The organism is Streptomyces sennicomposti, assembly GCF_019890635.1.
GTDB classification, from domain to species: domain Bacteria; phylum Actinomycetota; class Actinomycetes; order Streptomycetales; family Streptomycetaceae; genus Streptomyces; species Streptomyces sennicomposti.
Genome location: NZ_JAIOAB010000050.1, coordinates 1 through 53519, shown reverse-complemented (window position 1 = coordinate 53519; position 53519 = coordinate 1). Strand labels below are relative to the sequence as shown.

Below are 53519 nucleotides of genomic sequence, written 5' to 3'. Positions count from 1 at the left end.
CCGCCCCCCGCAGAGGAGGGCGGTGCGCCCGGCCGGGCCCGACGACGCGTCCGCCCTGTACCGCCTCTCGCGCGCCTTCGTCCGCACGGGCGAACTGCGCGCCCGATCCGTCGCCGACTACGCACGCGACGCGGGCGACTTCCTGATCGCCGAGTCCGCCGTGCGCGGTGTCGAGGGGTGTGGGGGGCTCAGGTGTGAGCCGGACGCGCCCCGTACGGCGGTGGTGTACAACTTCTGCGTGGCGAAGGCCGGTCAGGGCCGGGGTGTGGGTACGGCCCTGCTGCGGGCGTTGCTCGCCGAGGCCGCGAACCGCTCGGTCGGCGCGGTCTTCACCGCGACCAGCGGAAGCGCCGCCCTCTTCCTGCGGCACGGCTTCACCGTGCTGGACGCGGCCACCGCCGACTGGCCGGCCGGGCTCGATCCCCGCCGCGGCTCACGTGTGCTGAGTCTGCCGCTCTGACCGCCCCGGCGGAGTGGGACCGGTCCCGGCCGGACCGCGGGGACGGCAGCGGTCACGTGACCGTTCCGGTAGCCGTTCCCCGCCCGAGCGGTGCCCTCGCCTGTGCTCTCACCAGGTCAAGGGCCGTCGCGCGCACCGGAGTTGATGGGATAAGGTAAGCCTTACCTGAGTAAGCGACACACGCCGTGGTCCGTGCGGGACCCGAACGAAGGGCGAACATGTCAGCAGGGCACGCAGACACCGGGAACCGTCACGAGGGGCCGGCCGAGGACGCGGTCGGCATCGGGTTCGGCCCGGCCAACCTCGCGCTGGCCGTCGCGATCGCGGAGCACAACTCCCAGGGCGGCACGACCCGCGCGCTGCGCACGGTGTTCGTCGAGCGGCAGCCGGAGTTCGGCTGGCACCGGGGCATGCTGCTGCCCGGCGCCACCATGCAGGTGTCGTTCCTGAAGGACCTGGCCACCATGCGGGACCCGGGCAGCCGCTTCACCTTCCTGCGCTATCTGCACGAACGGGGCCGGCTCGCCGACTTCATCAACCAGAAGTCGTTCTTCCCCACCCGCCTCGAGTTCCACGACTATCTGCGCTGGTGCGCCGCCATGGTGGCCGGCCAGGTGCGCTACGGGCGGGAGGTCGGCGCGATCCGGCCCGTCGAGGGCGAGGAGACCGTCGACACCCTGGAGGTCGTCACCCGGGCCGTCGCCGGCGCTCCCGGCGAGGAGGCGACGCGCACCCGCAACGTCGTCGTCGGCACCGGGCTCGTGCCGAGGCTTCCGGAAGGCGTCTCGCCGGGACCGCGGGTGTGGCACAGCTCCGACCTGCTGCCGCGGGCGAACGCCCTGACGGAGCGCCCGCACCGCCGCTTCGTCGTCGTCGGCGCCGGTCAGTCCGGCGCCGAGACCGCCGAGTTCCTCCACCGCGAGTTCCCGGACGCCGAGGTCTGCGCGGTGTTCAGCCGGTACGGCTACAGCCCCGCCGACGACAGCCCGTTCGCCAACCGCATCTTCGACCCCGACGCGGTGGACGACTTCTACGCCGCCCCCGACGAGGTCAAGGAACGCCTGCTGACCTACCACGCCAACACCAACTACTCGGTGGTGGACGGCGAGTTGATCGAGCAGCTGTACCGGACCGCGTATCAGGAGAAGGTGGCCGGAGCCGAACGGCTGCGGATACTCAACACGACGGCCCTCACGGCCGTCGAGGAACGCCCGGACGGCGCGAGGGCCGTGCTGCGCCCGCTGATCGGCGGCGAGCCGTACGCGCTCGACTGCGACGCGGTGGTCCTCGCCACCGGCTACCGCCCCTCCGACCCGCGCACTCTGCTCGGCCCGCTGGCCGACGAGTGCCTGACGGATGGTCGGGGCCGGCTGCGGATCGGGCGCGACCACCGGGTGGAGACCACGCCGCGCGTGCGCGCCGGGATCTACCTCCAGGGCGCGGTCACCGAGCACTCGCACGGGATCACCTCGTCGCTGCTGTCCACGCTCGCGGTCCGGGCCGGCGAGATCTGCGACGCGCTGCTGCTGGACCGCGCCGGCCGGGACGTCCCCGAGGCCGACGACGTCGCCGTGCCCACCGTGTGAATCCGGCCGGACCCGTCACCGCCGAGTCGTCGCCGCCGACCCGTCGCCGTCGAGCGGCGACTCGCCCATCCCCACGAGGAGATCGCCCATGCCCGCCACCAACCCCTTCGAGGACGAGGACGCCCGCTACCTGGTCCTGGTGAACGAGGAGAACCAGCACTCGCTGTGGCCCGCGTTCGCCGAGGTGCCCGCGGGCTGGACGGCCGTCCACGGCGAGGACTCCCGGCAGGGCTGCCTCACCTATGTGTCCGAGCACTGGACCGACATGCGCCCCGCGAGCCTGGCCGGGCGGTCGCCGTCGCGGTGACCAAAGCGGACCGCCGCTCCCAGGCCGTCGAATCCCAGGTCGTCGAAGGTCGGAACACCGCCGGCGGAACGGCGCGACGCTCAGCGTCCGTCGGCGGTGCGCGTCGCCCTGCCCTGTGAACTCCCTTGTCCCGCAGGCAGATTGACCGTCCCCCGGGAAGCAAATAAGGTAAGCCTTGCCTAAATCGGGGGATGGTGGCTCAGTTCTTCCGGCACTCGACCGGACCGGTGGCGCCAAGTCCCGTACGCCTATGCCCGAACGAAGGAACGACCCACGTGTCCCTGCCCACCCTGGCGCGCCCCGAACCCGCGCGCCGGCCTTCCGGTCTGCCCGCGGCCGTAGGAGCCCACCGATGACCCCGTCTCCCGAACTCGCCGGCACCGCAACTGTCCTGACGGAGTGTGAGAAGTGATGCGCACCGGTCAGGAGCGGAGTCATCTGGACCGCATCGAGGAGGTCATGGCCGGGCGCCGCCCCGAGAAGGTGCGCTATCCGATCCGCGTCCGCCAGGCGGAGGTGGTGCGCACGGCGATGGTCGGCGCCGGACTGCTGCGCGTCACCCTCGGCGGACCGGGCACCAAGGGCTTCGAGGCGCACTCGCCGATCGACCACGTCAAGCTGCTGTTCCCCGAACCCGACGGCTCCCTCAGCCTGCCGGAGCCGGACGGCGACCTGCTGCGCTGGCCGCGCCCCCACCCCACGTCGCGGGAGTACACCGTACGGCGCTACGACCCGGTGACGGGCGAGATCGACATCGACATCGCCCCGCACCAAGGCGGCCTGGCCTCCGACTGGGCGCAGCAGGTGAAGCCGGGCGCCCTCCTGCACGTCGCGGGCCCGCCGGGCGGTCTCATCGTCCCGCGTGTCTACGACCGTTACCTGCTGGTGGGCGACATCACGGCCCTGCCCGCGATCGCCCGCTGGCTGGAGGAACTGCCCCGGGACGCGAAGGGCTGGGCCTTCGTGGAGGTCGCCGGCGCGGCCGAGGAGATCGAGCTGTCGGCGCCCGACGCCGTCGAGGTGCGCTGGCTGCACCGGGGCGACCGCCCGCCGGGCACCGGAGACGCCCTGGCCCAGGCGGTCACCAATGGGGTGAGCGTGCCTGAGGGCGAGCGGCTGTACGCCTGGATCGCCGGCGAGGCGGGGCAGATCAAGCCGCTGCGCCGCTGGGTCCGCGACGCATTGCGCCTGGAGCGCTGGGACTACACGGTCACCGGCTACTGGAAGCGCGGCGTCGCCGACTTCGACGACGAACACGAGGACGACCACCAGCACCAGGACCAGCACCAGCACTGAAGCCCGCCCCACCGGACTTCCCCCATCAGTCCCACCGCACCGGACTTTCCCCCGACAGTTCCTCCCGGCGACCCGCCGGCAGGCCACGGACCGAGGCAGGACCCGCTCGCCGAGCGGAACGGTCTCGCACGTCAGAAGGAGACGCACATGTTCACGCGCAGATCAACGGGCCTCGTCGGTGCCCTGGCACTGGCCCTGACCCTCAGCGCGTGCGGGTCGTCGGACAACGACGCGGACACGCCCGGGAAGAACGACACCCGGGTGTTCACCGCGGACAACGGCAAGGTGACCATCCCCGCCCACCCCGAGCGCGTCGTCGCCACCGGCTACGCGGTGCCCACGCTGATCGAGGCCGGCGCCCCCCTCGTCGGCATCTCCTCGTGGAAGCGCGGCGAGCCCATGATGGACGACAAGGAACTCGCCACCTACAAGAAGCTGACGAAGGTCGCCGGCGAGCAGGCCTCCGAGACCAACTACGAGGCCATAGCCGAGGCCAAGCCCGACCTCATCGTCCTCGGCGTCCCCGCGCCCGTCCTCGGCGACATCGACATGAAGCGGCTCAAGTCGATCGCCCCGGTCGTCGCGGTCGGCCCCATGCTGCCCACCCAGTGGCGCGAGGTGTCCCGCAAGCACGCCGACGCGGCCGGCGTCCTCGCCGCGTACGACACCATGAAGACCACGTACGAGACCAAGGCCGCCGAGCTGAAGAAGAAGTACCAGAGCGTGCTGCCGCAGCTGAAGCTCGGCCACGTCGGCTCCTACGGAGACACCTCCAAGGGCACCTTCCAGCGCGAGTTCAACGGCTCGTGGGGCACCAACGTGGCCCAGGACATCGGCGCGAACTACTACGGCAAGGTCAAGAAGCCCGGCCCCGGCTCCAAGTCGGTCAGCGAGTACCCCTCCATGGAGGAACTCGGCGACTCGCTCGGCCAGGCCGACGCCATCACCTACTCCGTCAACGCCGACGGCAGCGTCCCGCCCTCGGTCAAGGCCGTCCTGGACTCGAAGCTGTGGCAGAACCTGCCGGCCGTCAAGAAGAAGATGACGTTCCCGATCGCCTACACCGAGGCCGCCACCTACAGCGACGCCCTCAAGACCCTGGACGCGATCGACACGTCGTTCGCACCGCTGCTCGCCAAGTGACCGCTGCACAGCGTCCCCCGGCCGGGGGGAGAGCCGCGGGGGAGGCCCGGCGGATCGGCCTGCTCGTGGGCGGGCTGGTCCTGCTGGCCGCCGTCGCCGTCGTCAGCATCGGCGTCGGCGCCCACCGGGTTCCCCCCGCCGAGGTGGTCAGGGCCCTCTTCGACTACCGAGGAACGAACGACCACGTGATCGTACGAGACGTCCGGGCGCCGCGGGCGCTGCTGGCGGCGGCCGTCGGCGCCGCGCTGGCGGTCGGGGGCGCGCTCATCCAGACCCTCGCCCGCAACCCGCTCGCCGAACCCGGCATCCTCGGGGTCACCGCGGGCGCGGGCTTCGCGGTCACCGTGGGCTCCGCCCTCGGACTGGCCGGCGGGCAGGGCGGCCAACTGCTGTGCGCCGTCGCGGGCTCCGTGCTGGCCGCCCTGCTGGTGCTGGCGGTCGGGCGGCGCGCGCCCCTGCGGCTGGTGCTCACCGGCGTCGCCCTGACGGCCGTGCTCGGCGGCATCGCGCTCGGGCTGCGGCTGATGAACCCGGACGTGTTCGACGCCTACCGGTTCTGGTCGGTCGGCACCCTGGCCGGACGCGAACAGGAACCGCTGACGCTGCCCCTGGCCGCCATCGGCGTGTGCCTGCTCGCCGCGCTCGCCCTCGGCCGCTCCCTCAACGTCCTGGCCCTCGGGGAGAGCGTGGCGCAGACCCTGGGCGCCGGGGTGGCCCGCACCCAGATCGTGACGCTGGTCCTCATCACCGTCCTCAGCGGCGCGGCGACGGCGGTGGCCGGACCGATCCTCTTCGTCGGGCTGATCGTGCCGCACCTGGCCCGCAGGCCCGCGGCGGGCTCGGCGCCCTGGCTGATGGCGTACTCCATGGTGCTCGGGCCGATCCTGCTGCTGGCCGCCGACACCGCGGCGCGCGTGCTGCTGCCCACCGGTGAGATGCCGGTGGCCATCGTGACCGCGTTCCTCGGCGGCCCCATGCTGATCTGGACCGTCCGCCGCTACGGGGCGGGGGCGCTGTGAGCGTGCGCGTGCGGCCGCCCCGCTCCGCCGTCGTCACGGCGGTCCTGGCCGCCCTGATCCTCGGCCTGGCCCTGCTCGGCCTGTGCTACGGGGCGTCGTGGGCCTCCCCGGCGGAGGTGCTGTCCGTGCTGACCGGGCGGGAGCACTCCGTGGTGATCCACGACTGGCGCCTGCCCCGGGTGGCGGCCGGCGCGGTCTTCGGGGCCTCGCTCGGCGTGGCCGGCGCGATCTTCCAGAACCTCACCCGCAACCCCCTGGGCAGCCCCGACGTGATCGGCCTGGACGCGGGGGCGTACACCGGGGCGCTGTTCGCCCTGACCGTGCTGTCGGGCACGCCCGCGCAACTGGCCGGCGCCTCGGTGGCCGGCGGGCTGATCGTCTCGGCCGCCGTGTACCTGCTCTCGGTGGACCGGGGATTCTCCGGGCTGCGGCTCGTGGTGATCGGCATCGCCGTCAACGCCATGGTGACCGCGCTCAACTCGTGGATCGTGCTCCGCGCCGACCTCGACATCGCCATCGCCGCGGTCGGCTGGAGCGCCGGCTCCCTCAACGGCGTGGACTGGTCCGACCTCACCGTCCCGTTCGCGGTGATCGGCGTCCTGCTGGCGGTGATGGCCGCGCAGGCCCGCGCCATGCACCAGACCTCGCTCGGCGACGCGCTCGCGGTGACCACCGGGGTCGCGCTGGGCCGGCTGCGCCTGCTGATGGTCCTCGTCGGCGTCGGCTGCACGGCGACCGTGACCGCGGTCGCGGGACCGATCGCGTTCATCGCGCTGGCCGCCCCGCAGATCGGCCGCCGGCTCGCCGGGTCGGCCGGCATCCCCCTGCTGCCGGCCGCCCTGACCGGCGCCGTCCTGCTCCAGGGCGCCGACCTCATCGCCCAGGCCCTGCTCGCCCCGGTCGCCCTGCCCGTCGGCGTGGTGAGCACCGCGGTCGGGGGCTGCTATCTGATCTGGCTGCTGACCAAGGAGGTGAGGCGCGCATGAGCGCACGCCTGTCCGCGCGGGACATCACCCTTCGCTACGGCGACCGGGTGGTGGCCACCCGGCTGAGCCTCGACATCCCCGACGGCGCCTTCACCGCCGTCGTGGGCCCCAACGCCTGCGGCAAGTCCACGCTGCTGCGGTCCCTGGTCCGGCTGCTGCGGCCCGCCGAGGGGCGGGTCGAACTGGACGGACGCGAGGTCGGCTCCTACCCGTCCAAGGAACTGGCCCGGCAGGTCGGCTTCCTGCCCCAGGACCCGCTGGCCCCCGAGGACGTGAAGGTCCGGCAGCTGGTGGCCCGCGGCCGCTACCCCCACCAGTCGCTGCTGAAGCTGTGGTCGGAGCGCGACGAGGACGCCGTCACCGGCGCGATGGCCGCCGCCGGCGTCACCGAACTGGCCGACCGGCCCGTCCAGGAACTGTCCGGCGGCCAGCGGCAGCGGGTGTGGATCGCCATGGCGCTCGCCCAGGAGACGCCGTACCTGCTGCTGGACGAGCCGACGTCCTTCCTCGACATCACCCACCAGTACCAGCTGCTCTGCCTGCTGGCCGAACTGCGCGACCAGGGCAGGACCGTGATCGCCGTCCTGCACGACATCAACCAGGCGTGCCGCTTCGCCGACCACCTGGTCGCCATGCGCGACGGGCGGGTCGTGGCCGAGGGCAGGCCCGCGGACATCGTGGACGCCGCGCTGATCAAGGACGTGTTCGACCTGCCGAGCGTCATCGTCCCCGACCCGGTGACCGCCACTCCCATGGTCGTCCCCACACTGCAAGGAGAGTGAGTTGACCACCCCACCCGTCCCCTCGGACCGACTTCTTCCCCTGACCGGCGCCCAGGCGGGCATCTGGAACGCGCAACGTCTGGAGCCGGACTCGCCGTACTACGTGGTCGGGGACGTGGTGGAGATCACCGGCGGCCAGGAACCGATCGACCCGGCCGCGCTCGCCGAGGCCGTCCGGGCGACCACCGAGGAGGCCGAGAGCCTGCGCCTGCGGGTCTACGACACCCCCGCGGGCCCGCGGCAGGCGGTCGGTGACGCCCCCGTGCCGCCGCCCCCGGTCATCGACCTCGCCGGCGAGGACGACCCGGCCGCCGCGGCCGCCGCGCTCGTCGAGGCCGAACGGGCGCGGGCCGCCGAGACCTGCCGCGAGATGACGGACCGCCCGCTGTACTCGCCCGTCGTCATCCGGCTCTCCGACCACGAGGTCTGGTACACCCAGCTCGGCCACCACCTCGTCTTCGACGGCTACAGCGGCGCCATGCTGGCCCGCCGCACCGCCGCCCACTACACCGCCCTGGTGCGCGGCACCGAGGCGCCGAAGCGGACCTTCGGCACCCTGGAGGCCCTCGTCGCCGCCGACCGGGAGTACCGCGCGAGCGACCGCGCGGCCGCCGACCGCGCCTACTGGGTCGACCGGTTCACCCCGCTGCCCGACGTGGACGACGCACGGCCCGCGACCGGGCCCTCCGGCCGCTCCCTGACCGCCCGCACCGTCCTCGGCCCCGAGGACACCGCCCGGCTGCGCGACTTCGCCGAACGCCACAAGGCCACCTGGGGCGAGGCCCTGATCGCCTGCTACGCCGCCTTCCTGCACCGCGTGCTGGGCCGCACCGACGTGGTCTTCGCCCTGCCGCTCATGTGCCGCACCGCCCCCGTCGAACTGCGCACCCCCGCCATGGCCGTCAACGTGCTGCCGCTGCGCGTGGACGTGCACGGCGACGACGGCTTCGGCGACCTCACCCGGCGGGTGGCCGCCGCGCTGCGCGAGACCCGCAGGCACCAGCGCTACCGCGGCGAGGACCTGCCCCGCGACCTCGGCGTGCCCGGCGCGGGCGCGCTGCTGCACGGCCGCGGCATCAACCTCAAGGCGTTCGACCTGGCGATGGACTTCGCCGGCGCGACCGGCGTGATGCGCAACGTCGCCGGCGGACCGCCCGAGGACATGGGCCTGTCCGTGCTGCCCACCACCGACGGCGGGCTGCTCCTCGGGTTCGAGGTGGACGCCCGCGACAACGACCAGGAGTCGGTGGACGGCAAGCTCGCCGGTCTCCTCGCGCTGCTGGACGGCCTGCTCGACGGACGCGCCGTGGGCCGCATCTCCCTGGCCGGCGGCGCCGGCGCCCCGCCGCCCGCCTGGACGCCTAAGGCCCTCCCGGGCACGCCGCCGCTCGTCCCGGACGCGTTCGACGCCATGGCCCAGACGGCCGACGCGGCGGAGGCCGCCCTCGTCTGCGGCGACGAGCGCCTCACCGCCCGCGAACTGGCCGGCCGCGTGCACCGGCTGGCCCGCGCCCTGCGCGCCCGCGGCATCGGCCCCGACGACATCGTGGCCCTCGCCCTGCCCCGCTCCGCCGACCTGGTGACCGCCCTGCTCGCGGTCCTGGACGCGGGCGCCGCCTTCCTGCCCCTGGACACCGCCCACCCGCCGCAGCGGCTGCGCGCACTCGTCGAGGACGCCCGGCCCGCGCTGGTCGTCACCGCCGGCGCCGTCGACGGCCTCCCCTGGCAGACCCTGCTCGGCGAGGCGGAAGGACTGTCCGGCGCGCCGCTGACCGCCGCCGAACTGGCCGCGCCCCGCCACCCCGAACACCTGGCCTACGTGATCCACACCTCCGGCTCGGCCGGACGCCCCAAGGGCGTCCTCGGCCGCGCGGGCGGCCTCGCCGCGCTGCTGCACCACCAGCGCGCCACCGTCGTCGCCGAGGCGGAACGCGCCGCGGGCCGCAGGCTGCGCGTCGCCCACACCTACTCGTTCGCCTTCGACTCGGCCTTCGACCACCTCGTCTGGCTGCTGTGCGGACACCGCCTGCACGTCTACGACGCCGAGACCGTCCGCGACGCCGACGCCCTCCTCGCCGCCTACGCCCGCGACGGCATCGACGTCGTCGACACCACGCCCACCATGGCCACCGCACTGGTCGACGGCGGGCTGCTGGACCTGCGGCCCACCCTGCTCGTCCTCGGCGGCGAGGCCACACCCCCCGCGCTGTGGCGCCGTATCGCCGCCTCCGGCGTCACCGCCCGCAACATGTACGGGCCCACCGAGGCCACCGTGGACAGCACCACCGCGCCCGTCACCGGCGACGAGCCGACCATCGGCGCACCCCTGGCCGGCACCCGCGCCTACGTCCTGGACCACGCCCTGCAGCCCGTGCCGCGCGGCGCGGTCGGCGAACTCTACCTGGCCGGACCGCACCTGGCGCGCGGCTACCTCGGCGCGCCCGGCACCACCGCCGAACGCTTCCTGGCCGACCCCTACGGGCCGCCGGGACAGCGCATGTACCGCACCGGCGACCTGGCCCGCTGGGTCGAGGGACGCGGCCTGGACTACCTGGGCCGCGCCGACGGGCAAATCAAGGTGCGCGGCCACCGGATCGAACTGGGCGAGGTCGAGGCGGCCCTCGCCGCCGTACCGGGCGTCACCGCCGCCGCGGCCGCCGTCCGCGCCGGCCGGCTGGTCGGCTACGTCGTCTCCGCCACGGTCACCGCTCAGACGGCCCGGGCCGACCTGGCCGAGCGGCTGCCCGAACACCTGGTGCCCGCCGCCGTCATCGTGCTCGACAAGCTCCCCCTCACCCCCAACGGCAAACTCGACCGCGCCGCGCTGCCCGCGCCCACGGCCGCCGGCGGCGGACGGGAGCCCCGCACCGAGCGGGAACGCCTGCTGTGCGCCGCGCTCGCCGAGGTGTTCGAGGTCGAACGCGTCGGCGTGGACGACGACTTCTTCACCCTCGGCGGCGACAGCATCACCGCCATCACCGTCAGCAGCAAGCTGCGGGCCAAGGGACTCGAACTCAAACCCCGGGACCTGCTCGCCCGGCGCACCTTCGCCTCCCTGGCCGCCTCCGCCCGCCAGGTCGCCGAACCGGACGGCCCGGTGGACGAACCGACCGGACCGGTCACCGCGCCGCCCATCGTGCGCGCCCTGCTCGACGCCCACCCGGACGTGGACGCCGTCGCCGGCTACGCCCAGTGGACCGCCCTGCGGATCGACTCGCTCGCCTACGACGATCTGGTCACGGGCGTGCAGACCCTCCTCGACCGGCACGACGCGCTGCGGCTGCGCGTCGACGGCGACGGCCTGGAGATCCTGCCCCGGGGCTCGGTGCCCGCGGCCGTCGGCGAGGTCCACGGCGAGGACGCCGAGGCCGTCGCCGAACGGCTGGCCCGCGAACTCGACCCGCGCCGGGGCGACCTGCTGCGCGCGGAGCTGATCCGCACCGGCGACGGCGAGCCCGACCAGCTCGTCCTCGTCGTGCACCACCTCGCCATGGACGGCGTCTCCTGGCGCGTCCTCGTCCCCGACCTGCACGCGGCCTGCACGGGCGGCGCCCCGCAACCCGCCGGGACCTCCTGGCGGCGGCACACCGCGCTCCTCGCCGAACAGGGCGCCACCGGGGCCCGGCGCGGCGAACTCGGCCACTGGCGGGCGGTCCTCGGCTCCGCGACCCGCATCGGCGCCCGGCCGCTCGACCAGAGGCGGGACACGGTCGCCACCGCCCGCCGCACGGTCACCGTGGCCTCCCCGGCCGTCACCGAGGCCCTGCTCACCACCCTGCCCGCCGCCTACCGCGCGGGCGTGGACGAAGTCCTGCTGGCCGCGCTCGCCCTGACGCTCAGAAGGTGGGGCGGCGCCGACCGCGACGCGGTCACCGTCACCCTGGAGGGACACGGCCGCGAACACCTCGACCTGTCCGGCACGGTCGGCTGGTTCACCCACGAGTACCCGGTCCGGGTACCGGCCGCCGGCGACGCGGGCACCGTCCTGCGCGCGGCCAAGGAGGCCAGACGGAACGTGCCCGGCCAGGGCCTCGGCTACGGCGTCCTGCGCCACCTCGACCCGGCCGGCGCCGAACTGGCCGCCGTACCGCCGCCCGACGTGCTGCTCAACTACCTCGGCCGTTTCTCACCGTTGACCGGCACCGGATGGCGGCTGCCCGACCAGGACGCCTTCTCCGTCGTCGAACCCGGCGCCAAGGCCCTCGAACAGATCCTCGCCCTCAACTGCTTCGTCCACGAGGGCGACCAGCCACGGCTCGCCGTCGAATGGACCGCAGCGACCGAGGTGGTCACCCCCGACGCGCTGGCCGCCCTCCAGACGGCCTGGGACGACTCTCTCCATCAGCTGGCCGAGCACGCCCGGCACGCCACCGGCGGACTCACCCCGTCCGACCTGCCGCTGGTCGCGCTCGACCAGGCCGCCATCGACGCCCTGGAGCGCTCCGGCCCGGTCCAGGACGTCTGGCCCGCCACCCCCCTCCAGGTCGGACTGTCCTTCCACACCATGGTCCGCGACGACCAGGACGCCGACGTCTACGTCGTCCAGGCGGTCACCACGCTCGAAGGCGAACTGGACCCCGACCGCCTGGCCGAGGCCGCGCGCGAACTGCTGCGCCGCACCCCCTCGCTGCGCGTCCACCTCGCCACCGCCGGGGACGAGGTCGTGCAGGTGGTGCCCGCCGAGCCGACCCTCGACTGGCGCCGCGACGACGACTTCGAGACCGCCGTACGGTCCGAACTGGCCCGCCCCTTCGACCCGGCCGGGCCGCCCCTGATCCGCTTCCTGCTCTCCCGCGTCGGACCCGCCACCCACAAGCTGGTGATCACCAACCACCACGCGCTGCTGGACGGCTGGTCCATGCCGCTGGTCGGCCGCACCCTGCTCGGCATCTACACCGAGCTGGGCGGCGGACCCGCCGTCCCCGCCGCCGCCGACGTGGCCGAGTACTACCGCTGGCTCGCCGGCCGGGACCGCGAGGCGTCCCGCGCCGCCTGGCGCGCCGCGCTCGACGGCGTCGACGGCGCCACCCGGCTGGCCCCGGCGACCGCCTCCGCGTCGGTCGCCCGCCCCGGCCGCGTGACGGTCGGACTCGGCGCGGACTTCAGCGACCGGCTGCGCGCCTTCGCCCGGACCCAGGGCGTCACCCTGACCACGGTCCTGCAGACCGCGTGGGGCCTGCTGCTCGGCCGGCTCACCGGCCGCGACGACGTGGTGTTCGGCTGCCCGGTGTCCGGCCGCCCCGCCGAGGTGGACGGCGTCGAGTCCATGATCGGCCAGCTCGGCACCACCATCCCCGTCCGCGTGCGCCACACCCAGGACCGGACGGCCCGCGACCTGATGACCCGCGTGCACGAGGAGAGCGTCGCGCTCGCCGAGCACCACTGGCTCGGCCTGCCCGAGATCCAGCGGCTCGCCGGAGCCGGCGAACTCTTCGACACCATGCTGGTGATGGAGAACTTCCCGCTCTCCGACCGCGCCCGCACCCCGATCGGCCCCGGACTCGACCTGGCCGCCGTGGACATCACCGACGCCACGCACTACGCGCTCACCGTGATCGTCCTGCCCGGCGAGGAGATCACCCTCGGACTCGGCTACCAGCCCGGCGCGTTCACCGAGCAGCGGGTGCGCGACTACGGCCGCTGGCTGCGCCACCTGCTCCAGGAGATCGTCGACAACCCCGAGCGGCCCGCCGCCGCTCTCCCCGCGCTCGACGCCGGCGAACGCGAGCGGATGCTGCGCCTCGGGGCCGGCGCCACGCCCGCCAAGCGACGCGGCCACTGGCTGGAGGAGTTCGCGTCCTGGGTGCGCCGCAAGCCCGGCGCCGAGGCCCTGGTCTGCCGCGACCGCAGCCTCACCTACGCCGAACTGGACCAGGAGGCCAACCGGCTCGCGCACGCCCTGATCCGGCACGGCGTCCGCCCCCAGGACCCGGTCGCCGTGCTCCTCGGCCGCGACATCGAGATGACGGTCGCGCTGTTCGCGGTCGCCAAGGCGGGCGCCGTGTACGTGCCCATGGACCCGGGCTACCCCCGCGACCGGCTGGCGTACATGCTGGACGACATCGCCCCGGCCGCGGCCGTCACCACCGGCGCCGACCTGCCCGCCGCGCACGACATCCCGGTGCTCCGGCTGGACGACCCGGCCACGCTCGCCGGCCTGCCCGGCACCGACCCGGCCGAGGCGCGCGCCGCCCTGACCGAGGACGCCCTCGCCTACGTCATCTACACCTCCGGCACCACCGGACGGCCCAAGGGCGTCGGCGTCACCCACCGCGGCGTCCCCGACCTGATCGCCCTCCAGGAGGAGGTCGTCGGGATCACCGAGCACGACCGCTACCTGCACTTCGCGTCGACCAGCTTCGACGTGGCGTTCTGGCAGACCATGGTGCCGCTGCTGTCCGGCGGCGCCTCCGTCATCGCCCCCGAGGAGGTCCGCGTCCCCGGCGACGAACTCCTCGACTACATCGCCGAACACCGGGTGACCGGCGTGAACCTGCTGCCGTCGTTCCTGGCCGCGATGCCCGACGACCGCACCGTGCCCTCCGACGTGCTCTTCGTCGTCGGCGCCGAACGCCTCGACCCGCGGCTCGCCCGCCGCTGGGGCGAGGGCCGCCGGGCGCTGTTCAACGCCTACGGCCCCACCGAGGTCACCGTCAACTCCGTGACCTGGCACTACGATCCGGCCGACCCCGGCCCGCTGCCGATCGGCCGCCCCGACCCGAACGTCCGCGCCTACGTCCTGGACCGCGGCCTCCAGCCGGTCGGCGTCGGCGTCACCGGAGAGCTGTACCTCGCCGGACCGAGCCTGGCCCGCGGCTACCTCGGCCGGCCCGATCTGACCTCGGCCGCCTTCGTCGCCGACCCGTTCGGCCCGCCGGGGGAGCGGATGTACCGCACCGGCGACCTCGTCCAGTGGCGGCCCGACGGACAGCTTGTGTTCCTCGGCCGGGCCGACCACCAGATCAAGATCCGCGGCTTCCGCGTCGAACTGGGCGAGATCGAGTCCGCGCTCACCCGCCACCCCGACGTGCGCGCCTGCGCGGTCACCCTGCGGGACGGCCGCCTCGTCGGCTACGTCATCCCCGTCGACGGAGCCCGGCCCGACCCGGCGACCCTGCGCAAGCACCTGGCCGGACACCTGCCGGACCACATGGTGCCGAGCGCGCTGCTGCTGATCGACCGGCTGCCGCTGACCCCCGGCGGAAAGCTGGACACCGCCGCCCTGCCGGACCCGCAGACCGCAGCGACCCGGCGCCGCGAGCCCGCCGGCGCGGCCGAGACGATCCTGCTCGGCGTCTTCCGGGACATCCTCGGCAGCGACGACATCGGCCCCGACGACGACTTCTTCGCCATCGGCGGCGACAGCATCGTCTCCCTCCAGGTGGTCTCCCGCGCCCGCCGCCAGGGCCTCGGGCTGACCGCGCGGGACGTGTTCGAGGGCGCCACCGTCGCCGGCATCGCGGCCCGCGCGCGCACCCTCGCCGAGGCGGAGGGCCCTGCGGCCGGCGACGCGCCGCTCACCCCGGTGATGCGGGACCTGCTGCGCCGTGCGGGCGCCGCCGCCGACGGGTTCTGCCAGTGGACCGAGGTGTGCGTCCCGCCCGGCGGCGACGAGGACCACTGGCGGACCGTGCTCGACCGGATCCTGGCCCGCCACGACGTGCTGCGCGCCCACCTGGCCGGGGACGCCCTGCGCATCCCGCCGGTCGGCGCGGTGACCGGCGCCGACGTGCTGACCCGCGTCCCCGTGGCGGCCGACCTGCCGACCGGGCAACTGCGCGCCCTGATCGACGGGCACACCGCCGAGGCCCGCGCCGCGATGGACCCGCGCACCGGACCGCTGCTGCGGGCGACCTGGTACGACGCCGGACCCGGCCGGCCCGGCCGGCTCGTCCTCATCGCCCACCACCTCCTGGTGGACGGCGTCTCCTGGCGCGTCCTGCTGGACGACGTACGCCACGCCCACGAGGGCGGCGCCCCCGCCCGGCACGGCATGTCGTTCCTGACCTGGGCGCGCACGCTGCGCGAGGCCGACCGCCGGGACGAACTGCCGCACTGGCGGCGCATGACGCCCACCCCGGCCCTCGCGGCCCGGCCGCTCGACCCCGCCCGCGACACCGTCGCCACCGCCGCGCACCACGAGATCCAGCTCGACGCGGACACCACCCGGGCCCTGGTCACCACGCTGCCCGCCGCGCTGCGCACCACGCCGGACGCCGTCCTGCTCACCGCGCTCGCCCGGGCGGTACGGGACTGGCGCGGCGCCCCGCGGCTGCTGGTGGCCCTGGAGAGCCACGGCCGCCCCGACCACGTCGACCTCTCCCAGACCGTCGGCTGGTTCACCGCCGTCCACCCGCTGCTGCTCGACGCGGACGACGACCCCAGGGCCGTGGCGCGGCGGCTGCGCGCCCAGGGCGACGCCCTCGGCCACGGCATCCTCACCACGGCCGGGCTGCTGGACCCGGTCGCGCCGGAGATCGCCTGGAACTACCTCGGCCGCTACACCGGCGCCCCGGCCGAGGAGGCGGCGTGGCGGACACCGCCGGACGCCGGCCCGCTCGGCTCCGGCGCCACCGACGCCATGCCGCTGCCGCACGCCCTCGCGGTCGACGCCCTGGTGCGCGACGACCGCCTCGGCATCCGGCTGACCTGGCCCGGCGAGCTGTTCACCGCCGCCGAGATCGAACAGTTGGCGGGACAGCTGCGGGCCGCCCTCCTCGGCGTCGCCGCCGCACCGGAGATCAGCGCGCTCGCGGGCGGCCGCCCGATCGCCGAGGTGCAGCCGCTGACCCCGCTCCAGGAGGTCATGCTGCGGCACTCGCGCACCGAACGCCCCGACCCGTACACCGTGCAGTCGGCGTTCTCCCTGACCGGATCGCTCGACCTGGACGCGCTGCGCGCGGCCGGCGACGACCTGCTGGCCCGGCACCCCAACCTGGGCGCCGCGTTCCCGGCCGACCTCGCCGTCGTCCCGCGCTCGCCGCGCCCCGAGTTCCGGGTCTGCGACGGGCCGGCCGAGGAGGTGCTCGCCGCCGACCTGGCCGAACCCTTCGACCTGGCCGCCGGCCCGCTGTTCCGGCTGACCGTGATCCGCCACCACGCCGACCGCTTCGACCTGGTCCTGACCAGCCATCACGTCCTCTCCGACGGCTGGTCGGCGCCCCGCGTCCTCACCGAGCTGTTCGCCCTGTACACGGCGCGGCTGCGCGGCGAGGAGCCGGCCCTGCCCGCCCCGGTGCCGTTCGGCGACTACCTCGCCTGGCGGGCCGCCCACGAGCCGGACCTCGACGTGTGGGCCGAGGAACTGCGCGACCTGCCCGAAGGGGACTACCTCGGCGCCGCGGACCTCGGCCCGGCCTGGCAGGAACCCGCCGTGATCACGTTCGACGCGCCGCTGGTGGCCGAACTCACCCGGCTCGCGGTGGACCGCGGTCTGACGCGCAGCACCCTGGTGCAGGGCGCGTGGTCGGTGCTGCTGGCCCGGCGCTCCGGCCGCGCGGACGTGTGCTTCGGCGCGATGGTGGCCTGCCGGCCGCCGGAGCTGGAGGGCGTCGAGGAGATCGTCGGACTGCTCGCCAACACCGTGCCGGTCCGGGCGCGGCTGACCGGGACGCTCGCCGACGCCCTCAGCGCGCTGCAGACCCGCCAGCGGACGCTGGCCGACCACCACCACGTGGCCCTCACGGACCTGGAACGGGTGACCGGGCGGCGCAGGCTCTTCGACAGCCTCGTCGTGTTCGAGAACTACCCCGTCGACCACGACCGGCTGCGCGAGCCCGCCCCCGGACTCACCCTCATCGGCACCCGCTTCCGCGAGGCCACCCACCACCCGGTGACCCTGACCGTCATGCCGGACGGCGACACCTGGACCGGCGTCCTCGCCCACCGGACCGCGCCGGGAGCCGCCGACGCGCTCGCGGCGGAACTGCTCGACCTGCTGCGCTCCCTGGCCGACCACCTCGACCAGGACGTACGCACCCTGCTGGAGCGCCGATGACCGAGAACACCGACGCCCCGCCGCAGAAGGTGGACAGACCGCTGCTGGGCGTCGCGTTCATCCTGGTGCTCGGCACCTTCATGGCGTCCCTCGACGCCACGATCGTCAACGTCGGCATCGACACCCTCGCGCACGAGTTCGACGCCTCCGTCGCCGACATCCAGTGGGTCAGCACCGCCTACCTGCTGGCCGTCGTCGCGGCCGTGCCCGCCTCCGGCTGGCTCGCCGACCGCCTCGGCGGCCGGCGGGTCTGGCTGGCCGCCGTGGGCGTCTTCCTGCTCGGCTCGGCGCTGTGCGCCCTGTCCTGGTCGGTGACCAGCCTGATCGTCTTCCGGGTGGTCCAGGGCCTGGGCGGCGGGCTGCTGCCGCCCACCGGACAGGCCCTGCTCGCCCGGATCGCCGGGCCCGCCCGCACCGGACGGGTGATCAGCGTCGTCGCCGTCGTGCCGCTGCTGTCGCCCGTGCTCGGCCCGCTGGCCGGCGGCTCGCTGCTCGCGGTGGCCGCCTGGCAGTGGCTGTTCCTGGTCAACCTGCCGATCGGCGCGGCCGCGGTGCTGCTGGCCCGCCGCCACGTGCCGGTGGTGGCGCCGGCGTCCCGGCGCGCGCCCTTCGACCTCAGGGGCGCCGCGCTGCTGTCGCCCGGGCTGGCCGTCCTGGTGTTCGGCCTGACGGAGGTGGCCCACGGCCGTACCGTCCCGGCCACGGTGGGCGTGGCCGCCGGGCTGCTGATGCTGGCCGGGTTCGTCGTCCACGGGCTGCGGACCCGTAGCACCCCGCTGATCGATCCGCGCCTGTTCACCAGGCCGCCCCTCGGCGCGGCGGCCCTGGCCCTGCTCGTGCTGGGCGCCTCGGTGTTCGGCACGACCTTCCTGCTGCCGCTGTACTTCCAGACCGGGCGCGGTCTCACGGCCTGGCAGACGGGCCTGCTCCTGGTGCCGCAGGGGGTGGGGGCGGCCGCCGGGTCGGTCCTGGTCAACCGCACCATCGACGCGGTGGCCCCGAGAACCCTGGTGATCACCGGCGTCGTCCTGGTCCTGGCGGGCACCGTCCCGTTCACCCGACTCGACCACGGCCTGCCGGACTTCGCGATCGTCCTGGCGCTCCTGGTCCGCGGCTTCGGCATGGCCATGATCAGCGCCCCGGTGATGAACATCGTCTACGGCAGTATCGCGCCGGAGCAGATCGCACGCGCCTCCGGAGCGCTCAACATGCTCAACACCGTGGGCGGTTCGCTCGGGACGGCGGCCCTGGCCGTGGTGCTCCAGGACCGGCTGGACGCGCACCGGGACGTCCCCGCCGCCTTCGCCGACACCTTCTGGTGGGTGGCCGCACTCGGCCTGCTGGCCGCCGCCGGCACGACGCGACTGCCCCGGACCCGGGCCTCCGAGAGACCCTGACGCACCGCCCGCCCGCTTGTTTCCGTCGTCAACGCCGTTCCGAGGAGGAACTTCCCATGCGAGTCGTCATGTTCGGATACCAGACCTGGGGCCACCGGACGCTGCAAGCGCTGCTGGACTCCCCGCACGAGGTGGTCATGGTCGTGACGCACCCCAAGAGCGAGGACGCCTACGAGAAGATCTGGAGCGACTCGGTCGCCGATCTGGCGGCGGAGCACGGCGTCCCCGTCGTCATCCGCAACCGCCCGGACGACGAGGAGCTGTTCACCCTCCTGAAGGAGGCCGACCCGGACATCATCATCGCCAACAACTGGCGCACCTGGATCCCCCCGCGCATCTTCGGCCTCCCCCGGCACGGCACGCTCAACGTCCACGACTCGCTGCTGCCGAAGTACGCCGGCTTCTCGCCCCTCATCTGGGCCCTCATCAACGGGGAACGGGAAGTCGGAGTCACCGCCCACATGATGGACGACGAACTGGACGCCGGGGACATCGTCCTCCAGCGGGCGGTGCCCGTCGGCCCGAAGGACACGGCGACCGACCTCTTCCACAAGACCGTCGACCTCATCGCCCCGGTCACCACCGGCGCCCTGGACCTCATCGCCGCCGGGCAGACCGAGTTCACCCCGCAGGACCGCTCCCAGGCCACGTTCTTCCACAAGCGGGCCGAGGACGACATCCGCATCGACTGGAACTGGCCCGCCGAGGACCTCGAACGCCTGATCAGGGCCCAGTCCGCCCCGTACCCGCCCGCGTTCACCCACCACAAGGGCCGGCGCCTGGAGGTCCTCGGCGCCGTCGTCTCCCAGAACCGCTACGGCGGCACACCCGGCCGCATCTTCTACCGCGAGGGCGAGGGCGTGGTGATCGTCGCCGGGGCCGACGCGCGCACGGGCCGCAACCACGGGCTGGCCATCACTCGGGTCCGGACCGACGACGGCCGGGAACTGCCCGCGACCGAGTACTTCACCTCGATGGGCGGCTACCTCACCAGCCGCCCCTGACCACGCCCGCACCCGCCCCACCGACCTCACCGGTCGCCCACCGAACCGGCCCGGGCCCCTCACCGAGTGACGGCGAGGGGCCCGACGAGTTGCCCCCGGACACGGCAGAAGCGCGGCCTCGTGCGCGAGAGTCTCCACTACCGGATCGACGCGCAACCGGCCGAGGAGGCCCCGTGGGAATGAGACATACGCTGCTCGACGTGACGCCGCTGCGGTCCTCACCGCCCTTCCGGCGGTTGTGGATCGGGCAGACCCTGTCCGGGTTCGGCAGCCAAATGACCCTCGTCGCCGTGATGTTCCAGGTCTGGCAGACGACGGAAAGCACCGTGTGGACGGGCGCCGTCGGGCTGGCACAGGCGTTACCGCTCGTCGTGCTCGGACTCTTCGCCGGCTCGCTGGCCGACCGGCTGGAGCGACGGAGGTTCTACCTCCTCATGACGGCCGGGCAGGCGGTCTGTTCGTTCCTGCTCGCGCTGCAGGGCTTCCTCGGACATGTTCCCGTCGCCGGGGTTCTGGGGCTGGTCGTGCTCCAGGCCTGCTTCGGCGCGGGCGGCGGTCCGGCCTCACGCACCTTCGTCCCGTACCTCCTGCCCGAACACCAACTGGCCGCGGGCCTGGCGCTGCGGCGCATCGCGTTCCAGGGCGCCCTGCTGCTCGGTCCCGCACTGAGCGGATGGATCGTGGGCGGGCTGGGAGTCGGCGCCTGCTACCTGATCGACGCCCTCACCTTCGCCGCCGCGCTCCACGGCGCCTTCGGCCTGCCGCGGATGGAGCCCGGTGACGAGCCCGCACGGCCCGGACTGGGCGGAGTGCTGGACGGACTGGCCTTCCTGGTCCGCACCCCCGTCATCCGCGGGGCCCTGCTCACGGATCTGGCCGTCACGGTGCTGTCGATGCCCGTGAGCCTCTTTCCCCTGGTCAACGCCGAACGGTTCGGCGGCGACCCGCGCACGCTCGGACTGTTCCTCACGGCCCTGGCCGTCGGCGGCGTCGCCGCGTCCCTCTTCTCCGGAACCTTCACCCGGCTCCCCCGCTCCGGCCTGGTCATGCTCGGGGGATCCGCCACGTGGGGCGCGGCGTTGACACTGTTCGGCATGTCCTCCGAGCCATGGGCCGGCCTGGCCTTCCTCGTCGTGGCGGGCGCCGCCGACACCGTCTCCGTCGTCTCCCGGAGCACCGTCGTCCAGACGCACACCCCGCACGAACTGCTCGGCCGCGTCGGCGCCGCCGAACAGATCGTCGGACAAGCCGGACCCGACATCGGCAACCTCCGCGGCGGCCCACCCCCCCCCCCCCCCCCCCCGCCGGACCGGCGCGCAATGTCAGCGCAGGATGTCAGCGCAGGCGCAGTGCCTCGCGGACCGTGGTGAACAGGTCGGTCTGGTCGGTGACGCCGAGGACGCGGTAGGCCTGCGGGCCCTGGGCGGCGATCCGGACCTCGGTGCCGGTGTGCTCCTGGGACTGACCCGGGGTGTTGGTCGAGTAGTTGACCTTCAGCTGCTGGCCCTCGTCGGTGACCAGCGTGGAGGACAGACCGGGCGGGGTGGCCTCCAGGGGCACGATCTGGCTGGTGTGGCCGTGGTCGGCGGTGGTGACGACCAGGGTGTCGGGGTGCTTGGCCGCGTAGTCGCGGGCCACCTTCACCGCACGGTCGAAGGCCACGGTCTCGCCGATCTGGCCGCAGGGGTCGGCGGCGTGGTCCTGCTTGTCGATGGAGGCGCCCTCGATCTGCAGGAAGAAGCCCTGCTGGGAGCGGTTCGCCTTCTGCTTGGCCTCCAGCAGCTGGATCGCCTTCGCGGCGGAGTCGGCGAGGCTCGGGGTGGTGGAGGGGCGGCCCGGGTTGGAGGTGACGCACCGCTGCGGGTCCGTACCGCCGACCGCCGCCGTCCTGCCGGTCCACTCGGTGGGCACGTTGCCCGGGGCGAACAGCCCGAGGACCGGCCGGCCCGCCTTGGCCGCCTTCATGGACGCGTCGTCGGTGACGACCTGGTAGCCCAGCTTCTGCGCCTGCTGGGTGACCGTCAGGCCCTTGTACCGGCCGTCGGTGACCTTCTGGTCGAAGCGCTGCTTGCCGCCGCCGAAGAGGACGTCCACCTTGTGGTCGACCTCCTGCTCGGCGATCGAGCCCGGCCCGCCGGCGGCGATCGTGTCGCGCGGGCACTTGGCCATGTCGGCCGGCCCCTGACAGGAACGGTCGGTGGCGTGCGAGGCGAGGACGGCCGGGGTGGCGTCGGTGAGTTCGGCGGTGGTGACGTCGCCGGTGGCGTAGCCGTTGCGCTGCGCCAGCTCCAGCAGCGTCTTCACCGGCCTGTCGCTGCCGGGGGTCTTGGAGATGCGGCCGTTGACCGTCTTCACGCCGGTGGCCCAGCCGGTGCCGCTGGCCGCCGAGTCGGTGACGTAGTCCGGGGTGCCGTCGACGTGGACCGCGTACGTGGTGTAGGCGCCGGTCAGCGGGAACCGGTCCATGTTCAGACGGCCGCTCGCGCCCACGGTGTAGTCGCGGGCGAGGGTGATCTCCGAGTCGCCCATGCCGTCGCCGATGAGCAGGATGACGTTCTTCGCCTTCCCGCCCTGGATCGCGTGCTTGGCCTGCTCCTTGCCGTCGGAGGCGCCGGCGGCGGTGGTGACCGCGACGGCGGCCGTGACCGCGGCGACGAGCGCGGTCGCGACCGTGAGGTGACGGCGGGTGGGTCTGTGCATGACGTGACTCCTTGGGCGTGCGGTGATCGGATATGTCGTCCGACGCGTGCCAGATCACCATGCACTGGCAAAGGAGAGGTAAACGAACGGTCGTGTGCGTGCGTCCAGGTCATGTCGCGCGCTCCCCGCACACTCCCTGACGGCGCGGGCCGCGCGGGTCGTACGGGCTGCCGAACCCGGGACCGGCGACCGGGACCGGTGGGCCCGTCCGGTCGGACCGGCGGGCCGTCCAGTCGGACCGGTGGGCCCGTCCGGTCAGTGCAGCAGGGCGTCGAGGAACGGGCTGGACAGGACGTGGTGGGGGTCGAGGCGGTCGAGGGTGGCGACCGCCTCGTCCCAGCCCGGGCCGCCTCCGGCGCGCTGACTCGCGGGGACGGCGCGGGTGAGGACGTCCGGGTCGGACCAGGCAGCGGTGTCGGTGTAGGCCCATCCCTTGGACCACTCCACGCGGACCGTCGCCCGCTCCCCGTCCAGGGCCAGGAGGAACTGCTCGATGTCACGGTAGAAGCGGTGCAGCGCGGGCGTCGTGGGCAGGGAGAGGACGTCGATCCACACGGCGGTGTCGACGTCCGGCCGGTCGGGGCGCGGTCGTAGCGCGGACAGCAGCGGGGGCCGCGCGCCGGGGACGCCGCACACGGACGGGTCCTCCAGGCCGGTCACCCGGATCTCCACCTGGCCGTTGACCGGGTACTCGCCGCGCGCCGCGTACTGGGCGAGCAGGGTGCGGTAGAAGTCGGCGAACCGGCTGACCACCCACTGGAGATCGGCGCGGCGGGTGAGGACGGCGTAGCCGTTGGCGGTCTCGCGCAGGGTGGTGGGCCGTACGTACTGGAGCAGGTCGCGGGAGGGGCCCCACAGGTCCGAGCGCAGGCCGCCGGCCAGCAGATGGGTGAGCACATCGCCGGTCAGCACGTCCCGCACCAGGGTCCCGGAGAGCAGGACGTCGGTGATGTCGCCGGTCAACGCCACCTTGGCCAGCAGGTATTGGACCTGTCCGAAGAGCGGCGCGCTCGCCCACGCCCCGGCGACCAGGTCCCCGGCCAGCCGGGCCACCGGCTCGGGCAGGGAGTCGGAGAAGGGGTAGTTGTACGGCCCGTCGACCGCGCGGGCGCCGAACGGCCGCTGCGGGGCGACGCTCCACACCTTCAGCCAGGGGCGGTCGGTGAAGGCGAACCAGATCGCCTCCGCCCGGCCGGTGCGGTCCAGAAAGCCGGCCAGGGTCCGGGTGCCGGCCGGGGCGCCGGGGGCGGCGAACAGCTCGGTGGCGGGGATGTCCAGGAAGGACTGGCAGCGCAGGTTCCGGTCCGCGCCCACCCGCAGGACGGCCTCGGTGACGAGCGAGCGGCCGAGGTGGGTGAGGAGCGCGGCGCAGTCGGGCTCGCCCCGGCCGACGGTCCGCAGGACGTAGCGGCCGACGGCGGAGTCCCAGACGACCGCGGTCAGTTCGGTGACCAGGTTGCTCAGCGAGCCGTAGCCCTGGCCGGGCGGCGGCTGCTCGCCGACGGCGGGGACGGCCGTGCCGTGCGCGCCGATGGCGAGCGCGCCGCCGACCGAGAGGTCGCCGGGGGCGGGAGCGGAGGCCACCCCGTACCCGCGCGCGCCGGCGAACGCGAGCAGCGTCTCCAGCGAGGCGCCGGACTGGACCCGGACCGCGGCCGTCCCGTCGGCGGCGGGCTGTTCCAGCGACATCGCGGTGAGGTGTGCCGTGGTGTCCAGCAGAACGACCCGGGTCGCGGCGGGTGTGCCGTCGGCCACCGTGAGGGGAGCCCAGCCGTGCCGCCGCCCCTGCGCACGGACCGTCCAGCCCGCGCCGTGCGCCCAGTTGACGACGGCGAGCGCCTCCTCGGGGCTGCGCGGGGCGCACGTCCACAGCTGGTCGGTGCGGATCTCGCCGGCCCAGTTCTCGTAGACGCGCTGGTGGACGTCGATGCCGGCCGGGAAGTCCGGCGGAGCCGCCGAGGCCGCGTAGGCGCTGCCCGGCCGGACCAGTCCGCGCAGCATCCAGACCGCGCCGCCCGCCGCCGCCGACGACGCGAGCAGTCTGCGCCGCGAGAGTCCGCCGCTCCCGTTCGAAGGACCGTCCTCCGTCATTCCCGCCCCCTGGCCCGCTCGCTCTTGACCCGCTGATGTCCCGCTCCGAACCGGCGCCGCCGGGTCGGCCGAGCACGCACGTTACGCAAGGAGAACGCCTTCACGGTCATACGTTCGGCCGGGTTCACGTGATCGAGTGAATTCCCCGCGAATCCGCCCCGCCTGAAGGGATGCTGTATTCGTGCAACTCCCTTCCGCTAGCGGGGATCAGGCTCTGGACCGGCGAAGGAGTCCGGGTCTCGGCGAGCGTAGGAGGCGAGGCGGGCGGCGAGGGCGGCGACCAGGTCGCGGAGTTCGGCGGGGCGCTCGATGACGAACGGCCGGTCGAGCGCGGCGAGCACCGGGGGCAGCCAGTCGAGCCGTTCCGCCCGTAGCTCGACGCGCCGCCAGCGCTCTGCCGTCCGGTCCTCGCCGGCCGTAGGCCCGTCCCCGTCCAGGAGCGCCACGCCGGCGGGAAGACGGGCGCGGATCTGGTCGACCGTCCCGTGGACGCGCAGGGCCACCTCGTACCGGTACTCGGCAGTGGCCAGCGCGGTCACCACGCGCCGCGCCGGATCGGGGCCCTCGGGCGCCTCGAACGAGCCGGGCAGGGTCCGTACGTCCTCGATGCGGTCGAGCCGGAAGGTCCGGTCCTCGCCGATCCCCGCGTCCTCGCCGGTGACGTACCACCGCCCCGAGTGAGCGACGATCCCGTACGCGTGCAGCGTGCGCTCGCTGCGCCGCCCGTCGCGGCCGGTGTACCGGATCGAGACCGGCCGTCGGTGGCGCACCGCGTCGGCCAGGGTGAGCAGGACGTCGGCGTCGGGGACGTCGGGCGCGCCGGGCCGATCCGTGAAGGCGAGGCCGTCCAGGAGCGCGTCGAGCCGGTGGGCGACGTGCCGGGGCAGCACCCGCCGGATCTTCGCCGACGCCGTCTCGCTCGCCGTGTGTCCCGCCGTCGTAAGCCCGGCCCGGCGGCCGGCGACCAGGCCGAGGAGCACGGCCAGCGCCTCGTCGTCGCCGAGCATCAGCGGGGGCAGGCGGTAGCCGGGGCCGAGCCGGTACCCGCCGTAGCGGCCGCGCACCGACTCGACGGGCACGTCGAGGTCGATCAGGTGGTCCACGTACCGCCGCACGGTCCGCCCGTCCACGCCGAGCCGGTCGGCCAGCTCGGCCACCGTCCGGGTGCCGCCCGACTGCAACAGCTCCAGGAGGGTGAGGACACGGCCGGTGGGTCGGGACATGGTCCCAGCCTAGCGCCGATACAGGACCGATTCTGTCCTGTATTTCCCCTAGCGTGCGGAGTACGGCGCCCCGGGAGCCCGACGCGGACCATCCAGCCTGCGGAGGCGGGCGCCCCAGGCACCGGACGCGGGCGGCTCAAGGAGTCCCGGCGGCCGGGAGATCCCGGACGACGGCTCCGGCGGCCGACCTCGACCACCCCGGCACACAAGGGAGATCACCATGAACTTCGTCTCGATCCGCATCATCACCGACGACGTCGCGCGCCTCGTCGCGTTCTACGAGCGCGCCACGGGGGTGCGGGCGGTGTGGGCCACGGAGGACTTCGCCGAACTCACGCCCCCCGGCGCCACCCTCGCCATCGCCGGCACCCGCACCGTCCCGCTGTTCGCGCCCGGTTCCGCCCGGCCTGCCGCCAACCAGAGCGTGATCACCGAGTTCCTCGTGGCCGACGTGGACCGCGTCCACCGGAATCTGACCGGCTTCGTCACCGACTTCGTCAGCGGCCCGACCACGATGCCCTGGGGCAACCGGTCGCTCCTGTTCCGCGACCCCGACGGCAACCTCGTCAACTTCTTCACCCCGGTCAGCCCGGCGGCCGTCGAGAAGTTCGCGGCGGTGATGCGGGGGGCCGACGAGAACTGACGTCTCCCGCGGCCCGCGGCGCGGCCTCCGACGGTGAGCCGGGTGCCGCCCCGTACACCAGCCGGGGTTCGTCCGGAGGACGCTCGCGGCCCCGCCACCAACTGCCCGCGCACCGCACCGGGATCGACGTGCGGCTTCTCGGCGGCCGGTTCCAGGAACATCATGCGGGCGAGGTCGCGCCGCTCCGCGGGGATGTCCTCTAGCTGGGGCCACAGCCGCCCCAGCGCCCGGTGCCGGGACAGGTCGTCCATCCCTGGCCCGGCACCGGGGCCGGGGATGACCCCGTCGCGTGCGGCGACGCCCTCACCTGCGGCCGCCCCCGCCGACTCGGCACCGCCCGCGCAGCGAGCAGCCGCCGTACTCGGTCCCGGCCCGTGGCGTCGAGCGTGAGGGCTGCCGGTGGCGCGCAAGTGCGGTGTAGGGACGCTCACTTGGCCGCCGGGCGCTCGGGAGGAGGAACGGTCCGGCCCGGTTCGAAGGAGGCCCGGCCCTTCGAACCGGGCCGGACCGTGGGCATGGTGGCGGAGGCGGTCCCCGTCGGCATATCGTGAAGCGGCTTCACTCTGTACCACCACCGCACCACACGTATCCCTCAGGGCCGCTGTCTCGGAGGACGGTGACCAGCGCATGACCGCACCACCGAGTCCGCACACCCGACACCGTCCGCTCTTCGGCGGACGGCCCCGTCCCTTCGAGCGGATGCGCGCCGACTCCACGGCCGAACACCCCCTACCGAAAGATGGGTCATGACCGCCGCCGAGCCCGAGAACGTGCCCGCACGTACGCCGGACCACCCGTCACCCGCGGACTCCCCCGTGGCCCCGCTGGACCACCTGGCCGAGAGGCTCGGCGGCCGTGCCTCGGTGAAGGCCGTCTACGGCGAGCCCGTCACCGCGGACGGCGTCACCGTGGTCCCGGTCGCCGAGGTCGGTTTCGGCTTCGGTTTCGGCGCCGGACGCAAGTTCGGCGACGCCGAGGCCGCCAAGACGGCCGAGGGCGAGGGCGGCGGCGGAGGTGCGGGGGCCAGGCCGCTCGGCTATCTGGAGATCCGCGACGGCACGGTGACCTACAAGCCGATCCGGTCCCCCTGGCGTGACCTCGTTCTGCCCCTGGCGGCCCTCGTCATCGTCAACGCCCTGCCCAAGGCGGTCCGCGCCCTGCGCCGACGGCGCGGACACCGGGCCTGACCCCCGCCTCCGATGACCGGCCGTCGGCGAAGAAAACGGCGCCGTTGACGTAGCTGCCGGCCGGGCCGACCAGGAACGAGACGACGCCGGCGATCTCCCCGGGGTCGCCGGCCCGGCCGTGCGCGTCGGTCCCGTCCATCAGGGCGGCCCGGTCGCCGGGCATCGCCTCGGCGGCCTCCGTGCGCACGGGTCCCGGCGAGACGGCGGTGACCCGCACACCGGCCGGCCCGAACTCGGTGGCCCGGTGGCAACGGGCGAGGAGTTCCCACGGCGGCCTTGGACGCGCCGTAAGCGGCCCCGACCGGAGCCGGCGTCCGCGCCGCGCCGGAGCCGGCCGGCACGATCGACCCGTGCCCGCGCTCGGCCCTGCCCGTCGCCAGTGCTCCGGCCAGGCGGAACGGGGCGCGCGTGGCGACCGCGAGCCGCCGGTCGAAGCTCGCGGTGTCGGTGACGGCGTCGGTCGCGGCGGGTCGGGCCCGCCGGTGGGCCACGCCGGATCAGCTACGGGCCTCGGGGCGGCGTTCTCCCTCGGCACGGCCGCTTCCCGCGCCCGTCAGGACCGAACCCGCGACCAAGTCGAAGAGGTGATCGGCGCGTGGTGCGAGGGAGGGCTGGTCGCCGACCCAGGCGAGCATGGCCACCAGCGCGAACAGATCGGCGCCGTCGAAGTCGTCCCGCGCCACGCCCGCGGCCTGAGCCCGGGCGAGGAGCCGCGCACCGGCCGCGCGCAGGGTGACGCACGAGGTGTGCAGCGCGGATTCGGCGTCCTCGATCGCGGCCGCCATCAGCACGGTCACGCCTCGATAGGCGGTCGTCCACTCGACACAGTCGCGCAGCCAGGAAAGGAGTGCGTCGGAGGGCGAGTCGGACGTTTCGAGGGCGCTCGCCCTGGCGGTCATCTCGTCGAAACTCGCGCGGAGCAGGGCTTCGAGCAGCGCCTCACGGGTCGGGAAGTGCCGTAGCAGCGTCGCGAGTCCCACCTCGGCCCTGCGGGCGATGTCGCGCAGGGACACGTCGACACCCTGCTCGGCGATGGCGGCGCCCGCTACGGCGAGCAGGTGGTCGCGGTTCTTCCTGGCGTCGGCCCGCATGTGTCCCCTTGACTTTCCGGATCAGTGGTCCATATATTCGGATCAGTGGTCCACTTATTCGGATCACTGAACCGAATAAGCCTATCCCGTGACATGAGCAGGGGAAACAGATGCCGACACCCACGATGAACGCGATCCGGCTCCATGAGCACGGCGGTCCCGAAGTGCTGCGTCACGAGAAGGTCCCGGTGCCCGAGCCGGGGCCGGGGGAAGTGCTCGTCCGCGTGCACGCGGTCGGCGTCAATCCCCCCGACTGGTACCTGCGCGAGGGCATGACCAACCTGCCCCCGGAGACGAGGCCGAAGTTCGACCTCCCCGTCATCCCGGGGACGGACCTGTCGGGCGTCGTCGTGGCCGTCGCCGCGGACGTGTCCGGCTTCTCCCCCGGGGACGAGGTCTTCGGTCTCCTCCGCTTCCCCAGCTTCGACGGCAGCGCCTACGCCGAGTACGTGGCCGCGCCCGCGTCGGACCTCGCGCTCAAGCCGGCCGGCATCGACCACGTGCACGCCGCCGGGGTCCCCATGGCCGGGCTCACCGCATGGCAGTTCCTGATCGAACTCGGCCACGACCACCCCTCGCCCTTCCAGCCGGCGAGGCATCACCCGGTGCCCCTCGACGCGGACAAGACGGTGCTCGTCAACGGCGCCGCGGGCGGAGTGGGGCACTTCGCGCTCCAGCTGGCGAAGTGGCAGGGCGCACGGGTCATCGCGGTGGCGTCGGGAGCGCATGAGCGGTTCCTGAAGCAGCTCGGCGCCGACGAGTTCATCGACTACACGAAGACGCGCCCCGAGGAACTCGTCCACGACGCCGACCTCGTCCTTGACACCGTCGGCGGCCCGCACAGCAGGCGCTTCCTCCGCACGCTCAAGCGCGGCGGCGCTCTGTTCCCGGTGTTCTTCGGCGACTTCGACGAGGAGGAGACCACGCGGCTGGGCGTCACGGTCTCGGGGACTCAGGTCCGCTCGAACGGCGCACAACTCGCCCGCCTGGGCCGCCTGCTGGACGCGGGAACGGTCCGCGTCGCGATCGACAGCACGTTCCCGCTCGCGGACGCCCGGGCGGCACACGAACGCGCCGCCCGGGGACACATCCAGGGCAAGATCGTCCTCACGGTGCTCTAGGACCGCGCAGAACCCGTGTCAGCCTGCCGCGTTGAGGAGGTCGAGCACGCTCTGCTGGCAGCCGTAGTCGCTTGTCCCGCTTCCGCCGGCCCAGTGCGGGCCGTACTGGTCGAGTGCGTTGCGGTCGTTGGCGTACGCGGAGTTCGCCCACCTGCTGAGCGTCGACGCGTACGGGTGGTCGCCGAGCTGGGTGTTGAGCCTGCCCAGCCCGCGGACGTACGCGCCCTTGAAGGTCGGGCCATCGCCGGTGCAGGCATCGCTCTCGCCGGGTTCGCGCAGCACGCCGCCCGACTGGAGCCTGACGGTGGAGGCGTCCGCCAGGGTGCGTGCCGAGGCCAGCAGGCTCGTGTCGCCGGTCGCCCTGTACAGCTCGGTCAGTCCGCCGAGCACGACGCCCTGGTTGTACGTCCAGGTGGGCTGGCCGTTGTTGGCGCAGGCGTCGCTCAGTCCGTCGTTGATCATGTGGTCGCCGTTGATCATGCCGCTCTTCTGGAACCAGGCCCACTCGTTCTTCGCCCGGTCCAGGTATGCCGTGTCGCCCGGGATGCGGTTGTGCAGCGCCGAAGTCAGCCACAGGAACAGCTCGTTGGTGATGGCGTTCTTGTAGTTGCCGTTCGTGTTCCAGCGCACGCCGCCGCCGCAGGTCGCGTTCCAGTTCGCGTACATGTGGTCGGCGTCCGCGCGGGCGGTGCTGAGGTAGCGGCTGTCGCCGGTGATGTCGTACGCGTCCACCCAGGCCAGCCCCCACCAGCCGGTGTCGTCCAGATACTCGTTGGTGAACTGGCCGCCCTGCGCGCCGATGTTCTTGTCGTACGTCTCGGCGATGGCATACCGGTAGCTGCCCATGCCGCTGACCCGGGCGTTGTCGATAATCGCGGTCAGCGCGTTGGCGGAGGTCCACCAGCCGTTCCCGCCGAAGAGCTTGGTGCCGCGGTCGAAGGACATCATCAGGGCGGTGGCCGCCGCCGTCCGGCGGTCGCCGGCGTTCCAGGTGGTCCGCGCCCAGGCCGTGCACGCGATACTGCCGGCGACCTGGCCGCAGGCGCGCAGCGCGCCGACGCCCTCGTTGTTCCAGTCGTCGACGTTGTACATGAGCGTGCGCCAGCCGCTGTTGCCGGCCGGAACGCTGGTGTCGCCGAGCTTGCTGCCGCTCGTCCAGGTCCGGCCGCCGTCCATCGAGCGGTCCAGCCAGACCTCGTCCCCGGCCGCGCCCTTGTCGATGGACGCCCAGCCCATGGCGTCGGCGTCGTCGAAGTGCAGCACGATCGAGCGGGACTGGAGGGTGGTGCTGACGGGTTGCCGGTCCTGACTGCTCAGCGCCGGATCCCGGGTGTCACAGAACTTGTTGCAGATCGCCGCGTTGGCGGCCGGGGCCGCGACGGCGTCCTCGGCGCCGCCGATGGACATCGTTGTCAGAGCCATCGCGAGGACTGCGGCCGGCAGGAAACGCTTCTTGCGCATGGGGACTCCTGAACCTCGCCTGATGCGTGGGGGCACCGCCGAGCACCGGAGAGGGCTCTCCCGGGACGGTAACCAGTCGCCGTGACCACGTCAATCCTGCGGGCGGCCGATCGGCCGACTCGTCCGGTGCGGGGCTGGTGACGTCCGCTCCGATCTCACGGAATCAGGGATTCGCTATGGTCTTCAGCCGCGGCTCGCCTTCACATCACGCACCTGCAGCCGCGGAACAACGGGGAGGAACAGGGATGGGCTACACGATCCCGGGCTGGCTGGACGAGGTTCTCGACTTCATCGGGATCAACTTCCCGAATGTGGACGAGGACGACTACCGCGAAATGGCCGACGCCATGCGGGAGTTCGCCGACACGTTCGAGGGCCACGGCGGGGACGCGCACCTCGCGGTCAGCCGGATCCTCTCCTCCTCCGAAGGCTGGGCGGTCGACGCCTTCGAGAAGCACTGGAACCAGGTCAAGGCCGGCCATCTGGAGAAACTCCCCGAACTGGCGCGGCTGTTCGCGAACGCCTGCGACGCGCTCGCCGAGATCGTCTTCTGGATGAAGACCAAGGCCGAGGCCGAACTCACCGTCATGGCGGGGTCGGTGGGCCTGTCGATCGGTCTGGCCTGGGTGACCGGCGGTCTGTCGGCGGTCCTGGGCGCGGCCGAGATCCAGGCGATGCGGCAGGTGGTCAAGCGGATCATCGACGAGGCCGTGGACCGGATCGTCGACGAGGTGATCGCCAAGCTGACCGAGCCGGTCAACGCCAAACTGGAGGCGATGGTCGAGGACATGGTGCTCGATCTGGCCGACGGCGCGTTCCACATGCCGCCCGGCGACGGCGGCGGCGGCAAGCACGGCGGCGGGATGCACCTCGCCTCGGCCGGAAGCGGGACCGCAACCGGTGACGGGGGTGCGCAGAAGCGCACCCACATCGACCACGTCGAGTTCGAGGACGGCGCGGGCAAGGTCTCCCGGCACGGGACCGAACTGCACACGGCCGCCTCCGACCCGCTCGGCCGGGTCAAGGGCGCGTTCGGCCGGAGCAAGGGCCGCGACCCGTTCACGCAGGTCTTCGACAGCGTGCTGCACGGCGCGATCAAGGGCTCGGAGAAGGCCCTGGGGAAGATCGCGAAGCGCATCACGGAGACCGTGCCGGACCGGGCGCGGGCGACCTCCCGTCTCCACAAGGGCAAGGACCACTCCGTGCGGAGCATGGTGGACGCCATCGACGGCGGGGGGAAGAAGCACGGCGGCCCCGGCGACGGGCGCCCCCGCCTGGACAGCGCGACGAAGCGCAGGCCGGACTCCCTCGACGACGTGATCGCGCGGGCGCGGGAGAAGTCGGTTCCCCTGACCCGGCGCAGGTGCAAGACCGACCCGGTCGACGTCGCGAGCGGTGAGATGGTGCTGTCGCAGACCGATCTCGCCCTGCCGGGCCTGCTTCCGCTGGTGCTGCGCCGCACGCACATATCCGGCTACCACTACGGGCACTGTTTCGGGCCGAGTTGGGCGTCCACCCTGGACGAGCGTCTGGAACTCCTGGGCGAGGGCGCGGTCTGGGCCCGCGAGGACGGCTCCCTCCTGGTCTACCCCCGAGTGCCGGTCTCCGCCGACGACCGGGTCGAACCGGTCGAGGGCGCACGTGTGCCGCTCACCTACGTCGAGCGCACCGCCCTCGGCGAGATCGTCTACGCGGCCACCGACCCGCACTCCGGCCGAATACACCGGTTCACCGGCAGTCCCTACACCTCGGGCAGTCTCCACTGGCTCAGCGAGATCGAGGACCGCAACGGCAACACCGTACAGATCGTGCGGGACGACGAGGGGCTGCCCAGCGCGGTCCTGCACGACGGCGGCTACGACGTCCGGGTGTCCTGCGACCCGGCCGGCCACCATGTGACGGCCCTCCGGCTGCGCACCACGGCGGGTTTCACCGACATCGCCTCGTTCGTGTACACGGACCGGAATCTGGACGAGGTGACGTCCTACGCCGACAGCGTCGGGCTGCGCTTCACCTACGACGACCAGCGCCGTGTCACGTCGTGGACCGACCGCAACGGTCACACCTATCGGTACGTGTACGACGCGGCGGGCCGGGTCGTGGAGACCATCGGCCCCGACGGGGCGCTGTCCTCCCGTTTCACGTACGACACCGAGGAGCGCACCACCTGCTTCACGGACTCGACGGGCGCGGTCACCGTCACCCGGTTCAACGCGCTCGGCCAGATCCTCTCCGAGACCAATCCGCTCGGCCACACCGTGCACTTCCGCTGGGACCGGCACGACAACCTGCTGGAGCGCACCGATCAGCTGGGCCATCGCGCCGAGTTCACGTGGGACGACCGCGGCAACCTGACCGCCGTCCGGTTCCCGGACGGCAGCCGGTCCACCACCCGTTACAACGACCTCGATCTGCCGGTCGAGGTGACCGAGGCCGACGGCACGATCTGGCGGCAGAGCTACGACGAGCGGGGCAACCGCACCCGGATCACCGCGCCGGACGGCACCGAGACGCACTTCGCCTACGACGCGCGCGGTGCGCTGCTCTCCCTGACCGATCCGACGGGCGCGACCGAGCACCTCACCCACGACGCGGCGGGCCTGGTCCTCTCCCGCACCGACGCCCTCGGCCACACCGCGTCGGTCGAGCGCGACGCCTTCGGCCGCCCGGTGCGCGCCGTCGCCCCGGGCGGCGCGACAACGGTTCTGGAGTGGCTGCCCCAGGGCTGGCTCAGCCGACGCGTGGCGCCCGACGGCACCGAGGAGCGCTGGACCTGGGACGCGGAGGGCAACTGCACCTCGCACACCGGTCCCACGGGCGCCGTCACCCGCTTCGAGTACACGCACTTCGACCGGCTCGCCGCCCGTACCGGCGCGGACGGCGCCCGCCACTCGTTCGCCTACGACACCGAGCTGCGTCTCACTGAAGTCGTCAACCCTCACGGTTTGAAGTGGAGTTACTCCTATGACGCGGCGGGCAACCTGATCCGCGAATCCGACTTCGACGGACGAACGGTCGCCTACGAGTACGACCCGATGGGCCGGCCCGTCGCCCGCACGACACCCCTCGGCGACCGCATCACCAGCGAGTACGACGTGATGAGCCGGGTCGTCGCGAAGGAGGTGGCGGGGCGGCGTACGCACTACACGTATGACGCGGCCGGTCGCGTCGCCGCCGTGACCTCGCCCACCTCCGGCATCTCCCTGGAGCGCGACGTGATCGGCCGGGTCGTCGCCGAGACCGTCGACGGCCGCACCACCCGCTTCGCCTACGACGCCGCGGGACGGCGTACCGCCCGCATCACCCCGACCGGCGCCGTGGCGCGCTCCGCCTACGACGAGGTGGGCAACCGCACCGCCCTGCGGAGCGACGGACACACCCTGACCTTCGCCCATGACTCCTGGGGGAAGGAGGTGGCCCGCAGCTTCGGTCCGGCGGGGGCGCCCGTGACGCTCCACTCGCGGTGGAACGCCATGGGACGGCTGACCTCGCAGTCGCTGACCGCGGGCGACCGGGCCCTGCGCGCCCGCGCCTACGGCTACCGGGCCGACGGCCACCTGGAGCACATCGCCGACGAACTGCACGGCGCCAGAAAGGACTTCGAGCTGGACCCGGTGGGCCGCCCGCTGCGGGTCACGGCCGAGAACTGGACGGAGTCCTACGCCTACGACGCGGCCGGGAACGAGATCAGGGCCGACTGGCCGGACCGGGCCGCACGCACGGAGGGCCGGGGGGACCGTTCCGTCCAGGGCACCCGGGTCCTGAGCGCAGGACGTATACGCTACGAGTACGACGCCGCGGGCCGTACCGTCATGCGGCAGAAGACTCGGCTGTCGAAGAAGCCGGACACCTGGCGTTACACCTGGGACGAGGAGAACCGCCTCGTCGCCTGCACCACCCCCGACGGGACCCGGTGGACCTACTCCTACGACCCTTTGGGGCGGCGCACGGCCAAACACCGGATGAGCGCCGACGGACGCACCGTCCTGCGGTCGGTCCACTTCACGTGGGACGGCACCCGGCTGTCCGAGCAGACGGACACGGCCCATCACGTCACCACGACCTGGGACTACGAAGGGCATCGCCCGCTGACCCAGCTCGAACGCCGCACCGAGCCCGGCCGCGCCCCCCAGGACGTGGTGGACGCGCGGTTCTTCGCGATCGTCACCGACCTGGTCGGCGCGCCCACCGAACTCGTCGACGAGCAGGGCGAGATCGCCTGGCACAGCCGGTCCACGGTATGGGGCGCCACGAGCTGGAACCGCGACGCGGCGGCGTACACCCCGCTGCGCCTGCCGGGGCAGTACGACGACGCCGAGACCGGCTTCTACTACAACTACCAGCGGCACTACGACCCGGACACCGCCCGCTACGCCAGCCCCGATCCCCTCGGACTCGGCCCGGCCCCCAACCCGGTCGCCTACGTGACCAATCCGTACACCCTGATGGACCCCGAGGGGCTCATCGCCAAGGGCTGTACGGAGAACGGGGGTTGGTACAGCGGCCTGAAGCCCGCCAACCTCCTGGACGAGAACAAGGACCGGATCAACCCCGTCGACCAGGAGATCAACCACATTCCGGCGAAGGCGTCCTACTCACACCTGGACATGCCCGGCTTCCGGACGAACAAGAACGGCGGCGGCGCCGGCATGGGCCCCGCGATCCGGATGGACGCGGAGGACCACCGTGACCTCACGAGCACGGGCTCCAGCCACGAGAGCGAGCAGTGGCGGGCGAAACAGCGCGCCCTGATCGACGCCGGACGCTGGGACCAGGCCATGAAGATGGACATCGACGAGATCCGGGAGCTGTACGGCGACAAGTACGACACGCACATCAAGGACATGGTCGACAGTCTCAAGAACAACCGGAAGTTCCAGGCCATGCTGGAGAAGAAGGGCTGGGCGATAGACTACGACCTGCTCAAGTGACGTCGGCCGACGAGAGGTGAGGACGGCTATGGATCTGGTTCTCGACCCGCCCCGCGGAGTCGCCCCGATCCTGCTGGGCATGACGCTCGACGAAGCGCTCGCCGCGGTACCCGAGGACTGGGGCGAGCCGCGGGTGCTGCGCCGCCCGAGCCGCAACTCGGCGAAGGCGTCGTGGAACCTCGACCACGTCGGCGTCCAGGCCCTGGCCGAGGGCGGCACGCACGTCACCGCGGTCGAACTGTGGTGGCCCGGCGAAGGACGCACCTCCCGCACGCGCGTCCTGCTGGACGGCGACGAGGTCTTCACCACCCCGGCGGCGGTCCTCTTCCAGCGGGCCGGCGAGCGCGGCTGGAGGGTCGACACGTCGCAGCCCGAGTACCCGGTGATCCCCGGGGTGTCGCTCGGCTTCACCCGGCAGACCTCGCAAGAGGTCGAGCGAGACCCCGATGGCCTGCCCACGTACGTCACCTCGGTCCTGGTGGCTGGCAAGGACTACTACGACTACCGCTACCAGAACCACTCCTGACGCCGCCCAGCCGGCCCTTCGACCGCGAGCGCCTGGGGAGTCGTACCGGAAGGAACGGCGGCAGCACACCGGCGCACACGCCGCCCGCCACGGCTCCCATCGGCTTGCCGCAACGGCTCCGGCCGGCTTTCCGCCACGGGTTCGGCCGGCTTTCCGGCACCGCCGCGGGCGGCTTCCCGCCACCGCTGCGGGGCGGCCCGACCGGATTCTTCTGGCCGTCAGGAAGCGGCCGCACCGTCCAGCTTTCCGGCCTTCGCCTCCTCCAGCAGGGAGGCGAACTGGTCGGCGCTCATCTGGACGCGTTGCCCGAAGTCGTCCGTGAGCACGACACGGCGTTCCGCGGGTGCGCTCGGGTCGACGAACAACTGCGGGCAGCCGCAGTTGCAGTTTCCGCAGAAGGTGGCCAGGGGTTCCAGACCGGCGGTCGAGTCCATCGCTGTCGCCTTTCGCCAGAGGTTCGCCAGAGGGGGGTGGCCGAGACATACCCCCCACCGCACGAGGGCACGCACCGGCGTACGGGACGACCGAGGCACGGCCCGGAGTGCTCATGCGCCGTTTCGCCCCGGGTGCTCCGACCGCCACCCCAGGGGCGGGAACTCGGTGGCGGGCTGGGACGACTACCTGAGGAGGCGCAGGTCGGACGCGCGCCGTCCCTCGCCCTGCTGAGCCGTCCCAGCCGCACCGGCATCCGCGAACCGGCGAGGGCGCGGGGTACTCGGACCGAGGGCGCGGTGTACTCGGAGGGACAGCATGCCCCCTGTGCCCGGGACAGGTGTGTGCTCCCGGCGGCACGGTCCGGTCCGGTCCGGTCCGGATACCGTGCCGTACCGCCGGATGGAGTCACCGGCGGCGCTCAAGGCGCCGCCCGGGCGTCAGGCAGCCGGCACGCTCGCCGCCTCGGCTTCCCGCAGCAGCCGTTCCAGGACCGCGCGGGCGCGGGACACCCGGGAGCGGACCGTGCCGACCGGGCAGCCGACGCATCCGGCCGCCTCCTCGTAGGACAACCCGACGACCTGGGTCAGCAGGAACGCCACTCGGCGCTCGCCGGACAGGTTCCCCACGAGATCGAGCAGCGCCACGCCCTCCTCGAAGCCCGGCAGGCCGTGCGGCCGGCTGTTCTCCACCGCCGTGCGCCAGTCGACGGCGTCCGCGGTCCGGGGGCGGGTCGCGGCACGGCGGATGCTGTCGGCGACGGCACGGCGGGCGATGGCCAGCAGCCAGGTGCGGGCCGAGGCCCGGCCCTCGTAGCGGTGCAGGCTGCCGAACGCCCGTACGAACGTGTCCTGGGTCAGGTCATGGGCGGCCTGGGGGTCGCCACTGAGGTAAGTGACGTACCGCAGCACGTCACCGTGGAGGGCGCGGACGAAGTGGTCGGCCGCGTCGGGGTCGCCGCCGCGGGCGGCCAGCGCCCAGGCGGTCGCCGACAGGTCCACGGAGGCGCGATCCTCCCGTGTAGCGGACATGACAGAGTTCATGGCGTGCTGTCCTTCTCCGGTCTTCCGGGGACACACCCGCACAGGGGCATGACTCACCGGCGCATGGGGGTGCGCCCGTGCGCAGGGGCAGGGCGATGCCCGGAGCCCGCCGGAAACGCCGCGCCCGCAGCGGCGCGTGGCCGCGCAGGGTGAGACGCCCCGCCGACGCGTCCGCGTGTGCGACACACGAGAACACCGCCGGGCGAGCGGAGCGGGGGCTCCGGTGGATCCGGCTGTCTCAGCGGACAGCGGCACCCGCGGGCGGTCCCCGGAAGGTGAGGGAGCAGCACAGAAGCAGACGCACGGGGACCGGAGCGGCGTCGGCACGGCGCCTGTGCACCCTCGGCCGCCGGAAGGGCGTGGGCAGGGCCGCCAGCAATCGCAGCGGCGCCGCCAGCCGGGCCGCCGTCGCCCGCAGGACGCGGAAGACGGCTCGCTCGCCGTGGGCCAGCCACAGACCGCACAGGATCGCGGCCAGGAGGTGCACGGCGAACATGCCCAGCGACGCCGCACCGCTCAAGCCGGCCATGTCATGCGCCCCGTGCAGGCCGTGCATATGGCCGAGACCGGCCATGCCGTGGACCGCAGGGGCGGCGGCCCCCCTCTCCATCCCGCCCATGGACCCCATGCCCACGGTCCCCGTGCCCATGGACCCCATGCCCGCGGACCCCATGTCCATCGCGTCCAGGCCCGCCGACGCACCGGCGCGGGCCGGGGCGGCAGACTCGCACGCCGAGGACTGCGCCAGCGCGAAGGTCTCGTGGAGCACCGCTTGAGCGGCCGTCACGACGGAGACGACGAGGGCGCGTCCGCGCTCCCGCCCGGCCATCAGCCAGCCCGCCGCGCCGGTCCCGGCGGCTCCCGCGGCCATCGCCCACCAGGGGACGGCGGTCCCCGCCATGGTCGCGTGGCCGAGGGCGGCGAGCAGCACGCAGACGGCGGCGAACACGCCGGCCCGCACACTGCGGCACCACCCACGGACAGTCATGGCCCGCCCATCCTCGCACCCGGATACGTGATCCCCGCCGGAAGGCGCGTACGCGCCCCCTTCCTCCGCTCCTCCGCCTCACCGATGACGAGGCGACGCACCCCACGCCCGGAAGGGGACCTGCCCACACCCCCCTATCGATAATGGAAATCATTGTCGTATGCTGACCGCATGGCTCGCACCGAACTGCGCCCGGTCATCAAGCTCCGCTCCACCGCCGGGACCGGCTACACCTACGTGACCCGCAAGAACCGCCGGAACGACCCGGACCGGCTCACCCTGCGGAAGTTCGACCCCGTCGCCCGACGCCACGTCGCGTTCCGCGAGGAGCGCTGACGGCGCCGGCCCTCCCCCGACGCCCGCCCGCCCCTCACCCCTCCCCCCTCCCCCGTCATCCCTCGCCCTTCACCCATCACCCATCACCCCGACCCAGGGAACAGGACCCATGAAGCCCGGAATCCACCCCGCCTACCGCCCGGTCGTCTTCCGTGACAAGGCCGGCGACTTCGCCTTCCTGACCCGTTCGACGATGACCAGCGACAAGACCGTCGTATGGGAGGACGGCCACACCTACCCGGTGGTCGACGTCGAGATCTCCTCGGCGAGCCACCCCTTCTACACCGGCACCGCCCGCGTGCTGGACACCGCCGGCCGCGTCGAGCGCTTCGAGCGCCGCTACGGACGGGACGGGGGCCGCCGATGACCCTCGACGGGCCGATGCCCGTGGTGATCGTCGGCGGACTGCACGCCGACGCCCGCCGCGCCATGGTCGAACGGCTGCTGCGCGAGACGCCCGGCAGTGTCGCCCTGCACCACGACCTGTCCACCGCCCCGACGGGCACCGTGCGCCGCAGCGTCCGCGACACCACGGGTGAAACCTCCTTCGGCGAGACGCCGTTGGTCAACGACTGCGCCTGCTGCGCCCTGCGCGAGGACCTCGTCCCCGAACTGCGACGGCTGGCCGTCGGCGGCCTCACCCGTCTCGCGGTCGTGGAGCTCTGGGACTCCGTGGAACCCCGCGGCATGGCCGAGGTCGTCGCCGCCCACGGCGGCGGCGGCTTCCGGCTCACCAACGTGGTGACCGCGGTGGACCCCGCGCTGGTCCTGCCCTTCCTGTCCGACGGCGACGACCTCGCGGAGGTCTCACTCGCCGCGGCCGCGACGGACCAGCGCACCGTGGGCGACACCTTCGCCCGGCAACTGGAGTACGCCCCCGTCCTCGCCGTGGCCGACAACCCCGACGCCGGGCCCGACGACCTCGCGCTCCTGCGGCAGCTGCATCCCACGGCACATCAGATCCCGATCAAGAACGGGCAGTTGGGCGATATCGCGGCCGCCGGGTTCGACGTGGCAGCGGCGGCGGCCGCGCAGCACCCGGCCTGCGCCCGGCTCCCCCACGACTGCGACGAGGACGGGGTCGGCACGCTGGTCTGGCGGCGCCGCCGCCCCTTCCACGCCGGCCGCCTCTACGAGGCGCTGGAGGACCTGTGCTGCGCGGCGGCCCGCAGCCGGGGGAGGTTCTGGCTGGCGGACCGGCCCGACAGCCTGCTCGCCTGGGACGCCGCCGGGGGCGCGCTGTGCATGGAGAGCGCCGGGCCGTGGATGGCCGCTCTCCCGGACGCCGCCTGGGAGTTGATGCCCGCCGAACGCCGGACGGCGGCCGCGCTGGACTGGCACCCGGAGCACGGCGACCGCTGCCAGCACCTCGTCTTCACCTCCCCCGGCCTGGACCGCGCGGGGCTGCTCGCCCTGCTCGACTCCTGTCTGCTCACCGACGACGAACTGGCCTGCGGACCCGCCGCGTTGCCCCGGCCCACGGGCTTCGACCAGCTGCTCGACTCCGTCGCCTGACCGTCCCGCCGCACGCCCCCGCCGCACGCCTCCAACGCCCGACTCCTCCCGCCTCACCCCTCCTCGCCCGACTCCTCCCGCCCCACCGCCCCGTCTCACGACCAAGGAGAACTCCGTGCCCCGCCCCACCAAAGCCACCCTCGCGCGCAAGAACCGCCCGAACCCGCTCGACGCGGCCGGCATCACGTACATCGACTACAAGGACACCGAGCTGCTGCGGAAGTTCATCTCCGACCGCGGCAAGATCCGCAGCCGCCGGGTCACCCGGATCAGCCGGCGGCAGCAGCGGCAGCTCGCCGCGGCCGTCAAGAACGCCCGCGAGATGGCCCTGTTGCCCTACTCCAGCCGCTGACCCCGGCCACACCGCCCATCCCCCCTTCCTGAACCGCCGACCGGAGGAACGCCATGGCCGTCCCCAAGCGCAAGATGTCCCGCAGCAACACCCGCCACCGCCGCGCCCAGTGGCGGGCGAGCACCCCGCCGCTCGTCCCCGTCACCCTCGAAGGGGTCACCCACCTGGTCCCCCAGCACCTGAGGCGGGCCTACGAGCGCGGCCTCCTCCGCCCGGAGGACTGAGGCGACATGCCGCACGACCGCCTGCCGGTGACCGTCCTCTCCGGTTTCCTCGGAGCGGGCAAGACCACGTTGCTCAACCACCTGCTGTCCAACCGCGAGGGACTGCGCGTCGCCGTCATCGTGAACGACATGAGCGAGATCAACATCGACGCCGCACTGGTGCGCGGCGGCGGGGCCGCCCTCTCCCGCACGGAGGAACGGCTGGTCGAGATGACCAACGGATGCATCTGCTGCACGCTCCGCGACGATCTCCTCGAAGAGGTGGACCGCCTCGCCCGGGAGGGTCGCTTCGACTACCTCCTGATCGAGTCCAGCGGCATCTCCGAGCCCATGCCGGTGGCCGCCACCTTCGCCTTCGCACGCGACGACGGGACGACGCTCGGCGACCTCACCCGGCTCGACACCATGGTCACGGTCGTGGACGCGGCCAACTTCCTCAGGGAGCTGGGGGACGGCGACGAGCTGACCGAGCGCGGCCTCGCGCCCTTCGAGGACGACGAACGCACCGTGAGCGATCTGCTGATCGACCAGGTCGAGTTCGCCGATGTGATCGTGCTGAACAAGCTCGATCTCGTCGACGACGAGTCGGCCGAGCGCCTGCGCTCCATCCTGACCCGGCTCAACCCGGGCGCACGCCTCCTGGACAGCGTCCGGGGGCGGGTACGCGCCGCCGACGTGCTCGGCACCGGCCTCTTCGACGTGGAACAGGCGCAGCAGGCCCCCGGCTGGGTGCGCGAACTCAACGGCGAGCACGTCCCGGAGACCGAGGAGTACGGGATCTCGTCCACCCTGTTCCGCGCCGACCGGCCCTTCCACCCGGGCCGTCTGTGGCGGCTGGTCACCGAGCGGCTCGACAGCGGTGAGTTCGGGACGATCCTGCGCAGCAAGGGCTTCTTCACGCTCGCCGGCCGCGCCGGGGTGACGGGGCTGTGGTCCCAGGCGGGTTGTGTGGCCCGTTTCGAGCCGGCCGGGGTCGGCGACGCCGAAGCGCCGGAACAGCACGCTCAGGAACTGGTGTTCATCGGGACCGGACTGGAGCCGACGGCCCTGCGCTCGGCCCTGGAGGACTGCCTCCTGGACGGCGACTGGACCGGCGGCGACGATCCCTTCCCCGCCTGGGACGTCCCCGCGGCCCACGAGATGTGCGACCACGAGCAGCACGGCGCGGCGCTGCCCGTCTGAAGCCCCGGGCCGGGTGGCGGTCGCGGCCACGGCGCCACCCGGTCCGGTCGAGCCCGGTACCGGCGTCCTTCACCGGGGAGGTGACCATGCGCGGCTTCCCTCGGGGGAACCAGCGCTCGACGCGACAGCGCCGCGAACTCCTGAACCTGTTCCAGGCGTGCGAGGACTTCGTCTCCGCCCGGTCCCTGCACGCGACCGCCGAGTCCGCCGGCGTCACGATCGGACTCACCACCGTCTACCGCACGCTGCGCATGCTCGAAGCCGACGGCGGCGCGGACGTGATCCGCGACCTCAACGGGGAGCGGCTGTACCGGCCGCGCCCGGCCGAGGGGCATCGGCACTACGTCGTGTGCCGGGAGTGCGGGCTGAGCCGCGCGGTGGAGGCGGAACAGGTCGAACGCTGGGCGCGGGACGTCGCGGCGACCACGGGTTTCACCAGTGTCCAGCACGTCGTGGAGCTGACCGGCGTCTGCCGGGACTGCGGCGAGGCCCGGATATAGTTCTGACATTCATTTTCATCTACAGTGGGCGGTAGGCCGGTGAGCTGCTCACACGCCGTTGCTCTCGCGCGCGCTCATTCACCCACCGCCCATCACATACCCACGTACCTCTATGGAGGATCCATGTCCACGCCACTCCCCCGTTCCCTCGCTCTCATATCCGCGGTGGCCGCCGCCACGCTGCTGGCCGGCTGCGGCGGTTCGTCCGGCTCGGGCGACGACGGAAAGGCGGCGGAGAAGACGGGATCCGCCGCCTCCACGGGCTCCGCCGCCGCGAAGATTCCCGTCGTCGCGTCGACGAACGTGTGGGGCGACATCGCGCAGCAGGTGGGCGGCGACAAGGTGACGGTGACGTCGATCATCACCAACCCCGATCAGGACCCGCACTCCTTCGAGGCGAGCACACGCAACCAGCTGACGCTCTCCAAGGCCAGGCTCGTCATCGAGAACGGCGGCGGTTACGACGACTTCGTCTCCCGGATGACCAAGAGCAACCCCTCCGCGGCGAAGATCGACGCGGTCGAGGTCTCCGGCCACAAGGCCCCGGCCGGCGGCGAGTTGAACGAGCACGTCTGGTACGACTTCTCCAGCGTCGAGAAGGTGGCCGACCGCATCGCCGAGGAGCTGGGCAAGGTGTCCCCCGAGGATGCCGCGACCTTCGAGAAGAACGCCGAGACGTTCACGGCGAAGCTCCAACCGCTGACGGCGAAGGAAGCCGACATCAAGAAGAACCACGCCGGTGACGGTGTGGCCATCACCGAGCCCGTCCCGCTGTACATGACGGAGGCCGCCGGGCTGGAGAACAAGACGCCCGAGGAGTTCAGCGAGGCGATCGAGGAGGGCGACGACGTCTCGCCGCAGGTCCTGCGGACGACGCTCGGCCTTTTCTCCTCCCACCAGGTCAAGGTGCTCGTCTACAACGAGCAGACCGCCGGGGCCCAGACGCAGAAGGTCCTGGACGCCGCGAAGAAGGCGGGTGTGCCGGTGGTCCCCGTCACCGAGACCCTGCCCGCGGGCAAGGACTACCTGTCCTGGATGACGGCGAACGTCGACGCCCTCGCCGGCGCACTGGACAAGTAGGCGCCGGATCATGCCGGAACAGGCCGATGAGCGCGGCACGGCGGCGCGCGGCGCGTCGTCCGCCGTGGAACCCGTGATCCGCGCGGAGAAGGCGGCGCTCGCGTACGGCGCCCGGACGGTGTGGCAGGACCTCGAACTCGAGGTGGGAGCCGGGGAGTTCCTGGCGGTCCTCGGACCGAACGGGTCCGGGAAGACCAGCTTCATGAAGGCCCTGCTCGGCCGAGTGCCGCTGTCGTCCGGGCGATTGAGCGTGCTGGGCCGCCCACCGGGGAGGGCGGGCCGCCGGCTCGGCTACATTCCCCAGCAGTCCACCCTGGCCGGCCAGGCAGCGCTGCGTGCCCGCGACCTCGTCCGGCTGGGCATCGACGGGCACCGCTTCGGCCTGGGCCTGCCGAACCGGTCGGCGGGCCGGCGCGTGGACGAGATCCTCGCCGCCGTGGGCGCGGCGGAGTACGCGGATGTGCCCCTCGACCTGCTCTCCGGGGGCGAGCAGCAGCGGGTCCGGGTCGGACAGGCGCTCGCCGCGGATCCGCGACTCCTGCTGTGCGACGAGCCGTTGCTCTCCCTCGACCTGCGCCATCAGCGCGCGGTGACGGAACTCGTCGACTCCCGCCGCCGCTCCCACGGCACGGCGGTGGTCTTCGTGACGCACGAGATCAACCCGGTGCTCGGCATGGCCGACCGGGTCCTCTACCTCGCCCGGGGACGCCACCGGGTCGGAACGCCGGACGAGGTGCTGACCTCGCAGTCCCTGTCCGAGCTCTACGGCACGCAGGTCGACGTGTTGAGGGTGCGGGGAAGGGTGGTCGTGGTCGGCGCCCCCGACGAGCCGTCCGAACCGCACCGTCCCGCACCGCAGCCACACGCCGCACACCCCGGCGCGCGAGGAGAGCAACGCAGCACGCGGCGGGGAACACCGCGAGGAAAGCAAGGAGCGCGCACATGACGTCCGCCGACGGCATAGGGCAGCAGGTCTTCACCTTCGACGACTACGGCGCCCTGCTGGATCTGGTGCACAACTCGCTGATCGTCGGCGCCGCGCTCGGTCTGGTGGGGGGACTGGCGGGGGTGTTCGTGATCCTGCGCGACCTCCCGTTCGCGGTGCACGGCATCAGTGAACTGTCCTTCGCCGGGGCGTCCGCCGCGCTGCTCTTCGGCATGAACGTGGTCGCGGGCTCGGTCATCGGTTCCCTGGTCGCCGCCGGCGTCATCGGCGTACTGGGGGCGAAGGCGCGGCACCGGAACTCCGTGATCGGCATCCTCATGCCGTTCGGACTGGGCCTGGGCGTGCTCTTCCTCGCCCTCTACAAGGGCCGGGCGGCGAACAAGTTCGGCCTGCTCACCGGCCAGATCGTGGCGGTGGACGCGCCGCAGACGGCGGTCCTGCTGAGCATGTCGGCGGTCGTCCTCGTCGCCCTGGTCGTGATGTGGCGTCCCCTGGTGTTCGCCAGCACCGACCCGGAGGTCGCCCGCACCCGCGGCGTGCCGGTCCGCGGTCTGTCCCTGGCGTTCATGCTGGTCCTCGGCCTGAGCATCGCCCTGTCCGTGCAGGTGGTCGGGGCGCTGCTCGTCCTCACGCTGGTCGTCACCCCGGCCGCCGCGGCGGCGCGGGTCACGGCCTCCCCCGTCCTGCTGCCCGTGCTGAGCGTGGTGCTGGCCGTCGTCTCGATGGAAGGGGGCATCCTGCTCGCCCTCGGGAGCGACATCCCCATCAGCCCCTACGTGACCACCCTGTCCTTCACCCTGTACGGGATCTGCGCCGCGATCGGCGCGGTACGGCGCAGGAACTGGGGACGCACCGCCGCGAGGACGGACGCGGGATCCGCCGATACGGCCCGCGAGGTGACCGCGGCCGCCTCCTGAATGACGGGGACGCGGGATGCTGCGCGGCGGTGGCGGCGGTGCGCTTCGGCGACGGTGACGCCGCCGCCGCTCGTGAGCAGGCCAGGCTGCCTTCGGCCGGCAGCGGGACAGCCGGGAACTCTTCGACCGGGCGCATCTCGGACCGGGAGGACGTCTTCACCGTCCCCGCGACCAGGTCAGCTTCGCGCGCCCCCCGTGGCGGCCGGGGCGTCGGGAGCGGGAGTGATCCGGTCCCTGACCAGCTGGATGAACTGTCGGGCGAAGGAGTTCCGGTAGAAATCCCGCACGGCGATCTTCGGCGCACCGAGCTCCTTGACCTCGGCCAGTACGCGGACGACCAGGAGCGAGTTTCCGCCCAGCGAGAAGAAGTTGTCCTCCGGGCCCACCCGTGTGCCCAGGTGCCGGCTCCAGATGTCCAGCATGTCACGCTCCAGCCGGTCGGCGGAGTCGGTCTCCACCGGCTCCGGGGACTCCGCCTCCGCCGCGGCCGGCCGGGCGGCAGTCGGCGCGGGGAGCCGTGCGACGTCGACCTTCCCGTTGATCGTCAAAGGAATGGCATCGACCTCTGTGACCGTCGCCGGGACCATGTAGTCGGGCAGGAGCCGCCTGGCGTGCTCCGCGACCATGGCCACGGTCGCGTCCCCCTTGAGCACGACGTAGGCGTCCAGCCGGTCGACCGCTCGGTCGCCACTCTCGTCGCGGTGGACGACGACGGTCGCCCCGGAGACCGACGGTGCTCCGAGCAGGACGTTGCGGATCTCGTCCGGCTCGATCCGGTACCCGCGGATCTTCACCTGGCTGTCGATCCTGCCCAGGTGTTCCAGGGACCCGTCGGGCCTCATGCGGCCCTTGTCGCCACTGCGGTAGATCCGCTCACCGGTCACCGGGTCGACGACGAAACGGCGCGCCGTGAGGTCCGGCTGCCCCTGGTAGTGACGGGCGACTCCCGCCCCGCCGACCCAGATCTCGCCCGCCGCTCCCACCGGCAGAACCTCTCCTCGCGGTCCGCGTACGGACACCGACCAGCCGGGGAGCGCCGGGCCCACCGACCGGTCCCCCCGCAGAGCCGCCTGAGGCGTCACGGTCTGCGCCGTCACGTGCACGGTGGTCTCCGTGATTCCGAACATGTTGACCAGACGGCACTCCGCCTGCGGGTGGCGGGCGAACCAGGGCAGCAGCTCACGGGCGTCCAGCGGCTCACCGCCGAAGACCACCAGGCGCACCGCCAGCTCGGCGGGCGATTCCCGGTCCTGTGCGACGAGAGGCAGGAAGGCGGAGGGCGTCTGGTTGAGCACGGTGACGCCTCGTTCGGCGAGCAGCGCGTGGAACTCCCCCGTGTCCCGCGTGATCCAGAAGGGCACCACCACCAGCTGCCCTCCGGTCAGCAGGCAGCCCCAGATCTCCCAGACGGAGAAGTCGAACGCGCTGGAGTGGAACATCGTCCAGACGTCGTCCGCGCCGAGCCCGAAGTCCTCGGCGGTGCCGTCGACCAGGGCCAGCACGTTGCGGTGCGGGACGACGACGCCCTTGGGCCGCCCCGTCGATCCGGATGTGTAGATGACGTAGGCGGGGTCGTTCTCGTCGCAGGATGGGGTCCGGCCGCTGGAGACGCGCCGCTCGCCGAGCCGGAGCAGTTCCTCGGGCGGCACGGACCGAACGCCCTCGACGACCGGGAACACGTCGGCGGCGGCGACCACGACGCGCACCCCGGCGCTGCCGACCGTGTGACGCAGGCGCTCGTGCGGGTACTCGACGTCCATGGGTACGTAGGCGCAGCCGGACTTGAGTATCGCGAGCAAGGTGACGACGAGGGTCGCGTCGCGCTCCAGGCACACGCCGACCATGCTCCCCGGCGCCGCCCCCGAGGAGCGCAGCCCCTCGGCCATGAGTGCGGCTTGCTCGTCGAGTTGCCGATAGGTCAGGGTGCGGGTGCCGTCCGTGACGGCGACCGCGTCCGGATCGCGGCGTACCAGGTCCTCGAAGCGCTCGTGGACGGTCGAACCGGCCGTGGGGGACGCGGTGGCCGCAGGAGTCGCTCCCCGGCGCACGATGTCCGCGGCGCGGTCGGCCGGCATCAGGGGGACGGCCGACAGCGGCAGTTCTTCCCCGGCCTCACCCGGCTCCGCCAACCACTGGGCGACGTAGGCCACTTGCTCGGCGAAGGCCCGCGCGATCCGCGCGTCGATCACGCCCTCGTCGTACCAGCAGGCGCCGCTCCAGGACCGGTCCGGGCGCTGCTCGGCCTGGAGCGTGAGAGGGAAGACGGGCGCGAGGCAGGGGTGGTACCGCCGTGCGTCGTCCCACTCGCCGAAGACCATGCCCACACGAATCGCGGGACCGCCCCCGGGTTCTGTCGCCGGTTCACCGGCCGGCTCCGGTGTCTCGGGCCCACCGGCGAGGAATGCGGCGACGGACATGGTCTCGTCGTACGTGAGGACATACTCGGACAGCGCGTGCGGTCCTGCCGCGTCGGGGTCGAGCAGAGCGATCCGCGGTGTCTCCTCGGCGTCGTACCGGGCCAGGACGATGGCGGCTGCGGCAGTCAACAGCTCCCGGCTCACCGGGTTTTCGCTGACCGGCGTGGAGAATCGGGCCGCGCCGACGAGACCGCGGCGCGCGAGGTCGCCGAGGCCCCACTCGGGCGCCACGAGCGGGGCGGCTCTCGTCCCGCTCGTTTCCCGCGCGATGCCGTGCCGGCCTGCCCGGGGCGGGGAGCCGCCGGTGAGGAACCCGGCCAAGTCGCTCAGTGCCGCCCGGGACAGGGCGTCACGGGCGGCGACCAGCACCAGGTCGGCGGCGTCGTCCGTATGCCGCACGAGCGTGACGCGCAGCCGCGGACCGGAGGTGGCGCGCAGCGGCCGGCGGGCTTCCTGTTCCGCGTACCGCCGCGCCCCCGGCGTCGTTGAGCGTTCCCGGGTGCGCCGCTCCCACAGCACGCCTTCGGCCCGTTCACCGATCTGTTCCAACCGTCGCCGAAGCTCACTGCCGCTGGGCGGCCGCGGGCAGCTGACCGTCAGACTGTGGCACATGGCGGCCTGCTCGGGGCACTGGAACGGCGCGGACCAGTGGGCTGTCGCCATGGGATGACTCCTGTCGAAGCGCCAAGAAGGGTGCGGGGGACACGGCCGGTCAGCGCGCGGTGAAGCCCCCGTCGACGGTCAGTACGCTGCCGGTCACGCGAGAGGAATCGTCACCGGCGAGCCAGAGGGCGGCGCCGGCGATGTCGGAGGGAGCGATGAGCGAGTTCATCGGCTGCGCCTGGACGAAGACCCTCTCGTGGTCTTCGACGGCCACGTCCAGGGAGCGGGCGATCTCGGACAGCATCCGGCCGTCGACCGCCGGGTCGTCCGCGACGGAGCCGGGGCAGAGGGCGTTGACCCGGACCTGGTGCGGTCCGTAGTCGAGAGCCGCGGCCTTGGTCAGCCCTATCAGCCCGTGCTTGGCGGCGACATACCCCGCGAAGTGCCGGTAGCCGACGAGACCGGCGGTGGAGGAGACGTTGATGACGCTGCCTCGCCGCTGAGCGATCATCGTCGGCGCCACGGCCTTGATCATGCGCCATGCGCCGGAGAGGTCGACATCGATCATCAGACGCCACTCGTCCTCGGTGATCTCGTGGACGGCCTTTCCCGAAGGGGCGGCGATCCCCGCGTTGTTGACGAGGACATCGATACGGCCGAAGCGGTCGAGCGCCTTCTCGACGGCCGGCGTGACATCGCCGCGTACGTCGAGGGGCTCCGCCAGCACCGCCGCGCCGCGCTCCTCGGAGAGCTTGGCGGTGTGCGTGAGCTGACCGCGCGTCGACAGGGGGTAGGGGACGCCCTCGATGTCCTCGCCCACGTCGAGCAGGACGAGGTCGGCTCCCTCTTCCGCGAACCGCAGCGCGCAGGCGCGTCCCAGGCCACGGCCCGCGCCGGTGATCACCACGGTCCTGCCCGCCAGGGCCGCACCCGCCGCACTTCTCCTGTCGCGCGTCATGTGCGGGCGCCTCGCGCCGCGGCGGTGATGACGGCGAGCAGTTCCTGTTCCCTGTCGGTCAGATACATGTGTCCGCCCGGGAGTTCCTTCAGCTCGAACGGCCCCGTGGTGACCGTCTCCCAGGTCGCGCACTGCGCCCGGCTCACCAGGGCGTCGTCCGTCCCGCGCAGGGCGGTGACGGGCAGCGTCAACGGCTCGTCCGAGACGGGTCGGTACTCCTCGTGCAGGGCCACGTCCGCCCGCAGCAACGGAAGCAGCACCTCCCGCAGGTCGGGGTCGTCGAGTGCCGCGTGCCGGTACCCGGCGAGTTCCGCGACCCGCTCCACGAAGGTGTCGTCGTCCAGTTCCGCGGTCCGCCCGGTGCGACCGGTCCGGGGGCCGGGGGACCCGCTCACGAAGAGGTGCTCCAGAGCGGTGAAGCCCCGCGCCTGGAGTTCACGGGCCGTCTCGTAGGCGAGGACGGCGCCGAGACTGTGCCCGAAGAGCACTGCTCGTTCCGCCCCGCCGGCCAGGCGGAGCGCGGCCCCGGCGAGGTCCTCGGCCGCCTGTGCGGCGTCCTTGTACGGGTCCTCCAGGAAGCGTTCCTCCCGGCCCGGCATCTGCAAGGGGACGATCCGAAGACCCTGCTCACCGCCGTCCGGCCAGGCCCGGTAGAAGCCGGCGCCGCTCCCGGCGAAGGGTACGCACAACAATGACAGGGTCATTTATCATCCTCGTACTCGGAATGCCGTTCGCCCGACAGCGCCTTCACCGTCATGGACACCGGATACTTCACGGCGAATCCATGCGAGGACGCCGAAGGCATGTGCCTTGGTCTGGTTCCTGGGCCTGACCGACGGCGAGCGACGGCATTCGCCACGACTCGCTCTCAGGACGGTACCGGCGGCCACCGCACGTCGGGAAGGCGGCCAGGAGGTCTCCCGACGTGCGACGGCGCCGTCGCCTCAGGACCCGCCGGCGGCCCGCCGCAGTATCTCCGTCGCCCAGGTCTCGACCGGCGCGCCTTCCTTCCTGGCAGCGGTCTGGATCTGGGCCAGGATTTCGGCCGGGAGTTCGATGTGCAGCAGGCCCGCTTCGGGCGAGGGGCCGGCGTCGCGCCGGTCCGCACCCGAGCCGGATCCGGCCGCGGCGGGTCCGACCCGCTCCGCAGCCGAACCGGCCCCGGCGGGAACGGCTCTGTCCTGACCGGCGCGGCTCTCGGGCTCGGTCACCTCGCCCTGCCGCGCGCGGAGGCTGCTGCGGACCTCCCCGCGCAGCTTGTTCCTGCTCCAGCCCATCGCTTCCGCTTTCCTCAGCCAGTAGTCCTGTTCCGGCTGATCGAGCGCCACCACTTCCAGGTGATGGCTGAAGCTCAGATTCTGCCGCCTGCGGGTCAGCGGGAACTTGCGCGCGACCCACGTGTAGTTACGAAGCGTCTGATAGCTGAGCGACGTCCGCTTGACGGCTTCGTGGTAACGGTCCTGGAACTCGGATTCACCATAGACCAGCCAGTCGGCGACCCACCAGGTGGAAGAGTCCGCGAAAGAGAGCAGTCCGGTCCCGACTTGCTCCCACATATTGAGGCTCTGCCTGCTTGTGAACGACAAGCCGGACTTGTGGAACTGCACGCCCATGCTCAGCAGCTGTCCCGCAGTGCTTGCGGTTGCGACATTCCGCGCGGTTGTCTCGTTTGTCCTCTTTGTTAGGATAGCAGTGCGCAAAGATCCCCCGTTGGTTGATGCTTTCGCATGTATTGGCCCACCGTAACAGTTGGACGTCATCCAGGACGTAATTGTGCGCGATAGGCATGGCCGCCCGCTACGGCACGGAGACGGGCCGACTGCGGCCCGCACTCGCATATCGCAACCCGCTCACGAGCGCGAGAGACTCACGCGGATCACGGAGCCGATCACGGATAAGAGATCAGTAAAATCCCTCCGCCGCCTACTCGCCCATTTGCGTCACCCATTTCCGCACTGTCCTGTGCCGTCACGCACTGCCCTGCGCCGCCTCGTGCCGCCCGTCGGACAATCCGCCACGTTCCCGGCCGATCGGTGCGAGACCGCGTCTGCGTCCTGGAGATGTCTCGCCGGCGAGACACGTGAGCGGAGCGGGTGAGACCGTCTGACACAGGCTCGAACGATTGCGTTGATCGAGCCTGAAAATAAGGTGTTACCGAAGGGTCGGCCGATCGACAGGGGGAGGGCCTCCGTGCCCCGAATACGTCACGCACATGGGCTGGATATGCCGGATCTCGAGGGTGACGGTCTCGCGGGCAATAGTCATTCGCGTATGGTTCCCGCCTCGTCACCGCAGCGCAGGATGTACTTCTCCTCGGTGCTGCGGCCGAACGACGCGTCTGACGTCTGGAGGCCGGTTCTCACCGTCGCCGGGGATCTCTCGACAGACAGGCTGGAGCGCGCGCTTCAGGTGCTGCGCAGCAGGCACGAGGCGCTTCGCACCACATTCCTGGAGCGCGGCGGCGAAGTCTTCCAATGGGTGCACGACGAGGACGGCGACGCCACGCGGCCGGCCCTGATCGACCTCGTGGAGGCCGAGGGCGACTCGCGGGACGAGCGCCGGGCGTGGGCGGACGCCGAGGCCAGGAGGCTCGTCGACCTCCCGTTCGACATTGCGTCGGGTCCGCTCTGGCGAACGTCGGTGATACGGATATCGCCGAGCCTCCACCTGCTGGTCTTCACGTTCCACCACATCATCACGGACGAGATCTCCGGGAAGGTGTTCGCCGAAGAACTGGGTCTCGCCTACGCGGACCCGCACGCGCCCGCCTTCGCGGTGCCGGCCGCGCAGTACGCCGACTTCTGCCTGACGGAGAACGCCTCCGAGGTGGATGAGGCCGCCCTGGATCACTGGCGTGGCCGGCTGGCGGGCATGCAGCCCGCCTCGATGCCCGAGGACGGAGAGGACGTCCCGGGCAGAATGATCGGATCGAGGTTGCCGATCGCCGTCCCGCAGAATGCGATGGCAGAATTCGAAGAGTTCTGCCGGGCTCGCTCGGTGACCCCGTTCGCCGGTCTGCTGTCCGTATACTTCATTCTGCTGCACCGCTGGGCGGGAACGAGCGACATATCGGTC

At 72.7% G+C, this 53519-nt stretch carries 41 protein-coding genes and 1 pseudogene; 28 read left to right on the top strand and 14 right to left on the bottom strand.

Going from position 1 to position 53519, the window contains the following annotated elements:
• The 12 genes from K7787_RS23960 to K7787_RS23905 all read left to right on the top strand — a co-directional run.
• A partial coding sequence (locus K7787_RS23960; RefSeq protein WP_247721236.1) for a GNAT family N-acetyltransferase occupies positions 1 to 460 on the top strand: 460 nt, incomplete at its 5' end.
• 218 nt (positions 461 to 678) lie between these two features.
• The gene (locus tag K7787_RS23955; protein WP_223002899.1) at positions 679 to 2046 is read left to right on the top strand and encodes a lysine N(6)-hydroxylase/L-ornithine N(5)-oxygenase family protein; all 1368 of its coding nucleotides are present in this window, start codon (positions 679 to 681) and stop codon (positions 2044 to 2046) included.
• Between the two features lie 88 nt (positions 2047 to 2134).
• Positions 2135 to 2353: an MbtH family protein gene (locus tag K7787_RS23950; RefSeq protein ID WP_009192773.1), complete on the top strand. Its 219-nt coding sequence runs from the start codon at positions 2135 to 2137 to the stop codon at positions 2351 to 2353.
• A 411-nt stretch (positions 2354 to 2764) separates the two neighbouring features.
• Positions 2765 to 3649, top strand: coding sequence for a siderophore-interacting protein (locus K7787_RS23945; RefSeq protein ID WP_223002897.1), 885 nt, complete (start codon positions 2765 to 2767; stop codon positions 3647 to 3649).
• 147 nt (positions 3650 to 3796) lie between these two features.
• Positions 3797 to 4792 (top strand): ABC transporter substrate-binding protein, encoded by a 996-nt coding sequence (locus K7787_RS23940; RefSeq protein WP_223002896.1) that lies wholly within the window; start codon positions 3797 to 3799, stop codon positions 4790 to 4792.
• Entirely contained in the window at positions 4789 to 5811 is a 1023-nt protein-coding gene (locus K7787_RS23935; protein ID WP_372456682.1) for a FecCD family ABC transporter permease, read from the top strand. Before K7787_RS23940 ends, K7787_RS23935 begins: the two co-directional genes overlap by 4 nt.
• Positions 5808 to 6797 (top strand): FecCD family ABC transporter permease, encoded by a 990-nt coding sequence (locus tag K7787_RS23930; RefSeq protein WP_164392724.1) that lies wholly within the window; start codon positions 5808 to 5810, stop codon positions 6795 to 6797. Before K7787_RS23935 ends, K7787_RS23930 begins: the two co-directional genes overlap by 4 nt.
• The gene (locus K7787_RS23925) at positions 6794 to 7579 is read left to right on the top strand and encodes an ABC transporter ATP-binding protein (RefSeq protein ID WP_164392722.1); all 786 of its coding nucleotides are present in this window, start codon (positions 6794 to 6796) and stop codon (positions 7577 to 7579) included. Before K7787_RS23930 ends, K7787_RS23925 begins: the two co-directional genes overlap by 4 nt.
• A gap of 1 nt (position 7580) precedes the next feature.
• Positions 7581 to 17576, top strand: coding sequence for a non-ribosomal peptide synthetase (locus tag K7787_RS23920; protein WP_223002894.1), 9996 nt, complete (start codon positions 7581 to 7583; stop codon positions 17574 to 17576).
• On the top strand, positions 17573 to 18973 hold the full coding sequence (locus K7787_RS23915) for a DHA2 family efflux MFS transporter permease subunit (protein WP_223002893.1): 1401 nt from the start codon (positions 17573 to 17575) through the stop codon (positions 18971 to 18973). The genes K7787_RS23920 and K7787_RS23915 overlap by 4 nt, the downstream gene beginning before the upstream one ends.
• A gap of 56 nt (positions 18974 to 19029) precedes the next feature.
• Positions 19030 to 19977, top strand: a complete 948-nt coding sequence (locus K7787_RS23910) for a methionyl-tRNA formyltransferase (protein ID WP_223002892.1) — start codon at positions 19030 to 19032, stop codon at positions 19975 to 19977.
• 179 nt (positions 19978 to 20156) lie between these two features.
• Positions 20157 to 21347 (top strand): MFS transporter, encoded by a 1191-nt coding sequence (locus tag K7787_RS23905; RefSeq protein ID WP_247721235.1) that lies wholly within the window; start codon positions 20157 to 20159, stop codon positions 21345 to 21347.
• Here the strand turns inward: K7787_RS23905 and K7787_RS23900 are convergent.
• The 3 genes from K7787_RS23900 to K7787_RS23890 form a co-directional block, all read right to left on the bottom strand.
• Positions 21313 to 22677, bottom strand: coding sequence for an alkaline phosphatase (locus K7787_RS23900; RefSeq protein ID WP_223002891.1), 1365 nt, complete (start codon positions 22675 to 22677; stop codon positions 21313 to 21315). The genes K7787_RS23905 and K7787_RS23900 overlap by 35 nt on opposite strands.
• 255 nt (positions 22678 to 22932) lie before the next feature.
• Positions 22933 to 24768, bottom strand: a complete 1836-nt coding sequence (locus K7787_RS23895) for a cholesterol oxidase substrate-binding domain-containing protein (protein ID WP_247721234.1) — start codon at positions 24766 to 24768, stop codon at positions 22933 to 22935.
• Positions 24769 to 24965: 197 nt separating this feature from the next.
• Entirely contained in the window at positions 24966 to 25991 is a 1026-nt protein-coding gene (locus K7787_RS23890) for a helix-turn-helix transcriptional regulator (protein ID WP_223002890.1), read from the bottom strand.
• Between the two features lie 220 nt (positions 25992 to 26211).
• Between K7787_RS23890 and K7787_RS23885 the strand changes: the two genes are divergently transcribed.
• On the top strand, positions 26212 to 26634 hold the full coding sequence (locus K7787_RS23885; protein ID WP_223002889.1) for a VOC family protein: 423 nt from the start codon (positions 26212 to 26214) through the stop codon (positions 26632 to 26634).
• A gap of 746 nt (positions 26635 to 27380) precedes the next feature.
• Positions 27381 to 27821, top strand: coding sequence for a spore germination protein GerW family protein (locus tag K7787_RS23880; protein WP_009192337.1), 441 nt, complete (start codon positions 27381 to 27383; stop codon positions 27819 to 27821).
• Here K7787_RS23880 and K7787_RS31930 read toward each other — a convergent pair.
• The 3 genes and pseudogenes from K7787_RS31930 to K7787_RS23870 all read right to left on the bottom strand — a co-directional run bounded on the left by K7787_RS31930 (position 27763) and on the right by K7787_RS23870 (position 28912).
• On the bottom strand, positions 27763 to 28008 hold the full coding sequence (locus tag K7787_RS31930; protein WP_308036456.1) for an SDR family oxidoreductase: 246 nt from the start codon (positions 28006 to 28008) through the stop codon (positions 27763 to 27765). The two genes, K7787_RS23880 and K7787_RS31930, sit on opposite strands and share 59 nt — an antisense overlap.
• Positions 28009 to 28147: 139 nt before the next feature.
• Positions 28148 to 28312 (bottom strand): annotated as a pseudogene (locus K7787_RS32315) (hypothetical protein); the annotation flags it as partial.
• Positions 28313 to 28318: 6 nt separating this feature from the next.
• Entirely contained in the window at positions 28319 to 28912 is a 594-nt protein-coding gene (locus tag K7787_RS23870; RefSeq protein ID WP_223002888.1) for a TetR/AcrR family transcriptional regulator, read from the bottom strand.
• Between the two features lie 110 nt (positions 28913 to 29022).
• On the opposite strand from K7787_RS23870, the gene K7787_RS23865 reads away from it, so the two are divergent.
• On the top strand, positions 29023 to 30033 hold the full coding sequence (locus K7787_RS23865; protein ID WP_223002887.1) for an NADP-dependent oxidoreductase: 1011 nt from the start codon (positions 29023 to 29025) through the stop codon (positions 30031 to 30033).
• Positions 30034 to 30051: 18 nt separating this feature from the next.
• Here the strand turns inward: K7787_RS23865 and K7787_RS23860 are convergent, their stop codons facing one another.
• Complete coding sequence (locus K7787_RS23860) at positions 30052 to 31494, bottom strand: glycoside hydrolase family 76 protein (RefSeq protein WP_223002886.1); 1443 nt, start codon at positions 31492 to 31494, stop codon at positions 30052 to 30054.
• Positions 31495 to 31739: 245 nt separating this feature from the next.
• On the opposite strand from K7787_RS23860, the gene K7787_RS23855 reads away from it, so the two are divergent.
• Positions 31740 to 36425: a DUF6531 domain-containing protein gene (locus K7787_RS23855; RefSeq protein ID WP_223002885.1), complete on the top strand. Its 4686-nt coding sequence runs from the start codon at positions 31740 to 31742 to the stop codon at positions 36423 to 36425.
• Between the two features lie 28 nt (positions 36426 to 36453).
• A complete protein-coding gene (locus K7787_RS23850) occupies positions 36454 to 36951 on the top strand; it encodes a hypothetical protein (RefSeq protein ID WP_169437045.1) in 498 nt (165 codons plus the stop codon).
• 218 nt (positions 36952 to 37169) lie between these two features.
• Here the strand turns inward: K7787_RS23850 and K7787_RS23845 are convergent, their stop codons facing one another.
• The 3 genes from K7787_RS23845 to K7787_RS23835 form a co-directional block, all read right to left on the bottom strand.
• Positions 37170 to 37385: a hypothetical protein gene (locus tag K7787_RS23845; protein ID WP_019981964.1), complete on the bottom strand. Its 216-nt coding sequence runs from the start codon at positions 37383 to 37385 to the stop codon at positions 37170 to 37172.
• A 438-nt stretch (positions 37386 to 37823) separates the two neighbouring features.
• Entirely contained in the window at positions 37824 to 38414 is a 591-nt protein-coding gene (locus K7787_RS23840; RefSeq protein ID WP_247721233.1) for a sigma-70 family RNA polymerase sigma factor, read from the bottom strand.
• 250 nt (positions 38415 to 38664) lie between these two features.
• Complete coding sequence (locus K7787_RS23835) at positions 38665 to 39414, bottom strand: hypothetical protein (protein WP_223002883.1); 750 nt, start codon at positions 39412 to 39414, stop codon at positions 38665 to 38667.
• 171 nt (positions 39415 to 39585) lie between these two features.
• Here K7787_RS23835 and rpmG point away from each other — a divergent pair, with 171 nt between their 5' ends.
• The 10 genes from rpmG (at position 39586) to K7787_RS23785 (ending at position 46466) form a co-directional block, all read left to right on the top strand.
• Positions 39586 to 39750, top strand: coding sequence for a 50S ribosomal protein L33 (rpmG, locus tag K7787_RS23830; RefSeq protein ID WP_223002882.1), 165 nt, complete (start codon positions 39586 to 39588; stop codon positions 39748 to 39750).
• Between the two features lie 109 nt (positions 39751 to 39859).
• Positions 39860 to 40117: a type B 50S ribosomal protein L31 gene (locus K7787_RS23825; RefSeq protein WP_009192347.1), complete on the top strand. Its 258-nt coding sequence runs from the start codon at positions 39860 to 39862 to the stop codon at positions 40115 to 40117.
• On the top strand, positions 40114 to 41265 hold the full coding sequence (locus K7787_RS23820; protein WP_223002881.1) for a GTP-binding protein: 1152 nt from the start codon (positions 40114 to 40116) through the stop codon (positions 41263 to 41265). Before K7787_RS23825 ends, K7787_RS23820 begins: the two co-directional genes overlap by 4 nt.
• 115 nt (positions 41266 to 41380) lie before the next feature.
• Positions 41381 to 41617, top strand: a complete 237-nt coding sequence (gene rpsR / locus K7787_RS23815; RefSeq protein WP_009192349.1) for a 30S ribosomal protein S18 — start codon at positions 41381 to 41383, stop codon at positions 41615 to 41617.
• Positions 41618 to 41670: 53 nt separating this feature from the next.
• Positions 41671 to 41841, top strand: coding sequence for a 50S ribosomal protein L32 (gene rpmF / locus K7787_RS23810; RefSeq protein WP_019981959.1), 171 nt, complete (start codon positions 41671 to 41673; stop codon positions 41839 to 41841).
• Between the two features lie 6 nt (positions 41842 to 41847).
• The gene (locus tag K7787_RS23805; RefSeq protein ID WP_164390431.1) at positions 41848 to 43023 is read left to right on the top strand and encodes a GTP-binding protein; all 1176 of its coding nucleotides are present in this window, start codon (positions 41848 to 41850) and stop codon (positions 43021 to 43023) included.
• Between the two features lie 86 nt (positions 43024 to 43109).
• Positions 43110 to 43523 (top strand): Fur family transcriptional regulator, encoded by a 414-nt coding sequence (locus K7787_RS23800; RefSeq protein WP_223002880.1) that lies wholly within the window; start codon positions 43110 to 43112, stop codon positions 43521 to 43523.
• 123 nt (positions 43524 to 43646) lie between these two features.
• Positions 43647 to 44603, top strand: a complete 957-nt coding sequence (locus K7787_RS23795) for a metal ABC transporter solute-binding protein, Zn/Mn family (RefSeq protein WP_223002879.1) — start codon at positions 43647 to 43649, stop codon at positions 44601 to 44603.
• A 10-nt stretch (positions 44604 to 44613) separates the two neighbouring features.
• Positions 44614 to 45549, top strand: coding sequence for a metal ABC transporter ATP-binding protein (locus tag K7787_RS23790; RefSeq protein WP_203622125.1), 936 nt, complete (start codon positions 44614 to 44616; stop codon positions 45547 to 45549).
• A complete protein-coding gene (locus K7787_RS23785; protein ID WP_223002878.1) occupies positions 45546 to 46466 on the top strand; it encodes a metal ABC transporter permease in 921 nt (306 codons plus the stop codon). The genes K7787_RS23790 and K7787_RS23785 overlap by 4 nt, the downstream gene beginning before the upstream one ends.
• A 176-nt stretch (positions 46467 to 46642) precedes the next feature.
• Here K7787_RS23785 and K7787_RS23780 read toward each other — a convergent pair whose 3' ends face one another.
• The 4 genes from K7787_RS23780 to K7787_RS23765 form a co-directional block, all read right to left on the bottom strand.
• Positions 46643 to 49546, bottom strand: coding sequence for an amino acid adenylation domain-containing protein (locus K7787_RS23780; protein WP_247721232.1), 2904 nt, complete (start codon positions 49544 to 49546; stop codon positions 46643 to 46645).
• A gap of 49 nt (positions 49547 to 49595) precedes the next feature.
• Positions 49596 to 50444: a mycofactocin-coupled SDR family oxidoreductase gene (locus K7787_RS23775; RefSeq protein WP_164390438.1), complete on the bottom strand. Its 849-nt coding sequence runs from the start codon at positions 50442 to 50444 to the stop codon at positions 49596 to 49598.
• The gene (locus K7787_RS23770; RefSeq protein WP_009192357.1) at positions 50441 to 51148 is read right to left on the bottom strand and encodes a thioesterase II family protein; all 708 of its coding nucleotides are present in this window, start codon (positions 51146 to 51148) and stop codon (positions 50441 to 50443) included. Before K7787_RS23770 ends, K7787_RS23775 begins: the two co-directional genes overlap by 4 nt.
• A gap of 240 nt (positions 51149 to 51388) precedes the next feature.
• Positions 51389 to 52057 (bottom strand): LmbU family transcriptional regulator, encoded by a 669-nt coding sequence (locus K7787_RS23765; RefSeq protein ID WP_043262129.1) that lies wholly within the window; start codon positions 52055 to 52057, stop codon positions 51389 to 51391.
• A 610-nt stretch (positions 52058 to 52667) separates the two neighbouring features.
• Here K7787_RS23765 and K7787_RS23760 point away from each other — a divergent pair.
• A partial coding sequence (locus K7787_RS23760) for a condensation domain-containing protein (RefSeq protein WP_247721231.1) occupies positions 52668 to 53519 on the top strand: 852 nt, incomplete at its 3' end.

Excerpts from the sequence above, each read along its gene's own strand:
- K7787_RS23890 (WP_223002890.1), bottom strand. The coding sequence starts at position 25,991 with ATGTCCCGACCCACCGGCCGTGTCCTCACCCTCCTGGAGCTGTTGCAG.
- K7787_RS23795 (WP_223002879.1), top strand. The coding sequence starts at position 43,647 with ATGTCCACGCCACTCCCCCGTTCCCTCGCTCTCATATCCGCGGTGGCC.
- K7787_RS23950 (WP_009192773.1), top strand. The coding sequence starts at position 2,135 with ATGCCCGCCACCAACCCCTTCGAGGACGAGGACGCCCGCTACCTGGTC.
- K7787_RS23905 (WP_247721235.1), top strand. The coding sequence starts at position 20,157 with ATGAGACATACGCTGCTCGACGTGACGCCGCTGCGGTCCTCACCGCCC.
- rpmG (WP_223002882.1), top strand. The coding sequence starts at position 39,586 with ATGGCTCGCACCGAACTGCGCCCGGTCATCAAGCTCCGCTCCACCGCC.
- K7787_RS23850 (WP_169437045.1), top strand. The coding sequence starts at position 36,454 with ATGGATCTGGTTCTCGACCCGCCCCGCGGAGTCGCCCCGATCCTGCTG.
- K7787_RS23940 (WP_223002896.1), top strand. The coding sequence starts at position 3,797 with ATGTTCACGCGCAGATCAACGGGCCTCGTCGGTGCCCTGGCACTGGCC.
- K7787_RS23855 (WP_223002885.1), top strand. The coding sequence starts at position 31,740 with ATGGGCTACACGATCCCGGGCTGGCTGGACGAGGTTCTCGACTTCATC.
- K7787_RS23835 (WP_223002883.1), bottom strand. The coding sequence starts at position 39,414 with ATGACTGTCCGTGGGTGGTGCCGCAGTGTGCGGGCCGGCGTGTTCGCC.
- K7787_RS23840 (WP_247721233.1), bottom strand. The coding sequence starts at position 38,414 with ATGTCCGCTACACGGGAGGATCGCGCCTCCGTGGACCTGTCGGCGACC.
- K7787_RS23770 (WP_009192357.1), bottom strand. The coding sequence starts at position 51,148 with ATGACCCTGTCATTGTTGTGCGTACCCTTCGCCGGGAGCGGCGCCGGC.
- K7787_RS23945 (WP_223002897.1), top strand. The coding sequence starts at position 2,765 with ATGCGCACCGGTCAGGAGCGGAGTCATCTGGACCGCATCGAGGAGGTC.
- K7787_RS23925 (WP_164392722.1), top strand. The coding sequence starts at position 6,794 with ATGAGCGCACGCCTGTCCGCGCGGGACATCACCCTTCGCTACGGCGAC.
- K7787_RS23785 (WP_223002878.1), top strand. The coding sequence starts at position 45,546 with ATGACGTCCGCCGACGGCATAGGGCAGCAGGTCTTCACCTTCGACGAC.
- K7787_RS23955 (WP_223002899.1), top strand. The coding sequence starts at position 679 with ATGTCAGCAGGGCACGCAGACACCGGGAACCGTCACGAGGGGCCGGCC.
- K7787_RS23915 (WP_223002893.1), top strand. The coding sequence starts at position 17,573 with ATGACCGAGAACACCGACGCCCCGCCGCAGAAGGTGGACAGACCGCTG.
- K7787_RS23900 (WP_223002891.1), bottom strand. The coding sequence starts at position 22,677 with ATGCACAGACCCACCCGCCGTCACCTCACGGTCGCGACCGCGCTCGTC.
- K7787_RS23910 (WP_223002892.1), top strand. The coding sequence starts at position 19,030 with ATGCGAGTCGTCATGTTCGGATACCAGACCTGGGGCCACCGGACGCTG.
- K7787_RS23805 (WP_164390431.1), top strand. The coding sequence starts at position 41,848 with ATGCCGCACGACCGCCTGCCGGTGACCGTCCTCTCCGGTTTCCTCGGA.
- K7787_RS23845 (WP_019981964.1), bottom strand. The coding sequence starts at position 37,385 with ATGGACTCGACCGCCGGTCTGGAACCCCTGGCCACCTTCTGCGGAAAC.
- K7787_RS23820 (WP_223002881.1), top strand. The coding sequence starts at position 40,114 with ATGACCCTCGACGGGCCGATGCCCGTGGTGATCGTCGGCGGACTGCAC.
- K7787_RS23860 (WP_223002886.1), bottom strand. The coding sequence starts at position 31,494 with ATGCGCAAGAAGCGTTTCCTGCCGGCCGCAGTCCTCGCGATGGCTCTG.
- K7787_RS23780 (WP_247721232.1), bottom strand. The coding sequence starts at position 49,546 with ATGGCGACAGCCCACTGGTCCGCGCCGTTCCAGTGCCCCGAGCAGGCC.
- K7787_RS23885 (WP_223002889.1), top strand. The coding sequence starts at position 26,212 with ATGAACTTCGTCTCGATCCGCATCATCACCGACGACGTCGCGCGCCTC.
- K7787_RS23880 (WP_009192337.1), top strand. The coding sequence starts at position 27,381 with ATGACCGCCGCCGAGCCCGAGAACGTGCCCGCACGTACGCCGGACCAC.
- K7787_RS23765 (WP_043262129.1), bottom strand. The coding sequence starts at position 52,057 with ATGGGCGTGCAGTTCCACAAGTCCGGCTTGTCGTTCACAAGCAGGCAG.
- K7787_RS23800 (WP_223002880.1), top strand. The coding sequence starts at position 43,110 with ATGCGCGGCTTCCCTCGGGGGAACCAGCGCTCGACGCGACAGCGCCGC.
- K7787_RS23870 (WP_223002888.1), bottom strand. The coding sequence starts at position 28,912 with ATGCGGGCCGACGCCAGGAAGAACCGCGACCACCTGCTCGCCGTAGCG.
- K7787_RS23865 (WP_223002887.1), top strand. The coding sequence starts at position 29,023 with ATGCCGACACCCACGATGAACGCGATCCGGCTCCATGAGCACGGCGGT.
- K7787_RS23895 (WP_247721234.1), bottom strand. The coding sequence starts at position 24,768 with ATGACGGAGGACGGTCCTTCGAACGGGAGCGGCGGACTCTCGCGGCGC.
- K7787_RS23775 (WP_164390438.1), bottom strand. The coding sequence starts at position 50,444 with ATGACGCGCGACAGGAGAAGTGCGGCGGGTGCGGCCCTGGCGGGCAGG.
- K7787_RS23825 (WP_009192347.1), top strand. The coding sequence starts at position 39,860 with ATGAAGCCCGGAATCCACCCCGCCTACCGCCCGGTCGTCTTCCGTGAC.
- rpmF (WP_019981959.1), top strand. The coding sequence starts at position 41,671 with ATGGCCGTCCCCAAGCGCAAGATGTCCCGCAGCAACACCCGCCACCGC.
- K7787_RS23790 (WP_203622125.1), top strand. The coding sequence starts at position 44,614 with ATGCCGGAACAGGCCGATGAGCGCGGCACGGCGGCGCGCGGCGCGTCG.